The sequence below is a fragment of the Bartonella sp. W8167 genome, assembly GCF_016100335.1.
GTDB classification, from domain to species: Bacteria; Pseudomonadota; Alphaproteobacteria; order Rhizobiales; family Rhizobiaceae; genus Bartonella; species Bartonella apis.
The window spans coordinates 1384115-1441785 of sequence record NZ_JACFSQ010000001.1 but is presented as its reverse complement, the minus strand read 5'-3'; the positions used below and the strand labels follow the sequence as shown (position 1 = coordinate 1441785).

The following is a 57671-nucleotide window of genomic DNA, read 5'->3' as shown; positions in this document are numbered from 1 at the left end:
ACAGACGATGAAATGGCGCTCATGCTTCAACTGGAGCAAACCTATTCGGCAACTGCACGTATCATAACGACAGTAGGCAAAATGCTGGATGACCTGATGAGTGCGGTAAGGTAGGTGTGAAATGAATATCAACGCAATTTCTACTTATGTCTTGAACAATTCGCAGCGCTCGATTGTGTCGCAAGCTCAATCCGAGATCAATGAAGCAAGTTATGAATCAACAACACAGAGGGTTAGAGATCCGGGCTTGAAACTTGGCCGGCAGACAGGTCGCTTTGTTGATAACGAGAACCAGATTTCGACACTTCAGGGCTTGAAAGATAGCAATAATTTGGCCGCTCAGCGTATGGCTTCGGCGCAAACTGCTTTGCAAAGTCTGGTGGGTGCGAGCACAAAAGATAAACCGGGTGGCAGCCTTGTCCAGTTTAACAAGGCTTTGGTGGGCGACAATGTTTCAGCTACGCCTGCAACAATGCAGTCTGCTGCTCAAACAGCGCTCGACTCTTTCGTTTCGGCAATGAACACCAGCTACAATAACGAGTATGTTTTTGGTGGATCAAATACAAGCGAGCCACCTTTCGATTACTACAAAGCAGGCAGCAATACTGGCGGCAGCAAAATTGTTCAGGATGCATTCAGAAATTACTTCGGCTTCAATCTTGATGACCCGCAGGTTGCCAATATAACAGATGAACAAATGAAGTCCTTTATTGATGGACCATTTGACAAGTTGTTTGAAGAACCAAGTTGGTCGACAAATTTCTCTCGCGCTAAAGATGGCGCGGTCATGAACCGCATATCTGCAAGCGGCGAAACTGTTGATATTTCAGCAAGTGCCAATGATGCCGGTTTTCGTCATGCGATGAAAAATATGGTTCTCGTTGCCGAATTCGGTAATATCGGGCTCTCTTCAGCTGCCCAGCAAGTTGTAGGCGATCGTGCAAGGGCTTCTTCCGATAATAAGTCGACCGGAAGCGCGATTAACGAGATTATAACGTCGGCGTCCAATTTAGGTAACTCCCAAAATCGGGTTACCAATGCCAATGACCATATCAATGCACAGTTAAGTATATTGAACCAGACACGTAATGATATGATTGGGGCAGATGCTACTGAAGCATCTGCAAAATTGGTCCAACTCCAAACTGTATTGCAGATTTCTTACAATATGACAGCTCGGATCGCCAAAATGACTTTGGCAAATTATATTTAATTTAATCCTTTCGGCGTAAATTAAATAACACGGATGTAAAATCTGGGGAATTTTTGATGTATCAGATGCGGTACGAAGATATAATGGAAGATGATCAAATGGGCGCTCGCGAGCGCGAAAGTATTCTATTTGATCGCTGTATTAAAATGCTACGTGCTGCCCAGAAGGCAGGTCCAAGCACCCGTGAGGCGTATGAAGCCGTAGCCTTCACGCGCAAATTGTGGATTATTTTGATTGAAGATTTGGGGCTGGCGGAAAATGCACTCCCGACAGACCTTAAAGCCTCTCTGATTTCCATTGGTTTTTTTATTCTGAAGGAAATCCAGAGATTGGAGAATGGGGAAACAGCAGATTTTGATACTTTGGTGGAAATCTCTGAATCCATCAGAGACGGTCTTGCTACAAATCCGGAGAAAAGTAAAAATGACTGATAAAACGATGCATATTACATTGCGGCCTAATGAAAAAATCTATCTGAACGGCGCGGTGCTGCGGCCGGATCGCAAGGTCACATTGGAGCTTCTGAATGATGCAACCTTCCTTCTTGAAGCCCATGTCATGCAGGCAGAGGATACAAATACTCCTTTGAAGCAACTTTATTTCGCTGCACAGGTCATGTTGATCGACCCAGATACTGCCGACAAAACTGTAATGATCTTCGTTGAAATGCTGGGGAAGATGCTGCGCACATTTAACGACCCGATCATTCTGGAAGGTTTACGCAAGTGCATTGATTTGACTGAACAGGATAAAATTTTCGAAGTCTTGAAAGTCATTCGTGGATTGTTCGATCGGGAAGCCACAATTATGGGTAAAAAGCCCGTCCCCGCAAAGGAAAAGAAAACAGCCTAATTTTAGGAGAAAATTCATGACCATAAGTGCTGTCGATAATAACACATCAAGCCTTATGAAATATACTCCGGCAACGAATACCGCTGCCGGAAAGACTTCACCATCTTTATCGAGTTTTGCCTCGCAGGCTGAACCAAAAACAGACGATAATAAGAGTGCAACCACAGGTACGAATGCTGCTCCTACAACAACAGCTGCACCAACGACCGGAACGCAAACACCTTCAACGTCGAATACCGGCACGACTACCGGTTCTACGACTGCTACATCGAGCACAGATGGTAAAGCACCTAATGCCGATTATAATACATTTATCAAATTGTTGATTGCGCAAATGAAGAATCAGGATCCTACAAAGCCGATGGATTCAACCGAATTTGTTTCGCAATTGGCAAGCTTCTCGGCAGTCGAACAACAAACCCAGACAAACACCAAACTTGATACAATGGCTAAGTCACTGAACAATATTATGGTTGATGGCCCGATTTCCCGTGCCGAAGGGTATGTGGGAAAATATCTTTCATTTACAGATGAAAAAGGCGTTGTGACTGCAGGAACGGCACAATCTGTCACGATTTACAGCGACGGTTTGATTGCTAAACTGGACAACGGAAAAGACCTTCTTATCGGGCCTGGTGTGACTGTGATGAATAACAAGCCACAGGCTTGATCTGATCGGGGTTAGAAAAAAATGAATGAAGCCGATGCCGTAGATATGATGACGGCGGCAGTGTGGACCGTTCTGGTTGCAAGCGGTCCTGCTGTTGGTGCTGCTATGGCCATCGGCATTGTTATCGCGCTGTTTCAGGCTTTGACACAAATACAGGAAATGACGCTGACTTTTATACCTAAAATTGTCGTCATTTTTGTTGTGCTTGCTCTGACCGCTTCGTTTGTAGGCAGTCAAATTTATTCGTTTACCCAGTTGGTTTATGGCCGCATTGAATCGGGATTTTAATCTCGCAGTTTTTGCAAATATAAAGTAAATAATAACGCGGCAGCACTTTTTGGGACGTTGAACGAAGTGATAAGGTACTGCCTTTAATAGGACTTTTCTGAACTCGGCTCAGTCTTATACGTTTCCCGATTATATATTAGGTAATGCTTTTCCGTTCAGAACGTAGCAATATTTAATAAAGTTATTTTCGCTGCAAAGATACAGGGGTCCGTTCATATATTTTATTTTGTTCGAGATAATAGAAGGTTCCGGAAAAATGCATCTCCGATGTGTTTACAAAATTTTTGATAGTTTTGCGACGTTTGAGAACTGCAACAGCAAAACTCTTATGTCCTTTATAATGTCTCTCAATTAAAACACTGAATGGGTATTTAAATGCCATAAAAAATGGAAACAGCTATTAATAGCCATTTCCACTTGGCATTGTTAAAACTCGCCGTTTCGAGAGGTTAGATATCTTCTTTAGTAGTATCGGGATTTATCCCGTTCACACTAACTTGTGTATCAATTTTGAAGCTTCCGGGATTAGCAGTTGAAAGATCTGTATCACGATCCGCTTGAACCGTTGAGGTTGGATTCTGGGATCCATCCGCTTTCAAACCGGTAGCCTTTTTATCTGCGCTTTTATCATCAAAGGATATATGCGGCAGATGGGTTTTACCTTTCGAGCCAACCTTTCCACCACTTAGCGAAAAATCATCTTTTGCCTGAATGCCGCTAGATCCCTGATCGCTTGTTCCGTCAGCATTGCCATCATTAGCTGATTTAACTTCCGGCGTAACTTTATTATCGCCAGCTTCAGGAACCTTGGCTTTCTGATCATCAACCTTCGCCACAACATCAACATCCAAGCGTGTTGTGCTGCCATCCGTTTTCTTGCCATCCAAGCCATTACCGGATTGGCCTTGAACAGCTTCAAAAAGCTTCTCCATTTCGGCGCGAGCTTCATCAAGATTTTTCTGATGTAAAGCTTCTTGAGACGCTGTTTGTTGTTCCTTTATAAGCTCTGTAATGTGAGCCATTATCTCAGCGACACTCGCAGAAATCGGATAATGCGGCCGCGGTTCAACAATAGGAATTTGTTCCACAACCGAGTCGGTCCGAGCCGTCTGCGTTGATGGCACCGCTACTTGCACGGTCGTCAACGAACGGGTGCCTGATGTAGCATCAACCGGTTGCATAATTACTCTCCAAAAACTATCAACAAGCTCCAATCTTCATGATTTTTCTTGTTCTGTTTCAAGCTCCTCATAAGCCTAGTTGGCATAATATTCTTTTTTTTAGAAAAAAGCAAGAATTCTTGATGATTTTCAAATATCAACAGGAAATAAAAGAATCCAACGCCCTTGGTATAACGAGAATCCTATTTTAACTTTGAAATAACTAAGACGTTCATCAAAAGCGTAATCTAATCGGAACAACAATATATCAATTGCCAGGTTGAAGTTCAACTGGACTTTCAATTGTTTATATGCCACCAATGTCAAGGTTTCTTAGCCTTTTGGCTTCTAATAAGCAATAAAGCAGCAACTTTAAGCTGTCGTTCATATAAAATTGGCGTTGTTGAAAACAACTATTTACATGATGTTGTGCTAAATTGATTATCCCATCCGTTCCGAAGCGTAGCTCCCGGGTGTTGCGGGGAAGACAACCGTGCGGTTATCGTTAATAAAAACGCGATGATGGATATGAGCGTGAATGGCGCGTGCTAAAACTTGCGCCTCGACATCCCGCCCCAGTGCAACGTAATCATCTGCGTTTTGTGCATGAGTTACACGCACAACATCCTGTTCAATAATTGGTCCTTCATCAAGATCGGCTGTCACATAATGGGCGGTGGCACCGATAATTTTGACACCGCGTTGAAAAGCTTGCTTATACGGGTTTGCCCCCTTGAAGCTTGGCAGGAATGAATGATGGATATTGATAATTTTTCCCGACATTTCTTTGCAAAGCCGATCGGACAAAATTTGCATATAGCGGGCAAGAACAACGAGCTCCGTTCCGGTTCCGGAAATGATTTCGAATAAACGGTCTTCGGCTTCGCGTTTGCGGTCTTTATTGACCGGAATATGGTAAAAGGGGAGGTCATTATTGACAACGAGTTTTTGATAATCAAGATGATTGGAGATAACACCCGTTATATCAATTGGCAGCGCACCTATTCTCCAGCGATAAATGAGATCGTTCAAACAATGGCCGAATTTTGATACCATGATCACAACTTTCATGCGGTCTTGTGTATCAAAAAAATTGGCGTTCATAGAGAATTCACGAGCAATCGGCTCAAATGCCTTTTCGAGCTCGTGCATATCTTTCCCGCCTTCACTATCAAAACCGACGCGACAAAAGAATTTTTTCGACAGTGCATCATCAAATTGCGAACTGTTGACAATGTTACATGTATTTTTTGCCAAAAATGTCGATATAGCGGCAACGATGCCCCTTCTTGCGGGACAAACGACAGTTAAAACAAAACGTGACATTGTCATTTGTATCATGTGTCTTATTAGCCAATCAATTGTTATTCATATCGGGTGACTTCCGGTTATTATCTGTTTTTAAATAAGAAATATGAATATAATATTATTGTTAGGTTATCGATGGGGGATCGATAATTTTTGCTCGTTACAAAGCTTGCGTTTTTGCCAAATGACATGGCAATTATTTCTCTACAGTTGTAAAGTAATAGGAGTTCTTTCCATTGAAGGAATTCGGGAGACAAGAGTCTCCTTGATATGGACATTTGGTCTATGATGAAAAATGTTGGTTGGTTCGTTGCAATTGTTGGACCGAGTGGGGCGGGAAAAGACACGGTCATTAATGTTGTTCATGAGGTTCTGGCAAATAACGAGGACTTTTTATTTACCCGACGTATAATCACGCGACAATCCGGTATCTCGCGACAAAATCGACAAGATGAAAATTCGAAAAAATTAGGTAACGAAGACAATATAGAAGTATCAGTGGCACAGTTCCTGAAACTTCTGGATCAGGGCGCATTCTCTATGCACTGGTTTGCGCATGGAATTTATTATGGCCTTCCCGCTGATATTGAGAATGACGTAAAACAAGGGAAAATTGTAATTGCCAATATCTCGCGAAATAGTCTTGGAATGGCAAAAAAACTATTCGACCATGTTCTCGTCGTTGAAATCAATGCTCCGGCGCAAATTCTGAAAGAACGACTCATCAATCGTAAAAGAGAAAGTAAATCAGATATTGCCGAAAGGCTAGAACGTGCAAATGTTCCAATCCAATTGCCCGACGGGGCTGAATATTGCTACATAGATAATTCGGGTGATGTGAAAATTGCTGTCGGCAAATTATTGCTAATTCTGGAAAAATTGGCTGCACAAAATTCCCGCATGACTGCAGACAAGCATTAAAACTATAGATCATAAAACCTGTATTTATTTTTTCCCCGATTTACGGCGAAATCTATTTTTCCAACCAAAGTAAAATATTTGCTTTGTTTTTCGAAAAATCATAAAAATTATTGTATCATGATTTCTGTTTTCTGGAACATGGAGAAATCGTCAAGCCGATTTTGAGCAAAGAACAAATAATCAATGTTATTGAGAAAAATATCTTGTTACGTCAGTGCACGAGCACTTCGGCCTGTTCATATATTCAATCGCGTTCAGGGCTGATTTAACAACTCACGTCCAGACGGATGACATTGAGAGAAGAACAAGTCGTTAAACGAGGATAAAAGGAGGTTAAAAGCAACCTCCCGTCAAATAACTAAAATATGCGGGCCAAATCTACGGTTTAAAATGGAAGCCGGTCATTCCGGCTCATCTTCGTCCGGCTCGCTGGTAAAAAGATTTTCCCCTACGACATCTCTATCCTCGTCACTCAACGGGTTTTCTATATCTTCTGCTGTCTTGTTGCGTGGACGAAATTTACCATCATCGTCGCCTGTAACATCATCAAAAATGTCGACGGTATCGACGGGACCATTTTTATCATCGTCCTGTTCGTCGAGTTTTTCGACATCGACTATTTTTACATGTTTATTTTTATCGTCATCAGACATTTTCAAAATTCCTGTATTCGTTCTTCTGATTAAATGTGTGTTTCAACCTGATAGTCTGCAAGACTAGATCATTTTTTTATTGTTCCTGTAAATGATGCAGTTTTTAACTGCGACAATTCACCCCGTTAAATAAAAATGATGGGGGTTTCGATTGAGAAAAACAGATGGCTAATTTCGTGTAACTGGGTTTACTGACATTGTCTTGGAGCTTTCTCGCCTTTTAGGGAGAAAAAATCCCTGATCAAGCCTTCATTGCAAAGTTCACGCAGCGAATACTGAATGTTACAAACCCGCTTATAAAGTTTGAAATACAAAATATCGGATGTTCAGAAGATCAAAAACAGCAAGGAAAGTGCTGCTCTTTGCCACTGAAAGATGAGTTGGCTATGTGAAATCACATGTTACAACCATAAAATTTCCGATGTATGGAAGCGGCCGGTTAAAAATTTATTTCAATTAAAGTGATAAAAATCTGCCGGAATTTGCGGAAAAATAAACCGAGATCAACAACCTCTTTTTACGCTGTTAAAGACTTTGAATTCGGTCTTGATATTTAAGGCTTGGCTCTATGCGTTTGATGCAAATCAAGCAAGCATCGGATTTTTTAAAATCATAATAAAAAGGCTTAGGCGGGATTGAAGCGGTACGCTAGTGCACTGGAATGGAAATAGAATATGTTGGATGTCATACGGTGCAAAACTTTGGCAATGGCTCAGCACTATTCGAATCGCGCAAACCGATCAAAAAAGGCTAGTAAAGTAGTTCGACAATTCGAACGAGAGGTGAATGAGCGACATAAGAAATTGTCTAACTGATGCTGAAAAAAGTGTCTAACTTTTTCACCACAAAAAAATCGGAAAGTAAATTTTATAATCCTTTTCAAGGAGATATATTGGCTGGGGAACCTGGATTCGAACCAGGACTGACGGAGTCAGAGTCCGCAGTTCTACCGTTAAACTATTCCCCAGCATTTCTGCTTTTTGCGAGAACAGCATGGCTTTTAGCATATCCATTTCAATATACAAGCCTAAACTTGAGAAAATAATCCTGTCATGGTGCGTTCAATCTGTTGGCTGAATTCCCGACAAAAAATTTCGGCTGTTGCGTCGCATTTCCGGCTCAACGTTCGATAAGATTTCGTTTTAACTTTTAAGCTTTTTTCAAAAAAATGAAGAAGCTTGGTTCCAGCTATTGGTAAAAACCGTCAACGCTGTTACATTAGAAACAACGATAGGTAATGAAGTGTCCATTGTGAGGAAATGTCCCCATGGCGCTTTTAAGGAAAGATGATGATGACTCCGTTGATCGACAATCCGGAAGGGTCGGAGCGGGGGAAGCCGGGCGGAAATGATGCAAAAGGTGTGCATGAACGCTTGGAAAGGCATGAAAATGGCGGCGGAGAACCGCCTTTAACAGGGTCTTTAGCTGTTCCCCCATTCAGGAAAAAGCGCGCCAAAAGGCGCCAGAACGGGAAGTTGCGCGCGTCTGGCGAACAGACTGCAGCTGCTGGACCTGAAAAATCCCGTTGCAATAAAAAACGTTCACGTACAACGCCGGTTTTGGCAATTTCCGACGATAACAGAACGAGGCCAAAAGGTGTTGAAAAGCAAAGCTCTACGGACGAGTTCAAAAGGCATGGACATCCAATTCATGGTTATTGGAAAAAAGTGCCACTTTATGCAGCACTTGATTTGGGAACAAATAATTGCCGTTTGTTGATAGCCGCGCCGACTAAACCAGGTCATTTTCACGTTGTCGATGCATTTTCGCGCATTGTCCGTCTGGGGGAAGGATTGGGGCGTACGGGGCGTCTGAACGAAAATGCGATGGAGCGGGCAATCGAGGCTCTCAAAGTTTGTCGTCTAAAACTTGATCAAAGAAAGATCAAACGGTGCCGGCTTATTGCAACAGAAGCTTGCCGATCTGCCGAAAACGGTCAACGTTTTATTGAACGGGCTGCACGGGAAACCGGTATTGATCTTGAAATTATCGATCGCGAGACAGAAGCACGTCTGGCGGTTGCGGGCTGTGGCACACTGGTTGAAGATGATACCGATGCGATAGTTGTCTTCGATATAGGGGGCGGGTCGTCAGAAATCGTATTGATCGACCGGTCGAAAAAACGCTCTCCACGGCTTGCCGAACATATTATTGCATGGACGTCGTTACCCGTTGGTGTCATTACTTTGGCCGAGCGTTTTGGCGGTGAAAATGTGACGGCCGATGTTTTTGAAAAAATGAAGGATTATGTCCGTCATTTGTTGATGCATTTCGAGGGGCGCAAGAAACTTGGAGCATTGGCAAAAAGTCCGCATTTCCATTTGCTGGGCACTTCGGGGACGGTCACAACGCTCGCCGGCATTCATTTGGAACTCGCCAAATATGACCGTCGTTTGATTGACGGAATTTGGCTTAATAATGATGATGTCGAACGCATGACCAAACGTTTGCTTTCATGGAATCTTGAAGAACGCATTGCCAACCCGTGTATCGGACAGGATAGGGCTGATCTGGTGCTTGCCGGCTGCGCCATTCTTGATGTCATAAGAGAAGAGTGGCCGTCCGAACGGTTGAGGGTGGCTGATCGTGGTTTGCGGGAAGGGATATTGACGGAATTGATGTCACGTGATGGTGCATGGAGAAAACGTCGTCATATGAATGCACGTTTCGGTCTGCCAAGAAATCGTGAAAGTGAGCGTTTATGACAACAAAAAAAACAGGAACACATGCTGGTGGAAGAGGCGGTGCAGGCACTCATGAACTCCACACAAGGGTAAAAAAGAAAGCCGGAACGATCAAGGCGTCATCGCGCAGATGGCTTGAGCGTCATCTCAACGATCCTTATGTGCATCAATCAAAAATAGACGGATATCGTTCCCGTGCAGCTTACAAGCTTATCGAAATCAATGAACGCTATCATCTCTTAAAAAAAGGACAGAAGATTATTGATCTTGGTGCAGCCCCTGGTGGCTGGTGTCAGGTAGCGGCAAAAATTGTTGGCTCTACAAATGACCATCCTTCTGTCGTTGGCATTGATTATCTTCATATGGATCCCTTGCCGGGTGTTACAATGCTGGAAATGGACTTTCTTGATGATGATGCACCCGAAAAGCTGATGGACGCTCTTGGAGCCAAGCCCGATCTCGTAATTTCCGATATGGCTGCGCCGACAATTGGTCATAAGCAAACCGATCATATCAGGACGATCCATCTTTGCGAAGTGGCTGCCGATTTTGCCGTATCGGTCTTGAAACCGGGTGGGCATTTTCTTGCTAAAACCTTTCAGGGCGGCGCAGAAAATGAATTGCTGACAATATTGAAGCAGAATTTCAAGAAGATTTACCACGTCAAGCCTCCGGCAAGTCGGGCGGAATCGGTCGAGCTTTATTTGTTGGCTTATGATTTCAAGGGTAAAAACGCTTGAACAGGGCTGATGGGGGGTGTCGTTACTTCCCCTAACAAAACCGTATGATTGATAATAGTTTTTATAGTTCGGGCCGAAAATCTGAAAATCGAATGTGCTGAAAAACTTGTGACCGATAAAAGCACATGCAATGACAAGAGAACGTCGCAATTTCGGACTGTTCTTTAAAATCGTATCCAAGACGGTGGCTGGTTGAAAAACCGTTGAGGAGACGATGAATATTTGCTCTTCCGGATATGTTTGAAGTTCAAAAGCGTATCGATCGGCTGGTTGGATGATTTTCACGAAAAAGTCGAGCTTTCAAACGAAAGTTTGTGTCATTATCAAAGCTGTTTTTTTTAAAATCGGGCCAAAAATCAGTAAAACTATTTCGCTTTCCATCTCTATAGCCTTGTCTGGAACTTTGCGCTATGAGAGAGGCAAAGACCAACGAAGAGTATAAAAAATGAAATTTCTCGATCAGGCGAAAGTCTATATCCGTTCCGGAGATGGCGGGGCAGGTGCAGTTTCCTTCCGGCACGAGAAGTTTCTCGAATTCGGCGGGCCCGATGGCGGTGACGGTGGTCGTGGCGGTGATGTATGGGCTGTTGCGGTCGACAGTTTGAATACGTTGATTGATTACCGCTATCAGCAACATTTCAAAGCCAAAACCGGTACGCATGGTATGGGGCGCAATATGACGGGTGCCAAAGGGGCGGATGTCGTATTGAGAGTACCGGTTGGTACCCAAATTTTTGAAGAAGACAACGAAACGCTTATCTGTGACTTGACAGAGGCGGGGCAAAAATTTTGTCTGGCAAAGGGCGGAAATGGAGGTTTTGGCAATCTGCATTTTACCACGTCAACCAATCGCGCGCCTCGTCGAGCCAATCCCGGACTTGAAGGGATCGAGCGCACAATTTGGTTGCGTTTGAAGTTGATTGCCGATTGCGGACTTGTCGGCCTTCCGAATGCCGGAAAATCCACTTTTCTTGCGTCTGTTACAGCCGCAAAACCTAAAATTGCCGATTATCCGTTTACCACATTGCATCCCCATCTTGGCGTGGTTCGTATTGACGGGCGTGAATTCGTACTTGCCGACATCCCCGGTCTTATAGAAGGTGCCCATGAAGGCGTTGGCATTGGCGACCGGTTTTTAGGTCATGTCGAACGCTGTCAGGTTCTTTTGCATCTTGTTTCTGCACAGGAAGAAGATGTAGCGAAAGCTTATCAGATCATCCGTGACGAATTGGAAGCCTATGGTCACGGGCTTTCTGAAAAACCGGAAATCATTGCTTTAAGCCAGATTGATATTCTTGACGAAGAAAAAAAGCAGGAAAAGCAAAAACAACTGGAACAAATATCAGGGAAAAAAGTCCATCTTTTGTCAGCAGTGACGCACGCAGGAATAGAGGAAACTTTGCGTTCCATTGCCCGAATTATCGAAGAAAGTCGCAAAGAGAAAGCCGCGAAGGAAGCCGGAGAATAGGCATTCATGGTGCAGGAATTAAAAAAACTTGATCAATATAAACGTATTGTTGTCAAAATCGGCTCGGCTCTCCTTGTTGATCGCAAACACGGTCTTAAAGTTGAATGGCTTGAAAGCCTGATTAACGACGTCGCCGCATTGGAGAAAAAAGGCGTGGAGGTGCTTCTGGTATCATCCGGTGCTATTGCCTTGGGACGCACGCTCTTGAAACTACCGTCGGGTTCTCTCAAACTTGAGCAAAGTCAGGCATGTGCGGCAATCGGCCAGATCGAACTTGCCAAAGCCTATGGAGCCCAATTGTTAAAACATGGCGTAATGACCGGCCAAATTCTGCTGACACTTGTTGATACAGAAGAGCGCCGCCATTATCTCAATGCAAGGGCAACAATCAATACGTTACTTCATTTTGGTGCAGTTCCTGTCGTTAACGAGAACGACACGGTTGCAACCGGCGAAATCCGTTATGGCGATAATGATCGTCTGGCAGCACGCGTTGCAACAATGATGGGAGCAGATCTCCTTATTCTGTTATCCGATATTGATGGCCTTTATTCTGCACCGCCGCATCTTGACGATCATTCGGTATTCATTCCCTATATCCGGTCGATCAATCCCGCTATTGAAAAAATGGCGGGTCTTGCCGCCTCCGAATTATCGCGTGGGGGAATGAAAACAAAACTTGAAGCAGGCAAAATTGCCAATCAATCCGGAACGGCAATGATTATAACGTCGGGTAAGCGCCTCCACCCGTTGGCCGCAATTGATCAAGGAGAAAGGACAAGCTTTTTTGCAGCGAGCGAAAAGCCTGTAAGTGCTTGGAAAACGTGGATATCCGGTCAGCTTGATCCATCAGGTACATTGACGATAGACGAGGGGGCAGTGCGTGCATTGAAAAGAGGAAAATCTCTTCTTGCAGCCGGTGTTGTTGCCCTTGATGGTGATTTTCACCATGGTGATACTGTGGCGATTGTTGACAAGGGTAACATTGAAATCGCAAGGGGATTGGTCAGTTATGATCGGGATGAGGCCGATCGTATTATCGGATTGAAAAATTCCGAGATCGAAGCTGTTCTCGGCTATGAACCAAGATCTGCAATGGTCCATCGCAATGACATGGTTTTGCGGAGTTAGCTATCATTTATTATCAATAATTTTTGTTATGCTTGCGTTATAAATATCGTTCCTTAAGCTTAGCGGTCGGTAGAGTTATAATATATATTGAGTTATCGGATGCGATGTGGCTAACTGCCGGCACGTGGTGGTTTAAAAGGAAAATGTTTCATGGCTGGTTTGCACGACAATCTTTTGAAAATGGGAAAAAATGCCCGTTTGGCTGCCCGGACATTGGCGCTTGCCCCCTCGCTTAAGAAGACACAAGCACTTGAAGCGATCGCCGAAAATATTCGCGAGCGTAAAGATGATATATTGTCGGCCAATGCCAAAGATATAGAAAAAGCCAAAAAGAATGGTATGAGTGCTGCTCTTGTTGACCGTCTGCTGCTTGATGAGAAACGAATTTCATCGATAGCCGATGCCGTTCATATAATTGCCGGTCTTCCTGACCCCGTAGGCGAAATTATGAGTGAATGGAAACGCCCGAACGGATTACAAATCCAGCGCGTTCGCACGCCGCTTGGCGTTATAGGTGTCATTTATGAAAGCCGGCCCAATGTGACTGCCGATGCGGGCGCTTTATGTCTGAAAGCTGGCAATGCTGTTATTCTTCGCGGTGGCTCTGACAGCTTTTTGTCGTCCAAAGCAATTCATGAAGCAATGGTTGAAGGCTTGAAGTTTGCCGGTTTACCGGAACAGTCTATCCAGTTTGTCGACACAGTTGATCGTGATGCGGTGGGTGAATTGCTCACCGGCCTCGATGGCAATATCGACGTTATTGTTCCAAGAGGCGGCAAAAGTTTAGTCGCGCGTGTGCAAAAGGAAGCACGTGTTCCCGTTTTCTCCCACCTTGAAGGTTTGTGCCATATCTATGTTGATAAATCTGCCAATCTCGACATGGCAAAAAAGATAATTATCAATGCCAAATTGCGACGCACGGGGATATGCGGTGCAGTGGAAACTATTCTTATCGACAAAGCAATTGCCGATAAGATCATTCCGGTTCTTATTGCACTTCAACAAGCCGGTTGTGAAATTCGTGCAAGTGAAGATCTTGTCGATAAAATTCCGGGTGCCAAGCTTGCCACCGACGCAGACTGGTCGACCGAATATCTTGACGCCATTGTATCGATAAAGACAGTCAATGGTGTAGAGGGCGCAATCAATCACATCAATCACTATTCTTCCCACCACACAGAATCGATTATTGCCGAAGATAAAAAGGCGGTCGACCTCTTTTTCAGAAGTCTCGATTCAGCCATTCTTATGCACAATGCGTCGACACAATTTGCGGATGGTGGAGAGTTCGGTTTCGGAGGTGAAATCGGCATTGCTACCGGCAAAATGCATGCTCGTGGCCCGATTGGTGTCGAACAATTGACGACATTTCAATATCATGTCAACGGTAACGGGCAGATACGTCCTTGAATGATGTTTTCCGATATGAAAACAAAATGCCGCATTGCGAAAACGGCAATCGGATAGGCCTTTTTGGGGGGTCGTTCAACCCGCCTCATGAAGGGCATCTGCTGGTTGCCAAAATTGCTCTTCGTCGATTGAAACTTGATGAATTATGGTGGATGGTAACTCCTGGTAACCTTCTGAAAGACAGAAGCGGACTTTTGCCGCTTTATGAAAGAATGCGGCTGAGTGCCGAACTCGTTGACGATCCGCGAATAAAAATTACCGGCTTTGAACAAACAATAAAATCCTATACGTCAATCACAACGCTTACCTATTTACTCGCTCACCATCGAAATATCCGCTTCGTTTGGGTCATGGGGGCCGATAGTCTTGCGACATTTCATCAATGGCAGGAATGGAAAAAAATCGTCAACACCATCCCGATCGCTATTATTGACCGCCCGTCAGCTTCAATGTCGGCACTTTTTTCACCAATGGCGGAAACATTCCGGAAATTCCGTGTTAAAGAATATGATGTTGCTGCATTGCCTTATAAAAAACCTCCCGCTTGGGGATATATCCACGGCCGACGCTCTTACGCGTCTTCCACAGGCTTGAGGCAGAAAAACGCAAAGGAGTGCGTGAACGTGAAAGCAACGGAAAACAGGAAACATGCCGATTTTTCTTGAAAAAAAGCGGTAAGTCTGTAACCATCATAACAAAGAAACGGGTGTTAAAAATTAGAATTTATATCGGGTTGAAAGGTGAATAATCTGAAAAAAATTATAGAAACATCAAAGAAGCATAAAATCGGCGAAGACGCTGCCCTTCAACAAAATTTAGCGGACGATCATGCCGGTTTGATTGTCGAGAATAATTTGCAGCGCGTTCTTTCGAGCCTTGATGATTCAAAGGCGCAGGATGTTATCACGATTGACCTTCGCGGGCGTTCCCCGTTAGCAGACTATATGGTGATTGCTTCGGGCGGTTCGCAGCGCCATGTTTCGGCATTGGCTGATCATCTTCTCTACGCCCTTAAAGACTGTAATAAAGGTCAAACCAGGGTGGAAGGCTTGAGCGAATGTGATTGGGTGCTGATTGATCTCGGCGATATTATTGTTCACTTGTTCCGGCCGGAAACACGGGAATTTTATAATCTCGAAAAGATGTGGGGAACGGCGAACAACAATAACGGTATTGCTCTTAAGGTCGGAGAAAATTGACGTGCAGATTTCGGTATTTGCCGTTGGACGTATGAAAAAAGGCCCCGAGCAGGAACTCGTTAGCCGTTATTTCGACCGGTTTTCAAAATTGGCACCTTCCTTGGGGCTGAGCTTTCAAAATGTTCATGAAATTGTCGAAAGTCGGCTACAAAATGCCGATCAGAGGATGGAAGACGAGGGTGAGAAACTTCTCGGCACCTTGCAAGAGGGGAGCCGTCTTATTGTTCTCGATGAACGCGGAAAATCGGTAACATCGGTTCATTTCGCGCGGATGTTACAGAAATTTCGCGACGAGAGCAGCAAACATCTGACTATTGCTTTGGGTGGTCCCGACGGACATTGTGAAAAGGTCCGTAAACGGGCCGATTTGTTACTGTCATTCGGTGCAATGACATGGCCTCACCAGATTGCACGAATTTTGCTTAGCGAACAGCTTTATCGCGCAGCAACGATTTTGAGTGGTCATCCCTATCATCGCGTGTGACGGCGTTCTGAAAATATTAAAAACGCGTTTGTTAACTCCATCTTAGGGGGAAACTGTTTAAAACTGTGTTTTAAACGTCAAACGGCTTCAACAGGAAAAATGGTGAGTTTTGTCATCAGACATGATGCAAAGTTTATCTCGCATATATTTGCGGGAGCTGTGACGATTTGTGCTTTGATCTATTCGGCTTTTCCCGCTTTCGGCGATGAAAACGGAAATAGACAGGTGGCAGCCAAAGCACTCGAAGATATTCGCCAGACAATGACGATATCACGACAGAAAATGGCTGAATTGGCAGGTCAGGTTGATAATTTGAAAAAAGATCAACGAACATTGACAGCCGAAATTGTTAAAGCCGCAAAGAACGAACGGGAAGCTTCCGAAAAAATTGCTGCAAGCGAGAACAAGTTAAAAGACCTTCTTGATGAAAAGTCGAAAGTAAAGCAGAATCTCGATAGCCGAAAGAACGAATTTGCTGAAGTCCTTGCAGCTCTTGAACGAATGGGACTTAATCCGCCTCCGGCTATTCTTGTCGAGCCGGATGACGCGTTAAAATCTGTCCGCAGTGCAGCACTTTTAGGAACGCTTGTGCCGGAAATGCGCGAGAAAACATTGGCACTTTCGGCAAGCTTGAAAGACCTGACCGCTGTCGAGAATTCAATTAAAACCGAACATGAAGAAATGAAAAATCAGGTTCAGTCGCAGGCCGAACAACAAAAACGATTGAGCCTGTTGCTTGAAGAAAAAGCAAAATTGCAAAAAACTTCCGAAAGCGAACTGACCACACAAAGAAAAAATATCGCGGAACTATCCGAAAAAGCAAAATCTCTTGAAGATCTGATTGCCGAACTCGAGCGGCAATCGCGCCAGCAAACTGCGAGCACCGGCATTACAAGCGAAAATGCGGGGCTTCTTCAAAATCTTGATTTCGAGGCAAAAAAAGGTAGCCTTGTTTTACCGGCAGCGGGCAAGGTCGTTCAGAAATTCGGGGCCAATAACGGTGCAGCCCTTGGTGATACAGTTGAAACACTACCGGGAGCAATTGTAACAGCTCCCGCTGATGGAGTGGTTGCCTATGCCGGACCATTTCGTTCATATGGCGAGTTGGTAATCCTTGATACAGGACAGAATTATCATATATTGCTTGCCGGAATGGACAAGATCAATGTAACCCAGGGCCAATTTTTGCTTTCAGGTGAGCCGGTTGGTACAATGGGTATTCAACAAGTTGCTAGTGCGGCTTCTTTGGATATAGGCAAAAGCACTCCGATGCTTTACATTGAGTTCAGAAAACAAGGTAAACCTGTAAGTCCGGCACCGTGGTGGGTAGCTGGTAAGTCGGGAAGGAACCAGAATGATTCGTAAATTGACTGTTTTGGCTGCCGGAGCATTATTGGGCGCAAGTTCAATGATCATGATGCAATCTTTTGCAGCAAATAGTGATGGTGACACTTATAAGCAGCTTGCCATTTTTGGTGATGTTTTTGAACGCGTGCGGGCACAATATGTGACAGTGCCTGATGATAAAAAACTGATTGAAAATGCTATCAACGGTATGTTGACTTCGCTTGATCCGCATTCATCCTATATGAATGCCGAAGAGGCAAAGGATATGCGGGTTTCCACCAAAGGCGAGTTTGGTGGATTGGGTATTGAAGTGACAATGGAAAATGACCTTATCAAGGTTGTTTCGCCAATGGAGGATACGCCAGCTTCCAAAGCTGGCGTTCTCGCTGGTGACCTGATATCCAAAATTGATGGCGAACAGGTGCGCGGTCAGACCTTGAATGATGCTGTCAGCAAAATGCGCGGCGAAGTTGGCAAGCCGATCAAACTGACAATCATCCGTAACGGTGTTGATAAACCACTCGAAATCACTGTTATTCGCGATATTATCAAGGTCAAGGCCGTCAAATATCGTGTCGAGGGTGATATCGGTTATTTACGTCTCATCCAGTTTACCGAACAGACCTATGATGACTTGCAGGCAGCTATTAAAGACATCCAGTCGAAGATTCCGGCAGATAAGCTTAAGGGATATGTCCTTGATCTGCGTTTGAATCCGGGTGGATTGCTGGATCAGGCTGTCAGTGTATCGGATGCATTCCTAGATAAGGGTGAAATTGTTTCAACGCGTGGACGTGATCAGGCAGAAGTCATGCGCTTTGACGCAAAACCGGGCGACATATCCAATGGCAAGCCGTTGATTGTTCTCATCAATGGCGGGTCGGCCAGTGCTTCCGAAATCGTCGCTGGCGCCTTGCAGGATCACCGCCGTGCAACGATTCTTGGCACGCAATCTTTTGGCAAAGGCTCGGTACAAACAATTATTCCGCTTGGAGATAACGGTGCTCTTCGTCTGACGACAGCGCTTTATTACACGCCTTCGGGTTCTTCAATCCAGGGCAAGGGGATTACGCCCGATATCAAAGTAGATCAGCCATTACCGGACGAATACAAGGGCTATGACGTCAATTTGGGCGAATCCGAGTTAAAAGGTCATATCAAGGGCAATCAGGAAGATGATAAGGGATCCGGCTCTGCCGCCTTTGTTCCGAAAGACCCGAAAGACGATATCCAGCTTAATGAAGCCTATAAATTGTTGCGTGGTGAAATGGCAAATGCTGCCTTTCCTCCGAACCCGCAAAAAGGCGTCCCGAATTGAACAAAATAAAAAGCGCGTTCAACGCGCTTTTTATTTGTCAAAATCGGACTTTGGAAGCTTGCCTCTGAAGGAGAGATCTGAAACGGAAGGTTCCGATTTTGACAAATATAACTTAAGGGTGGCAGGCCTGATCAAAGCGTTATAGAATCTTGATATGATTTCGGATGGCAATACATTTGGTAATAAAAGATGACAAAAAACGATATGGATAAACAAAAAAACAAGACAGATTTGCCTTACCGTAAGTGCGTTGGAATTGCCTTGTTTAATAAAGACAATCAAGTATGGGCTGGACGGCGAATTACAAACCGTTTAAGCGAGCTCAAAGGTGCTTCCAAAATATGGCAAATGCCGCAAGGGGGAATTGACAAGGGTGAACACCCTATCGAAGCGGCAAAACGAGAACTTTACGAAGAAACCGGTGTCCGTTCGATAGAATTGATTGCGCAAACCGGGGGCTGGCTTACATACGATTTGCCTGAGGAACTTGTTGGCATTGCGTTGAAGGGCAAGTACCGAGGGCAAACACAAAAATGGTTTGCATTCCGCTTTACAGGTGATGACAAAGAAATTGCGATCAATCCGCCTCCGGCAAACAATACAGCAGAATTCGATCAATGGAAGTGGGTGGATTTGGAAGCTCTTCCGATGATGGTGGTGCCGTTTAAACAAGCTGTTTACGAAAAGGTTGTTGCCGAGTTCCGGCATATTATTGCTTGATACAGTCAAACGATTGAAATTTTTCTGGTTTCAACGCATCAGTTCCTTTATACATTGTCTTTGAATTTCAAATATCGGGGAAATACTTCCAGAAAGAATTTTACTATGAAACGTTTGCTCAGTTCTGTTTTTGTGGCTGGATTATTTTGTTCTACTTTATCAGCCGTCGCCGCTAATGATAAGGGCGGCAGACCCAATGCCGCAACGTTGCCGAATGGTGCTTCGTCGCTTACTGAAACCTATGGGCTATGGACGGTCAATTGTGCCATACAGAACGGTGAAAAAGCTTGTGCTCTGCTTCGCCAGGAAGTTAACAACCAGAACCAGCCGGTCATCAGCATGAATGTTTCGACAAATAATAACGGGGATGTTTCCGGTGTTATTGTTGTGCCTTTCGGCATTCTGGTTTCCAAACCGGTAAAGCTTCAGGTTGATGATACCAAGGCGGTTATTGAAACAGGCGTTCGTACCTGTATGCCTGTCGGTTGCATTGTTCCTGTTGCCTTTGACAAAACGTCAACTCAAGCCTTACGCGCTGGTAAACAACTCAATGTCAAAGCAACTTCCGCCGGTAATAATGAACAGCCGCTGGATAATCTCTTTGTGCAACTTGATGGCTTCGGTTCGGCTCTTGATCGCTTGAATGCACTTAAAAAATAATCCGTCGACTGCATAATCGTCTGATTAGTTTGATTTGGAAAAATGGCTCGAAAGAGCCATTTTATTTTTTGAATAATAAAAGCCTTAATGCATTAAGTGTAACCAGAACAGTCGCTCCGGTATCGGCCATAACAGCAAGCCAAAGTCCTGTAATGCCGAAAATTGTTGTCAAAAGAAAAATCAATTTCAAGCCGAGCGCTATGGCGACATTTTCCTTGATATTCAACATTGTTGTTCGGGCAAGCGTAATAAGTGTCGGTATATCGCTCACACGGTTGCGCAATATGGCTGCATCGGCTGTTTCCAACGCCACATCGGTTCCCGAGCCCATAGCAATGCCCACATTCGCGGCTGCAAGTGCCGGTGCGTCATTGATACCATCGCCCACCATAGCAACAATATGATTGGTGCCAAGTTCATTGATGGCTTCCACTTTCATACCCGGCATCAATTCGGCTTTGACGGCAATACCCAGTTTTCTTGCAATGGCTTCTCCGGTCTGTTTATTGTCACCGGTCAGCATAACGGCTTCAATGTTTAACTGGCGGAGTTCTTCTAAAGCTTCAAAAGCATCATCCCTAGGCTCGTCACGCATTGCAATAACGCCGATTGCCTTACCATCATGATGAACAACGACGACCGTCTTTCCTTCGCTTTCGAATTTTTCAGCACTTTTTTGTAATGTTTGGCCGATAATTCCGTAATCGCTTGAAAATCTTGGGGCTCCGATAAAAACCGGTTTACCTTTCCACTCGGCAATAATGCCTTTACCGGCAACGGCTTTGACATCTTTTACCGAAACGGCTTCTATTTTACGTTTTCCGCTTTCAGTGATGATCGCAACAGCAAGCGGGTGGCTAGATTCCCGTTCCAGAGCAACGGCAAGTTGCAATAATTCATTTTCAGAATATTCGGTTGCAACAACATCTGTGACAACAGGTGTGCCCTTGGTCAAAGTGCCGGTTTTATCGAATGTTATACAATCAACCTTCGATAAAGTCTCGACTACGTTCCCACCCTTGACAAGAAGACCATGACGGGTGCCGGTCGAAAGTCCGGATGCAATTGCAGCCGGAACAGAAATAACAAGAGCACAAGGACAACCGATCAATAATAGAGCCAATCCGCGATAGGTCCATTCTCTCCATTGCCCATCGAAGAGAGGGGGGATGATGGCGACGAGGATCGCGATACCGACGATAATCGGCATATAGATTTTAGAAAAAGCATCGATAAACCGTTCTGTTGGCGCTTTCGCGTCTTGTGCTTCTTCGACAAGTGAAATGATGCGTGCAATGGTATTATCGGAAGGCTTTGTTTCCACACGGATACGCAATGTCGATTCATTATTGATGGAACCGGCAAAAACCTTGCTGTTGATTGTTTTTGTTACGGGGATTGATTCACCGGTAATCGGCGATTCATCAACACCGGAGGTTCCCTCGATAACAACGCCGTCAGCTGGCAAACGATCGCCCGGTCTTGCAAGGACAATATCTGAAATCCGAAGGCTGTCGGCAGGGACTTCTTCAAGTTTGCCGTCTACTTCTTTCCAAGCGGTTTTAGGAGCAAGCTTGCTTAGTGATTTGATGCCTGCGCGGGCATGACCCGTTGCAACCCCCTCAAGCACTTCGCCGACACAAAAGAGAAAAACAACGACAGCTGCTTCCTGTGTCGCATTAATGAAAATGGCACCGATTGCCGCAATGGTCATCAGCATTTCAATCGTAAAGGGGCTGCCATTTTTCAATGCTGCAAACGCCCGTTTTGCAACCGGAAGAAGTGCAGCGAGAGCGGCAATTGTAAAAAACCAGAATGACAAATGTGGTAAAAAAGTCGACGCAATATATGCAAGAGCAAGGAGAACACCGGACAAGATAGCCGCTTGGCCTTTTTGTGTTTGATACCAGTATTTTTCTTCTTGTTGTTCACGCGGCTGGTCATTGTCGATTTTATGCAGGCGATAGCCAAGCGATGCGACTGTCTTTTCTATCTCTTCCGGGCTCACACGGCTTTTATCCGCTTTTAAAGACAGTCTTTCTCTGGTAAGCGAAACATGGACATTTTCTACGCCCGACATGCGCTCCAAAGCGGTGGTAATCGTTCTTGCACAGGCTGCGCAATCCATGCCTTCAACGCGCCATAAAGAATCGTTTCCCGCTTCTAACCGCGGGTCGTCATCGACGATTTCTTCATCTTCATCATCATCTTCATGGGAATGATCGTGGCAATGACCGCCACAGCAATGATCATGAGTATGTTCATGGTGGTCGTCATGATGATGTCCGGCATGCGAGTGATGTTCATGACGATGTTCTTTTTCATCTTCGGACACCGATTCGACCTTATTGCTACTTTGTGCGGTCTCCATTGGAGAATGGGAAACAATGTCTTGGCTCTGTTCAACAGGTTTTGCGGCATTATCGTTATTTATTTGATGATTATGAGCATGTGGAACGGTTTTCTTTTCGACTTCAGCCATGGCTCGTTTCTCCTCTTCCGGGCTTCCAGTCACGTAACGGAAACTTCAACACCAAAATTGCAGAATTTCGAATTTCATTTTTGAAAATCTGACTCTCGAAATCCGCGAACTGAAATTCCCGAAAATGACATTTCCGACGGTGGAATTCATTGTCGAATAACTATATAATTCCTATAGTAACTACAGGTTCAAGAGAAAAATGCAGAAAATCTATTTTTCAATCGGCGAACTCTCAAAGCATACCGGATGTAACATTGAAACAATCCGTTATTATGGGAAAATCGGCCTGCTAGACGAGGCCGAGCGCACAGAAGGAAATCAGCGCCGTTATGTCGAAGCTGATTACAAGCGTCTGTTGTTTATTTTAAGAGCTAGAAATCTCGGCTTTTCTATCGAAGCCATCCGCCAGCTTATAACGCTTTCCAAACATCCGGATGATCCATGCGGGGAAGCAGATACGATTGCACAAAAGCAACTTGCAGAAACGCGCATGAAAATTTCACGCCTGAAAATTCTGGAAAAAGAGCTGGAGAGAATAACAAAGCCATGCAGCGGCCATAAAATACATGAATGCAAGGTTATTGAAAGCCTCGCAGATACAAGCTCTCTTCAAGCATGACAGCTTGAAGAGAGAATTCTGTTGATTTTTACAAGGCTTGAGGCGTGTAGCCCTCTTCCTTCATAATGTCAGCCAAACTTGCCTTGTCGGCCACACCTTTGACTTTGACGAGATGTTTGTCGAGTTCGATATTGACATCGGCAGACGGATATTTTTCTTTGATTGCGTTGGTGATTGTTTTTACACAATGCCCGCATGTCATATCTTCTACCTTGAACAAGCTTGTGTTTTGATCAGACATTTTTATATTCCTTTGCCTATTGACTATTTACTATAATATGAGGGGTTCCTATAGGGTAAGGTCAAGGGCGGGGAGTAGTTTATTTTCATAAAGCCGGCAAAACAGGAAAAAGATGAAGTCTGCACGTAATTTGAATAGTGATGACATACGCACTTTGGGACTTGCCTCTCTGGGGGGAGCACTCGAGTTCTATGACTTCATTATATTTGTGTTCTTTACAGCCGAAATTTCCCATACGGTTCTCCCGTCGGAAATGTCGCCTTGGCTCGCTACAACGTGGACCTATGGCATATTCGCCGCCGGTTATCTGATGCGGCCCATCGGGGGAGTCGTCATGGCGCATCTTGGCGATAAACTCGGCCGCAAGCGTATTTTTACTTTCTCGGTTCTTTTAATGTCGCTTGCAACCTTGGGCATGGCTTTCGTGCCGACTCATAACCATTTCGGTATTCTTTCTCCGCTTATTCTTTTGGCCTGCCGGATGATGCAGGGGTTGGCAGTCGGCGGCGAGGTTCCCGGGGCGTGGACATTTGTGGCCGAACATGTTCCGGAACGTCATGTCGGGCTTTCAACCGGTGTTCTTACCTCCGGTCTTTCTCTTGGCATTCTGATCGGTTCTTTTATCGCGTTTGCAATCAACCACATTGTTCATAACAATGTTTTGCCGTGGCCTGAAAATGTAACCGATTTTTGGGGGTGGCGGGTTGCCTTCATCATTGGCGGAATTTTCGGGCTGGTTGCTGTCTGGCTCCGGCGCTTTCTGGAAGAAACGCCAATATTCAAAGAATTGAAAAGGAAAAAAGCTCTTTCCAAAGAAATCCCTTTGAAAGTGGTTTTGACGAAATATCTGGGAAGCGTTGTTGTTGCTGTTCTTTTGACTTGGACTTTATCTGCAACGGTTATGATTAGTACCTTGCTCACGCCGAATTATATGAAAGCTGCGCCCTATTATTATTCAGGTGATATCACTCTTGCCGCCAATTCGATAACCAGTTTTTTTCTCATTCTTGGAACGCCGGTTGCAGGATTTTTGTGTGACCGCTTCGGTAGCGGCAAGTTTTTTACGTTTTCCGGAATTGTTTTTGCAGGCGTTTCTTACATTTTTTATCATTGTGCTGGTTATTCAACGGCATTGTTCTTTGTGCTTTCGGCCTTTCTCGGTTTTTTCGCCGGCTATGTCGGCTCGGTCGCTTATGTGATTGTTCGTAGTTTTCCGGCAACGGTAAGGTTTTCCGGTTTGTCTTTTTCTTATAATATTGCCTATGCAGTTTTCGGTGGCTTGACGCCCTGGGCGATTAATTTGATGCAACCGGTTTTTCCCATGTTCCATATGTGGTATCTGATTATCATTTCCCTTCTTGCAAGCCTTGTCGGGCTATACCTTATTTTTTATGGAGAAAAGAAACAAATGCCGATAGGGATAGAGGAGCTCGAAACAAAGGATTTGTGATTGCCGCGATCGGAATATGCCCTGACCAGAATGTGCCCTGATCGGAATATGCATTGTATTCACAAACTTTTGCTGCGCTTGTGATTTTTCATGATAAGTTTTAAGCGCTTGTTAAAAAAGCCTTGCCCATCAAGCATTTGAATGGCAATTTCGCTGTTAGTCGACTTTCGAAGGAATAGAGAATGATTTTCGCTTTGCTATCTGTGATAGATCTTGTTTTTAGTGTCTATATTTTCATTCTCATTGCGGGGGCTGTATTTTCCTGGCTTTATGCGTTCAACATTGTAAATCCGCGCAATCCACTCATTGCTGCAATCGGCAATTTTCTTTATCGGGCGACCGAACCGGTGCTCGCGCCGATCCGACGTATTCTGCCAAACCTCGGATCAATCGATATTTCGCCGATTGTCGTATTTCTGATTATCTATTTTATCCGTATTTTTATGTGGCGCGCCTATTTTGGTGTCTTTTTTTAAATCCGGACGACGCATTCCGATTTAAAAAAATAGTCAAAGAAAATAGTAAGGAACGCGGTCGGCATACTTTATTTCTGGGACGGTTTTTATTGCCCTTAGTGGACCTTTTTGTTCCGGCTTAAAAATACTGCCCCTAAACACAAAATATTGGTGAAGATGAGGTAGAAGGCGGGCGAAGCTGGATTTCCAGTGAGCTCCAAAATCCACGTAACAATGATTTGGGCTGTTCCGCCGAAGAGGGAAATTCCCAAAGCATAAGAGATGGAAAATCCGGTGGCCCGCAATCTTTTAGGGAAACATTCGCATAAGAATATGACAATTCCGGCGCCGCTAATGTTCTGCAAGGCCGTAAAAATTGTAATAACGCCGAAGAACACCCAAATACTGTTAAATTGGTTGACGAGATAAAGTCCGGGCCACAGGATAACAAGCAATATGATGCGTGGAACAACGATTGTTATCCGCCGTCCGAACCGGTCTGCACAATAACCGCCGATCAGCGCAAAAATCACAACACCCAATCCGACGACAAAAGTGGCAAGCATCGCAAAATTCTCGCCGTAATGGAGCTCGGTCAGGGCGTAAGTCGTTGTGTAATTCAAAAAATATTGCGTAACGGTACTGCCTGAAAGTACAAATATCCCGATAAAAATCAAAGCGCTGTGATGCTCGAATATCTCTTTCAATAAACCCTTTGTCGAGTGATCTTCGGATTTGTCTTCAAGCTTTAATGTTTCGCCAAGATGACGACGCATCAAAATTGCAATCGGTAAAATGCAAAGTCCAAGACCGAATGCGATCCGCCACCCCCAATCGGTTTGTTGCTGGGGATCGAGACAAAAACTAAGAATATAGCCGATCAAACCGGCGGTTATTGCCGCACCCCCCTGTGCCACAATCTGCCAGCTTGCATAAAAAGCGCGTTTACCTTCCGGAGCGGCTTCCATGATGAATGTTGTCGCCGGTCCTGCTTCTCCACCCCAAGCAAGCCCTTGCGCCAATCTCGCAACGACCAGAAATATCGGCGCGGCAATTCCGATTTTCTCATAACCGGGGAGGAGAATAAGCCCTGAAGTACCGACTGCCATCAACAACATTGTGAGGATCATTGCAGGTTTACGCCCGGCTTTGTCGGCATATGTACCGATAAGGATCGCACCTAACGGACGGGCAATAAAACCTATGCCGAATGTTGAAACCGACAAAATGAGGCTGGAAAAGGCGTTGTCAGACGGGAAAAAGGTTTTTCCGATCATGACTGCAAATGTTGTGTAGACGATAAAATCGTAAAATTCGACGGCATTACCGATAGCAACGGCGGCAACATCACCCTTGGTGATATGGTGTTTTTTTTCAGGGGCTTTTATTGCTGCATCCATACGTCAAAAATCCCGTTGCACTATTTTTATCGGAATTGGGGCACGTTTTACACCAACTATTTTCAACCTTTTAATCAAAAAGACCGGTTGCGCACAGACATCGAAAAAATTTTTTTAAGCGCGATGACATTTTGATGAGGTCTCGTCTTCATAAGCAAATAATATTATTTTTTCTGTAATTTCGAGTAATTATCATCGGAAGCTTATAGGAAACTCACGCGAAATCGCAAATCAACAGCTTGTCAACACCATGTTTTTGACGGCATTTTCTCTTATCAGGACAGACCTGAATTTCGTTCAATCGAAAGTGGCGCTACCACGCAAAGTAAATAACAATTCAAATAAAAACTGGCGATGGCAAATAAGCCAGCCAGTCATTGCGATGGTCGAGTAAACACATAAGAGGCGCCCGAGAAAATTGTTTATACAATTGATTAAAAAACGACGCCCGCCAAACTTTGACGGGCGTTTTAATGAGATGGGTTTAATGCAGATTGATAGATAACTATCAATTATTTCTCATGACTATTTTTTTGCGCGCTTGATAGCCTTGTTGATAAGCTCGCGGGCAAAATCTTCGTCTTCCCAACCGCCGATCTTCACCCATTTGCCCGGTTCGAGATCTTTATAATGCTGGAAAAAATGTTCAACCTGTTTCAAGGTTATTTCCGGCATATCGGCATAATCATGCACGTCAATATAACGTTGTGTCATTTTCGGTGTCGGAACAGCAATGATTTTTTCATCTTTGCCGCCATCATCTTCCATGATCAAAGCACCAATCGGGCGGCAATTGATAACGCAGCCTGGAACAAGCGGACGAGTGTTGAGAACGAGAACATCAATCGGATCGCCATCTTCGGACAATGTGTGCGGAACGAAGCCATAATTGCCCGGATAGGTCATCGGGGTATAGAGGAAGCGATCAACAAACAGCGCACCGGACTTTTTATCCATTTCGTATTTGATTGGTTGCCCGCCGACCGGCACTTCGATGATAACATTAACATCTTCCGGCGGATTTTTGCCGATGGGGATCAAATCGATATTCATAGAGACATCCTTTCCAGAAATAAGAAGAGCCGGATACCGTTACGGCATCCGGCTTGAATGGACAAAAATCAGGCAGCACTGTCCGACGGACGTGGCTTTCCGTTTCTTTTACGATCAATCGGATCGAGGTAAAGCTTGCGCAGACGAATGTTCTTTGGCGTAACTTCGACGAGTTCGTCATCCTGAATCCACGACAACGCACGTTCCAATGTCATTTTGATAGGAGGAGTGAGTTTCACAGCCTCATCCTTTCCGGCAGCACGAACATTGGTGAGTTTTTTACCCTTCAAGACGTTTACGTCCAAATCATTATCACGTGAATGGATGCCAATAATCATTCCTTGATAGACCTTGACACCTGCATCAATAATCATCGGACCGCGGTCCTCGAGATTGAACAGGGCATAGGCTACCGATTCACCATTATCATTGGAAATCATGACACCATTGGTACGTCCGGCGATATCACCCTTATAAGGTTCATAGTCGTGGAACAGGCGGTTCATGACAGCCGTACCACGCGTATCGGTCAATAATTCCGATTGGTAGCCGATAAGGCCTCGTGTAGGCGCATAAAAGACCATGCGGACACGATTTCCACCTGAAGGCTTAAGCTCGATCATCTCGCCTTTACGTTCCGACATTTTCTGGACGACAATGCCGGAATATTCCTCATCAACGTCAATGACAACTTCCTCGACCGGTTCAAGCTTGTTGCCATTCTCGTCGGTATGCATGACAACGCGCGGACGCGAAACCGAAAGTTCGAAGCCCTCACGGCGCATATTTTCAATCAAAACAGCAAGCTGCAATTCGCCACGGCCTGAAACATAGAAGGAATCCTTGTCTTTCGATTCCTCGATTTTCAATGCAACGTTACCTTCGGCCTCTTTGAGCAAACGGTCACGAATAACACGACTTGTAACTTTGTCACCTTCTGTGCCGGCAAGCGGACTGTCGTTAACAAGGAAACTCATTGTTACTGTCGGCGGATCAATCGGCTGCGCCTTCAAAGGTTCGGTTACTGACGGGTCACAGAATGTGTCGGCAACGGTACCTTTTTGCAGACCGGCAATTGCAACGATATCGCCTGCGTCACCTTCTTCGATAGGTTGACGCTCAAGCCCGCGAAAGGCAAGAATTTTTGAAATTCTGCCGGTTTCAACAAGATTACCCTGCTGGTCGAGAACTTTTACAGCCTGGTTCGGTTTGATTTTACCGGAGTGAATTCTGCCTGTGATGATACGTCCCAAAAATGGATCGGCTTCCAGAATAGTACCGATCATCGTGAAGGGGCCCGGAGCAACAGTCGGAGCCGGTACGTGGCGCACGACCATATCGAACAACGGTGCCAACCCCTGATCTTTCGGGCCATCGGGGCTTTCGGCCATCCAGCCATCGCGACCGGAACCATAAAGGATCGGGAAATCGAGTTGTTCATCTGTTGCGTCAAGGGCGGCAAACAGATCAAAAACTTCATTGATAACTTCTTCAGGACGTGCGTCGGGGCGGTCGATCTTGTTAATGGCAACAATCGGACGCAGGCCAACCTTCAAGGCTTTGCCAACAACAAATTTTGTTTGCGGCATCGGGCCTTCAGCAGCATCTACCAGAACAATGGCACCATCCACCATATTAAGGATACGTTCCACTTCGCCACCGAAATCGGCGTGACCAGGGGTATCAACGATATTGATACGCGTATCTTTCCATACGACAGAAGTAACTTTGGCAAGAATGGTAATTCCACGTTCTTTTTCAATATCGTTGGAATCCATCATACGCTCGCCAGTGCGTTGATTTTGGCGGAAATTTCCTGATTGCTTTAGTAGCCCATCCACAAGGGTTGTTTTACCGTGGTCAACGTGGGCAATGATTGCAATATTGCGCAATTGCATGTAAATCTTCTTTTCGTTCACTGAAATTTCGAAAATACGGCAACAAAAAGCTGCCGCATGGTGTTGCATGCCTCTTACAAGTTTTTTACGGTTTTTGGAAGAGGGGGAAACCTTTTTTAGCTAAGATAAACTCATTATCATAACTTTAAACCGTCAAAGGCATTCTTTCCATTATATGAGAATAGTCGATTGCCTAATCAATATCTCGCTGTCAAAGGCCTTCTTTGAAGCAAAATAATTGTTAAAAAATTCACGTAATTCATAGACAAAATCGAGAAGCGCGCTGCAACTATTCTATTATGCCATAGTTTTAAATTGACACAAAAATCTATGTCGGCACGCGCGAAATTTGCTTGTAAATCCCGATTGTACTTTTGTAGGGTCAAGGCCGCTGTCCAATCTTGAAAAGAACAACGGCCTTAAACAGGGACTCACAAAAGTGTGCCGCTCAAAATAAGTGCGGCGACAGAAAAATAGATAACAATACCGGTCACATCGACCAGCGTTGCGACAAAAGGTGCCGAAGCACTTGCCGGGTCAAATCCCAGACGGTTCAGAAGGAAGGGAAGCATTGAACCGGTGAGACAGCCGAACATAACAATGCCGATAAGGGCGGATCCTACGGTTACGGCCACCAGCACCCAATGCTCGCCATAATCATAGATGCCGGTTTTTTGCCACACGATAATGCGTATAACGCCAATCAATCCGAGCATGGCTCCCAAAGACACGCCCGCCGGTATCTCCCTTAAAGCGACTTTCCACCAATCTTTGAGTTCAAGTTCTCTCAATGCAAGTGCACGAATGATAAGTGATGTTGCCTGTGAACCGGAATTACCACCCGAACTCATGATAAGCGGAATAAAGAGGGTAAGAACAATTGCTTTTTCAAGTTCGACTTCAAAATGTTGCATGGCACTGGCAGTCAACATTTCGCCCAGAAACAAAACGGCAAGCCAACCGCCACGCTTTTTCATCATATCGAAAAAACCGATATCCATGTAAGGCTTGTCGAGTGCTTCCATACCACCGAATTTATAGGCATCTTCACTCATTTCTTCGGTCATCGCATCAAGCACGTCATCGACTGTTACAATGCCGATCACGTGGTCTGTTTCGTCAACAACCGGAACCGAAAGCAGATCGTGACGCCGGAACAGGCGCGCGACCTCTTCCTGATCGGTCAAAGGACCAATCTTGATCGGTTCGCCATTCGTTGCAGCATCAAGAATCGTATCGTCAGGATTGGCAAGGATAAGATTTCTGAGTGAAACTGCTTTGATAAGAACACTGGTTTCGGGATTAATGACATAACTTGCATAAACTGTCTCGCGCGTACGTTCGACATCACGAATATGGTCAAGTGTTTGACGAACCGTCCAGGTGGAAGGAACGGCAATAAATTCGGTTGTCATCAAAGCGCCGGCGGTGCCATCAGGATAACTTGACAGCTTTTTCATTTCTGCACGGGTTAGCGGCTTCAGGAGAGGATAAAGTTTGGCACGCGTAGCCTCGTCCATTTCCTGAAATACATCTACAGCCTGGTCGGCGGACATTCCGTCAAGAATGATGACAGAACGATCTGTAGGCAGCATTTCAAGAATTTGTCCCGGCTCGTCAAGCTCCGGCTTGTCGAACAGCTCGATAGCATATTCGATCGGCAAAAATTTGAACACGTTCACTCTTTCGACAATGTCGAGATCGTTGATGACATCGACAGCGTCGGCAAAATGCAGACGGCTCAAGCGCTCGGCAAGCGCCTCAGCAGACAGCGTTTTGACATCAAATGCTGAAGTCTGGTTTTCAGTCATGATGGAGCTCCTTAAGGACAGTTCGTTACGGACATTCAACCTGTGGGGTAACCTGTCGTGCAGGTTTGACATCCCGACAGATCATGTGGGGGGAGCATATCCCTACGCAGATGTTTCAATTGTTATGTTTTGACCGAAAGTCAAGCACTGTTTGGCTATCAGTCACTTTTATTCCTGAAAAGCCAAAAAACAGTGGAAATTTCAAGTCCGATCGATTGCTTTTCATGCGGCATGTTTCATTTAAAGAATTGCTTTTTAAAGTCTTATAGAGCCGAACGGATTGAATGAACTTGTGTTGTAATGGCGCGATTCTTGAGTGCAACAGCCTATCCCTTGAATAATATATTTAATGATAATTATAAATATATATTGTTTTTATATATAAATTTATTATCATTTAATAATTTATTTTTAAAAAAATGAAATAGTTTTCATCGAATATATTTTCTGAAAATTAGTTAATTTGTTTTATTAAATTTTTAAATTCAAAATAAGATGTAAGAATAAAGGCGACGATTTACCTTTGTATCTTTTTGATAATAATTTCTGCTATGGCAATTGTTGACAAAAACGCTATTGTTGATGAGGAACAATCGGTGAATAGAATAATTGCTTCATTTGCCAGCTTCAAGGTGTGAGGCAGGATGAAGCATAACCACGAATAGAGATTGATGTGAAACGCTTGAACGATTTTTCTCGATTGACCGGAAAATCGGTCTTATTGCTGAAAACGGCAACAAGATATTTATTAGCGTGCCTTCTATCCGGATGCGGCATTTTTTTACTCTGTGCGCCGGCATTACTCTGTGCACCGGCAATTGCCTCGGAATTAAAAATTGCTCTGCAGGATGATCCGGACAATCTTGATCCTGCTTTAGCCAAAACTTTTTCAGGGCGGCTTGTTTATACTGCTATGTGCGACAAACTTATCGATATTTCGAGAGAAGCGGATTTTGTTCCCGAACTTGCTCAAAGTTGGAGTTTTTCCGACGATGGAAAGACTTTGAAGTTGCACTTGCGAAAAGATGTCATCTTTCACGATGGCACGCCGTTTAATGCCGATGCGGCCATTTATTCCTTAAAACGGGCCATGAGTTTTTCGCATTCTGTTCGCGAAAACGAGTTGTCCTCGGTTTCCGGAATCGAAGCGACAGGACCGTTTGAAGTGACAATTAAATTGAAATATCCTGATGCCGCACTTTTATCACATCTGGCCGATCGGGCAGGGGTGATGGTTTCTCCCAAGGCAGCCCGCGAAATGGGAAGTGACTTCGGTCTCAAACCTGTTTGTGCCGGACCTTTTCGTTTTGTCGAGCATGTTCCTCACGACCGGATTGTTCTTGAAAAATTCGATCGTTATTGGAATAGCCAAGAAATCAAACTTGATCGGTTGACTTTTTTGTCGATTGAAGATCCATCCGTGCGTTTTTCGAATTTGCGTGCCGGAATTGTCGATATGACCGATCGACTTTCTTCGGGTGATTTTGACAAAGCAAAAACAGTATCCCGCCTCCAAACTGAAAGAATGGCAAGTGAAGCCTATATTGCTTTAACGATCAATATAGCGAACGGAAGCAGGGCAGCAACGCCGCTTGGACAACAAAAACTGCTGCGGCAAGCATTTTCTCTTGCCATTGATCGCGCTTCTATTCGCGATAATGTTTATGGCGGTGCGATGGTTGTCGGCAACCAGCCATGGGCACCTGATACAATCTGGTTCAATTCGGGCTATCCGGTTCCTCCGCGCAATCTTGAAAAAGCGCGCGAGCTCATTCAACAAGCCGGTTTTGCAAATCAGAAAATCGACGTTCAGATTTCCCACAGCAATGAACCGACAGTTGTTCAAGCGATGCAGGCTATAAAAGTGATGGCAGATGAAGCCGGTTTCAATGTAAGCCTTCATCCTAAAGAGGAAACCAAACTTGCTGCCGATAATAGCCAAGGCAATTTCGAAGTTTCGGCACAAAAATGGAGCGGACGAATTGATCCGGATGGAAATGTCTATTGGTTCGTAACATGTGAAGGGGGTGACAATATCGGTAAATATTGCAATCCCGACCTTGATAAAAAATTGTCGGCTGCCCGTGAAACACTTGATCCGGCAGAAAGAGCCGATCTTTATCATTATGCTGCATCTGTGCTTCAGGAAGATATGCCGATCATCTATCTCGGTCATCCCGATTATATCTATGCCTACACCAAAAAACTCCATGGATTCCATCCTTATCCGGATGGTATGATAAGATTTTCAAATATGTATAAGGATTGAAGAACAGGCAGTGTTACCTTAACTTTGAGTGGCAGATGAAAATTCATTAAAATGGACTGTAATTCGGGTTTGCCCTTTGTTATTTGCTAATTTTAACTTTTAAAAATACAGCATCTACAAAAAAATTTTAAAATCCTACGATGTGTCTGTCGAATTTTTAACGCACTATTTGCGATAAAATGTTGTGAGAGAGCCTATGTTGGATAATCGGGAGACGTAACAATATCGCTTTAATGAAATCGATTGCCTGTTTAAAACTGTTTTCGTAATTGTCTAAAAGTGTTCCCGGAATGCTGGCATTCATAGTTTTAATCATTACATGAATAACGTATTGACCAATTGCAAGTGAATTGCAGCAAAATTATTGGAGAAAAAATATGTCAAAAACGGCGTTGCTGGAGTGGTCCGGCTTTGAAGGTTTGCCCGATTTTTCAAAGATCCGCGATGAAGATTTCAAGCCGGCTTTCGAAGAAGCATTAAAGGATGCCGAAGCCGAAATCGAACAAATTGCTACCTCTCCGGAACCTGCCACGATTGACGGTTTTTTACAGTCGTTCGAACTGGCAGGTCAGCCTCTTGACCGTGTATGTTCGGTTTTCTTTCTCCGTTCGGGTGCCTATAGCAATGATCTCATTCAGCAATTGGAACAGGATTTCGTACCGAAGTTATCTCGTTATTCTTCAAAATTGATGATGGATCCGCGACTTTTTGCAAAAATCAATGCTCTTCATGACGAAGCGAAGAAAAGCGTATTCGATGCCGAAACCACGCGTGTGATCGAACTTACTTGGAAAGGTTTTGTTCGTAACGGTGCACTTCTTGATGAAAAGGACAAAAAAAGGCTGGCAGAGATAAACGAGAGATTGGCCTTGCTTGGCGCGCAGTTCGGTCAACATGTGTTGAATGATGAAGCCGAGTGGGTTCTTTATCTAGAAAAAAAGGATCTGGCAGGCCTTCCCGATGACCTTATTGCGACGATGAAGGAGACGGCAAACGAAAGGGGAAAAACGGATTCCTATGCATTGACACTCGCTCGTTCTGTTGTGGAACCGTTTCTTACTTTTTCCGACCGTCGGGATTTGCGTCAGATTGCTTTTGAAGCATGGGCAAAGCGCGGTGAAAATGGCAATAAGAATGACAACCGGAAGATTATCAGCGAGATTGTGGCATTGCGTGATGAAAAGGCAAAGCTTCTCGGCTTCAAATCCTTTGCCGATTTCAAACTTGACAACACAATGGCTAAAACGCCCGACAATGTGATGAAGCTTTTAATGCCGGTCTGGAGGCGGGCTGTTGCAAAGGCTCAAAAAGAAGCAGAAGAGCTGCAAAAACTGGCAGCGCAAACGGGGAGCAATGACGAGTTGGCTGCTTGGGATTGGCGATATTATGCCGAGAAACTGCGCACCAAATTGTTCTCCTTCGACGAAGCTTCGGTCAAAGTCTATTTTGAACTGAATAAAATGATTGAAGCCGCATTCGCCACGGCCAAGAAGCTTTTCGGTGTAACTTTCGAAGAAAAACATGGAGTACCGCTGTGGCATCAGGATGCCAGACTTTTCGAGGTAAAAAATCCTGACGGAAGCTTACGCGGGCTTTTCATTGGCGATTATTTTGCGCGCCCGAGCAAACGTTCCGGCGCATGGATGAGTGAATTGCAAACCGAACATCATCTGGGAAAAGGGCGCAAACCGATCATCTACAATATTTGTAACTTTGCCAAACCGCCCAAGGGAAAACCGGCACTTTTGTCATTGGACGATGCGCGAACCTTGTTTCACGAATTTGGACATGCCCTCCATGGTTTGTTATCGGAAGTTAAATGGCCATCGGTTTCGGGAACTTCGGTTGCCAGAGATTTTGTCGAACTGCCTTCGCAATTGTTCGAACATTGGGTCACTGTTCCTGAAACATTGAAAACTTATGCCAGAAACGTCAAAACCGGCGAACCTATGCCACAGGAGCTGCTTGACAAGGTTCTCGCTGCGCGCACTTTCAATGGCGGTTTCGATGCTGTCGAATTTACTGCCTCCGCACTTGTTGATATGGCTTTCCATGCTGGCGGAAAGGTTGATGATCCGACCGAATTCGAGAAAAATGAGTTGAAAAAATTGGGTATGCCAAAAGCAATTATAATGCGTCACCGTCCGCCGCATTTCACCCATGTTTTTACCGGTGACGGTTATTCGGCAGGCTATTACTCCTATATGTGGGCGGAAGTTCTTGATTCAGATGCCTTCGAGGCCTTTGAAGAAACCGGCAATGCCTTTGACCCGCAAACGGCGGAAAAACTGAAAAAATATATTTATTCAGCCGGCGGAAGCCGTGATCCCGAAGAACTCTACAAGGCATTTCGCGGCCGCTTGCCGAGCCCTGATGCGTTGATGAGAAAACGCGGAATTTGATTGGAAATATTGTTTGGCTTGATTTTATCCAATCGGATGAGGGAAAAAATCCTCTCATCCGGTTTTTGGTATTATCCAAAACCGCGTATAAAAATTAAAAACCGGAACATTCGATTGGAATAATCGGAAAAGCCAAGAGACTTGAAATGCGAACTGAAAAATTAGGTGGTTAGAGGCAATTTCCAAGCTTTATCTTGGAGACATGGATTAAGAAAAACTTGAATTCCTTCGCTTTTGACAGCTTAATCGTGCAGTAGTAAGAGACATTGGAAAAACTCTAAAATTCGGATTTTGAAAAATGGAAAAGTTCACAACACTGACGGGCGTTGCAGCGCCAATGCCGGTGGTTAATATCGACACCGATATGATCATTCCGAAAAATTATTTGAAAACAATCAAGCGTACCGGCCTTGGAAAAGGGCTTTTCGCAGATATGCGCTATCGCGATGACGGTTCGGAAAATCCTGATTTTGTTTTGAACAAGCCTGCCTATCGTCATGCAAAAATCATTGTTGCGGGCGATAATTTCGGTTGCGGTTCCTCGCGGGAACATGCACCATGGGCGTTAGCCGATTTCGGCATAAGGTGCGTTATATCGACCTCATTTGCCGATATTTTTTATAATAACTGTTTTAAAAACGGAATTTTGCCGATCATCGTCAGCCCCGAAGATTTACAAAAACTGATGGAAGATGCAGAACGTGGTGCCAATGCAACGATGACAATCGACCTTGAAAAAAAGGAAATTCATGGTCCTGATGGTGGCACTTTGAAATTTGATGTTGACGAATTTCGTCGTCATTGCCTGTTGAATGGTCTCGACGATATCGGGCTCACCATGCGCAAAGTATCCGAAATCGATTCTTTCGAGAAGAGGAACGCAAAAGCGCATCCATGGGCTTGAATAAATCAGGTCTTAGATATCGAAATTAATTTGCAGCAATAGAAAATTGCTGCTTTCACACACTGGCGATCTGGTGTGTTTTTATGAGTGAAACGGAGCATGTAATTTATATGGCTAGAACGGATCATAGTCATAACTGGGCTACCCGCTTGTCTCCAAGTCTGAATGAAATTGATTCAATTGCCCGCAACGCGTTTGCAAATTTGCCATCGAGATTTCGCGTTCTCTGCGACAATCTTGTTATTTCGGTCACAGATTTTCCTGATGACCAGATGATGGACGATATGGGACTGGAATCCCCCTTTGAACTTTTGGGGCTGTTTGAAGGACAAGGCCTTAGCGAACGCTTTTCTCTGAATACCGGTAACGAGACCAACAGGATTACATTGTTCAGACGGCCAATCCTTGATTATTGGACAGAAAATGATGAAGCGCTTGGTGATATCATCACCCATGTTCTTATTCAGGAAATCGGACGCAATTTCGGCTTATCCGACGATACATTGGATGAAATCGAAGAAGCTGTCGTATAAAAGAAAAAGCGGACTTTCTGTTTTTCGGTAATTTTTAAGCTCCCATTATAACCGGACACAACTTTTATTTTATTCGATCCCTTTACCAACGAACATATCCGGCTCTACTGGCTGTTTGTGTGCCAATTCGATGTGATAAGTTGGAAAGAATTTACTGAAAGTTTTTAACAAACAACTTGAAAATCGGGTTCAAGTGCTGCTCTGGAATTTAGATGTCATGCACCTTCGATCGGCAATTGTTTTTAACAATTATTCTCTATGCGTGAATTATATTCCAGCAGTTGCCGATCGCTTTTCAGTTGATTTTAATGACCGATTTTACTGGAGAGAAGAAAAGTTATCCGCACGCCCGGGCTCTTTGCCATTTTTAGGCACCCAATGGTCTTCCGCTTTTTCGGGCTTTGGTGTTTCTGTGTCTCCCAACAACCCGTTGTTTTGCCCTGCCATATCATAAAATCCTATAGGCGCAACGCGATCAACATCTCGCGGCAAGATAGAAATGACAGGACCGTTCGGATCAACCTTGACCTTGTCAGAGGCATCGTTGCTATTCAAATTGATGATATTTTCCAACGGTTTTTCAAGATAGAAGGCGAGCTTCTTTTTGCCGGCACTGGTAAAGTTAATTCCGTCATTGGCCCGAAGCCGCACAGTTTGCCCATTTACGTCATAACCGGAAAGTGCAAACTTTCCCTGATCATCGACAAATCCTTCCCAGACATCAACAAAATGGCCGCCGGCAGCTTCCATTTGTTGTTTGTAAAGCCTGTTGAGTAAAGAAATGGTCTGACTGAGTTGCGGGTCTTTGAACGAAGGGTTGCCCAGCCACAAAAACGGTTTTCCTGTTTGTTTGAGCGCTGAAGAGAGTGCAACAATTCGTTGGCGATAATTGTCACTCCATTCTTTGTCTCCGGCATTGATCGTCTTGTCACCGGATTTTATCGTTTGATTATCATTGGCGCCCAGTGTCATAACAATAATGTCGGGTTTGTCCTTGGCAACGAGCTTGGCGATATTATCGAGCCAATTATAATGATTGTCATTCACTAAACCTGAAGACAAGTTTGTCGAGGTTAGTATAACGATATTCGGGTTTTCTGCGTAAAGCTGGTTCAATCCGTCGGCAACGGCATTTCCTACAAAGTCACCCAATACGAGAACGCGTTTTGCATTCGGCGCTTTTTGATTGGTTTTCTGAGGCACTGGCGACTTGACAACGCGTTTTTTCTTAACCGGTGGCGGGGGCGGGGGATAAGCCGGTTGCGCCTGTTGTTTGCGTCCGAAAATAATGTCGAAAAGATTACGCGCGTCGGCACTCTGAGGCGCAAATGCCAACATACCAAGTGGCAAAAGCAGTACGACGAACCGTAGTATTTTTTTCATCAATAGTTTTCCGGATTTAACGACTACGCAGAATTGTTAATAATTCACGGCTCGGGTTACCATCAGTTGGCAAACCGTTACGGCTTTGAAAAGCCTGAATAGCTTTCTTGGTTATTTCTCCATTTTTGCCGTCGATGTTGCCATGATAATACCCCATTTTCGTCAATCTCGTTTGCAATTCCTGCCGTTCCTGAATGCTGAGCGGCGAAAATGGACGGTTCCAATCTTTGACCAGTCCCGGACGACCTGCAATACGGTCGGACAGAAGACCTACAGCCAATGCGTAACGATCGGCACTGTTATAACGTTTGATAACGAAGAAATTCTTTGTGACCAGAAATATTGGCCCCTTGCGCCCATCAGGAAGTTTCAAGGTTGCTTTATCCGAAGGATTTGCAAACGGTTTGCTATCGGCACGTTTGACCCCCATTTTTGCCCATTCGGAAAGTGTAAGCGAACCGGGCGGGAATTTGCCGTTTTCAGGTAGAATGACTTCATAGCCCCAGCCGCGGCCTTCCTGCCATCCATTTTTCTTCAAAAGGTTGGCTGCAGTTGCCAGAGCATCAGGTACCGATGTCCAAATATCGCGTTTGCCGTCACCATCCATATCCACAGCATAGATAAGGTAACTTGTTGGAATGAATTGCGTATGCCCCAATGCACCGGCCCAGGAACCCTGCAAGTGAGCCCTGTCAATATCGCCGGATTGTAGAATTTTTAATGCGGCGATCAACTGTGTTTGTGCATATTTTGCTCTTCGTTTATCTCCAAACCCGAGAGTAGCGAGCGAACGAATGGCATCACGCATCGCCGTATCGCGATCCATAGCCTCTCCGAAATCGGATTCAATCGACCATATTGCCAACAGAATATTACGATCGACACCAAAACGTTTTTCGATTGCGCTTAGCCATTTTGCCCATTTTTTGCCATGCGCACGGCCGAGTGCAATCGCATTATCCTGCACGCGGTTGTCAAAATAATTCCAGGTGGGATCGGTAAACTCCGGCTGATAGGCAGCTTTTTTCAAAACCTCGGGATCGGGAGAATCAACTCCCTTGAAGGCCAGATTGAAAGTTGCCGGTGTAATACCGGCATTCAATGCAGTCTTTTTGAAATCGGCGATCCAGCGGCGGAAGGCAATGTCGGAATTCAGTGCCAAAGCAGGCATAGAATAAACCAGACTGAAGAAACAGACCCCGCCGAAAACTGCCGAGCGTCTGGTTATCGGTTTTCCGGATTTTCCTTCGATATTATTGCCGTTCATGGTCTTATGTGCTCCGCGCATCTAAAACGTCAGCTTTCTGCAAAAAACGCATTCTTCCATCATAATAATCCGATTTTGATAATTTGATGAATGCTTTATGGTACTTTTTTATGAAAAAAATAAAATAGGAAAAATGGCGTTTTCACAGCCTCATTGATAATTTATTTAGCCTTTGGCTTTTATAAAGTCATCACTTAAGATTGCATCTTGCGAAAAAAGATGATGACAAGAGCCATGAATTTATCATCTTTAACGTTATAGAATGCGACCAAGTCAAATATGAATTCGATTATATCGGGAGAGCAGTTTGAAAAAAATTCGTAAAGCGGTCTTCCCCGTGGCGGGGCTTGGAACACGTTTTTTACCAGCAACAAAGTCGGTTCCGAAGGAAATGCTCACTGTCGTCGACAAGCCGGTCATCCAATATGTGGTTGATGAAGCAAGGGAAGCCGGCATTGAGCACCTTATCTTCGTCACCGGTCGTAACAAAGCGGTTATCGAAGATTATTTCGATGCACAAGTGGAGCTTTACACAACTCTTGCCGAACGTGGCAAGAAAGAGGAACTGGCTCATCTGAAGGATATCCAGCCACAGCCCGGTACAACCTCGTTCACACGCCAGCAACAACCTTTGGGACTAGGGCATGCAGTTTGGTGTGCAAGAGAACTCGTCGGCGATGAACCATTTGCGCTTTTGTTGCCGGATATGGTCATGCAGGCTGAAAAAGGATGTCTGTCGGAAATGGTGCGTCTCTATGAGGCTACCGGTGGCAATATCATTGCTGTTCAGGAATGTGATCCGGAAGAAGCCCATAAATATGGCATCGTCGGCAAAGGCAAAAATGTTGCCCATGGGTTTGAAATAACCCAAATGGTGGAAAAACCGGCAAAGGGCACCGCTCCTTCCAACCTTTATATCAATGGGCGTTATATTTTGCAGCCGGAAATCTTCGACATTCTGGCACGGCAAGAAAAAGGTGCCGGAAACGAAATCCAGTTGACGGATGGCATGCGTACACTCGCGGAACGTCAGAGCTTTTATGGATACCGCTTTGAAGGGGCAACATATGATTGCGGTTCCAAGACCGGATTTATCGAGGCGAATGTCGCCTTTGCACTCGCGCGTTCTGATATGCGGGAAAAGGTTTTGACACCTTTGACAGCACTTCTTGCGAATGTAAAAAATTAAAACTCCAGTAGACGTCTGACCCGATTTGCTTTATCAAATCGGGTCATGATGACCCATAAAGACGTTCATTTTTCCGCTAATGACGCAGTTTTATCTGCAAATCACACAATTTCTGTCGAAATGGCCGGACTTGAGGCTATCAAAAAGGCACTCAACGATGGTCTTGCCAAGCCGTTTGCGGAGGCTGTTCATAAAATTCTTCAATCCAAAGGACGTGTTATCGTAACGGGCCTCGGAAAAAGTGGGCATATTGGTACAAAAATCGCGGCAACTCTTGCTTCGACCGGAACGCCGGCATTTTTTGTCCACGCAGCGGAAGCAAACCACGGTGATTTGGGAATGATCGAAGTGGGGGATGTTATTCTTGCTATTTCCTGGTCGGGTGAAACGGTCGAGCTTGGTGGAATATTGAACCATGCTGCCCGTTTTCGTATTCCTCTCATTGCTTTGACGTCAGGTGCACAATCGGCTTTGGGGCAAGCCGCCGATATATTGTTGCTTTTGCCGAAAGTTGAAGAAGCCTGCCCGCATGGACTTGCTCCCACAACATCGACCACGATGCAGCTTGCAATGGGGGATGCATTGGCCGTCGCACTTCTTGAAATGCGCGGATTTACAGCAAGTGACTTCAAAATTTTTCATCCAGGCGGTTCACTCGGAGCAAATCTCAAATTCATTCGTGACATCATGCACCGCGGCGACCGTATCCCGATTGTCAAAAGCGGCACGCCGATGAAAGATGCCATGCAAGTACTCACCGAAAAACATTTCGGCTGCGTCGCAGTTGTTGATAAGAATGGTTATCTTGAGGGTATCGTCACAGATGGCGACCTCGCCCGCAACATCAATCGTGATCTTTCGAAACTGACAGTCAACGATGTTATGACAAAAGATCCCAAAACAGTCACTCCCGATATGATGGTCGGCGCTGCCACGGCTTTAATTAATGATCATAAAATCGGTGCATTGCTTGTTGTCGAAAATAAAAAACCGGTTGGCCTTGTCCATTTCCACGATCTCTTAAGAATTGGTGCGATTTAAAAAATATTACAAAATGCTTAACGTTAATTCGTCGGCTAAATGTTTAGTTATTTCACCATTAAACGATGGAAAAATTTATTTTTAATTGTAAATTTATTTGAATAAAAATGGTTTTTGTTGATGCATTATTTTGAATTATCCTAATTGAAAACATTTATTTTGGAAAATTGCATAATTTTCAGTTTGAGATTATCCTTCATTATCCATGTTATTGCTTAACATGGGTAAAGACGTTTGAAATACGTGGAGGATTTTTATGACACCAGAACTTAATTTTATTGACGGGAAACTCGTTGATTGCAAAGGCTGCAAGACAATTCCTGTTACCAATCCTTCTACCGATGAAGTCATTGGTGAAATCTATGATACACCGAAGGGGGAAGTTGACAGGGCGGTTGCAGCGGCCAAAAAAGCACAGCCGGCATGGGAGAAATTACCGGCAATAGAACGTGCAAAATTTTTAAAGCAGATTGCCCAGAAAGTGCGCGAGCATGCGGATGAGGTCGCAAATATTCTGGTCAGAGAACAAGGGAAAACCCAGGCACTTGCCAAGGTAGAAGCGAATTTTACCGCCGACTACATGGATTATATGGCCGGTTGGGCTCGTCGCATTGAAGGGGAAATTATCCCTTCCGATCGCCCCGGTGAAACGATTTTGTTGATGCGACAGGCGATCGGTGTTGTTGGCGGTATTCTGCCGTGGAATTTTCCTTTCTTCCTGATCGCCCGGAAAATGGCACCGGCACTTCTTGTCGGCAATACGATTGTCATTAAGCCAAGCGTCGAAACTCCGCTCAATGCTTCAATTTTCGCCAAGATCGTTGCCAATACGGATTTGCCGAAGGGTGTATTCAATATGGTTTTCGGGCGTGGCTCGACCACCGGCCAGAATATTTGCGAAAATCCGGATGTCGGACTGCTAAGCTTTACCGGTTCTGTCGACACTGGCGTTCGTATTATGGCTGCTGCAGCAAAGAATATCACCAAAGTCAATCTGGAACTTGGCGGTAAAGCACCGGCAATTGTTGCCAAAGATGCCGATCTTGATCTTGCAGTGCGGGCAATTCTTGCTTCACGCGTTATCAATACCGGTCAGGTTTGTAATTGTGCAGAGCGGGTTTATGTCGATAAATCCATCGAGGCAGACTTTCTTGAACGAATGAGCAAGGCCATGAAGGCTGTCCGTTATGGCGATCCGGAAAAAATGGCCAATGCCGATATGGGTCCGTTGATTAATAAGTCGGCTTTGTCTTCGGTTTCCGGTTTTGTCGAGCGGGCACTTAAAGAAGGTGCCGAATGTCTTGTTGGCGGTCAGCCCGCCGATATGAAACATGGTAATTTCTATCAGCCGACATTGCTTGCCCATTGCAAACAGAAAATGGAAATTGTCCAGAACGAAGTGTTCGGACCGGTTCTTCCCGTTATTCCATTTAATACAATGGACGAAGCGATAGAAATGGCAAATGACACGATCTATGGCCTGACATCATCCATTTACACCAGAGACCTTTCGACGGCTATGCGCGCCTCGAACGAATTGCGGTTTGGAGAAACCTACATCAACCGTGAGAATTTCGAGGCTATGCAGGGTTTCCACGCGGGTGTTAAAAAATCGGGTATTGGTGGCGCTGATGGAAAACATGGAATTCTCGAATACACCCATACCCATGTTGTCTATATCCAGAATTGATTTGCAATTTAGAGCATAATAGCTGAGCTTTTCAGAGAGCACCCGACCAAGGTGCTTTCTGAATAATTTGAAATAGATAAAATATATTTTTGATATATTTTATGGTATTTTTTACATTTTAGATTTTTATTATATTTTAATAGTATAAATAAATATTACAAAAAACACTATTTCACTTTTTATTTGTTTCCGGTATAGTCAACTGTACGGAAAAGCTCTAGGATAAAAGCTGAAAGGGGTGTTTCATGCCAAAAATGAAAGCTGCAGTATTTGTAGAAAAAAACCGGATTGTGCTGGAAGACAAGCCTATCCCCGATATTGGTCCGTTAGATGCGTTGATCCGTATCACAACCACTACAATTTGCGGAACCGATATTCATATTCTTAAAGGCGAATATCCTGTCAAAAAAGGTCTGACAATTGGTCATGAACCAGTCGGAATTATCGAGAAGCTCGGGTCGGAAGTCAAAGGTTTTAAAGAAGGCCAACGTGTGATTGCGGGTGCAATTACGCCAAGCGGCATTTCAAACGCATGTATGTGCGGATGCGGTTCGCAAGATGGTCCGCATACGAAACATGGCTTTGAAGCGTTGGGCGGCTGGAAATTCGGTAACACTATTGACGGTGCGCAAGCGGAATTTTTGCGTGTTAATGACGCCGCGGCAAATCTATGTGTCATTCCTGACAATCTCACCGATGAACAAGTATTGATGTGTCCCGATATTATGTCGACCGGTTTTTCAGGTGCCGAACGCGGCGGAGTTAAAATCGGTGACATCGTTGTTGTCTGGGCATTGGGGCCGATCGGCTTGTGTGCTGTTGCCGGTGCCAAATTGTGCGGTGCGACAACAATTATCGGTGTTGATACAGTTCCGGCACGTATGGAAATGGCTAAAAAGCTCGGTGCCACCCATGTTGTCGATTTCAAAGCCTGCAATGCCGTTGAAGAAATCATGCGCCTGACGGATGGGCGTGGCGTTGACGTTGCCATTGAAGCTTTGGGGACACAACCGACGTTCGAGTCTTGTCTGAATGTTCTTCGCCCCGGCGGTACATTGTCCAGTTTGGGCGTTTATTCCAATGACCTGAAAATACCACTGGCAGGTTATCGCGCAGGTCTCGGAGATATTGACATTGTGAGTGGTCTTTGCCCCGGTGGTAAAGAACGTATGCGCCGTTTAATGAATGTTGTTGAAAATGGCAGCGTTGATTTACGTTCGCTCGTTACACATACTTATAAACTGGATGACATCGAAAAGGCTTATGATCTGTTTGCCCATCAGCGCGACGGGGTCATGAAAATCGCTATCAAAACCGGTGCCTGAACAAGTACGGGATAACTTATAAAAAAGCGGGCTCAAAAGCCCGCTTTTTCAATGCATAGAAATTATTTGCTTTCTTTTTTACGTTTTATGGCAGCACGTACGCCTGCTGCATAATCCGGATGGACTTTTTCAAAGTGTCCAAGTTGACGCTCGATGATGAAATCCGGAACGCCTTCCATTGCATCGGCAATGTTGGAGAACAACCGGTTTTTCTGATCCTGATCGAACAGATTGAAAAGTGCCGTTACCTGACTGTAATCGTCATTACCAGCCCGATGATCGTAACGATAAGCATCACCGGAAAGTTTTAACGGCGGTTCCTGTGCCGATTTATCTTCAACCGGACCATTGAAGGAATTCGGTTCGTAATAAGCGTCGACATTATTGGTTAAATGGCCGCCATAAGTGTTCATTTGGCCGTCACGATGGTAATTATGAACAGGGCAAACAGGCTTGTTTACCGGAATTTGTTCATAATGGGTGCCTAAACGATAACGGTGTGCATCCGCATAAGAGAATATACGGGCCTGCAACATTTTATCAGGCGAATAGCCGATGCCTGGAACAATGTTGGAAGGCGAGAAAGCAGCCTCTTCGATTTCTGCAAAATAATCGTCAGGATTACGGTTCAATTCCATAATACCGATATCCATTGGCGGATAATCTTTATGGGGCCAAACTTTTGTCAGATCGAAGGGGTTATAAGGTGTCTTGTCTGCGTCTGCTTCAGGCATAATCTGGACTTGGACTTTCCAACGCGGGAAGTTCCCGCTTTCAATGGCATTATAGAGTGCTTCCTGCGAGCTTTCACGCGTCTTTCCTACGAGTTCTTTAGCTTCGGCATTGGTATAGAATTTATGCCCCTGCATTGTCTTGAAATGGAATTTAACCCAGAAGCGTTCGCCTTTTTCATTCCACAGCGAATAAGTATGGGAGCCATAACCATTCATATGCATTGTATCGATCGGTAAACCGCGATCCGACATAAGAATGGTTACCTGATGCAGACTTTCAGGTGAAAGTGACCAGAAGTCCCATTGAGCAGTGTTCGACCGCAAATTGGTTCGCGGATGGCGTTTTTGCGTATGAATAAAATCGGGAAACTTATAGGCATCACGAACAAAAAATACTGGCGTATTATTGCCAACGAGATCCCAGTTGCCTTCAGACGTGTAGAACTTCAATGCAAAACCACGAACATCGCGTTCGGCATCAGCAGCTCCTCTTTCACCTGCAACAGTGGAAAAACGACCGAGCATGGGTGTTTCTGTGCCGGGTTTGAATACAGCAGCCTTTGTATAGCGTGTAATGTCGCCGGTGATTTTTAATACACCATGTGCGCCAACGCCTTTCGCGTGAACTGTGCGTTCCGGTATACGCTCACGGTTTTGATGCGCCAATTTTTCCAATAATTGATAATCTTGCATCAATACAGGACCGCGAGGACCTGCAGTAATGGAGTTCTGATTATCTGGTACGGCAGCGCCGGCCGTTGTTGTCAATGTAATCCGCTCGCTCATTAAAGCCTCCAAGTCTGTTCAATTTCAATTGGTCACACTTGAATAACATAGAGCAAGTTTAAATTAATTCTAATTTTTAATTGTTTAAAATCATATTAGCTTAAATTATAGCTCTGCATCAAAAACCGGAAAACCGCGTCTTTCTTTATCCTCAACAAAACGTTTCGCAGCGCAAGATTACGTTTTCACGCTAAATTACATTGTTCCTTGAAATAGACTTTACGGATTTGGCACGACGCTTGAGCGATTTGATAAAATCGTCGAATTTTATAAAAATGGATTTCCTCCTTATAGCTCGGGAAAAGCCCGGTTTTTCACCTATATGGTTTTTAATAAAGTAGATTAAAGTTTTACGTTTCGATAAACACCCTGAATTTTTTTTAAAAAGAGTTGTGGCGATTGTTACGTTCGCATTTTCTTTAATTTAAATTATAATTTTATAAAATATAAATGAAAGTTTGTTTTTGTTGTTTTTATAAAAATACATATAGTTATTTTTAATTAAAATAATTCTTTAATATAATATAATATAATATAATATAATCGTATTTAATTAATATTTATTATCAAATTCGGGGTGAAGTGAATGAAAGAACCGATATTAGCTTTGGTCGATTCCTCAATTTATTGGAAATCGGTTTGTGACCTTGCTCTTTGGGCTGCCCAACAATTCGACGCCCCGATCAGATTGCTGAATGTCCTTGAAAATATGGCGGAAGACGCATTTATACCACCGGATATAGCGAAGGATATCGATGACAGGTTCTATACTGATTTCATTGGAAAAATACGTGATCATTCAGCTTCCTATGCCCGGTTGATGCAGGAACTCGGGCAAACGTTGTTGGAAGACGCGAAAAGCTATATAGAGGAACGTGGCGGGCGTGATGTTGATACCCGATTGCGGTTTGATAGCCTTTCTGACGCGATAAGGTTTTATGGAAAAACATCACCATTGATTGTTATCGGCAAGCAAGGGCAAAAAACATTAAATATAACAAGTATAGCAAAGGTAGGTGAAAATTTCGAAACAATTATACGTGCTTCGCCAGTGCCGGTATTGGCTGCAACAATTGATGTGAAGCCGATAAAGAAAGCACTATTTCTCTATGATAGCGAATTCAAATGGAAGCTGATAACCAATTATTTCAATCACTTTCATCTTTTTTCCGGTAAAACTATAGTGCTTGCCTGTTCAAAATACGCTTCAAGTTCGGTATCAGAAGATATTGAAAAGCTGGTAAGAGAGCTCGAGAGTGCAAGAATACAGGTTTCCCCGTTGCTTCTTGATGATGATCGTGATGGCGAAAATATTAATAAAATTGTCGATGAAAACAATATTGATATGATTATTCTGAGTGCCTTTAACAAAGATAAAATAACGAGCCTGATATATGGTTCAATCCCGGGAAACCTTATACAAAAGCTAAAAGTTCCGACACTTATCGTCGGAAGCGGATTGGAAAAAGATCGTTGGATAGAGCGGAATTAAGCCTTGAAGTGGAACTTTAGCGCATAGTTCATCTTCACATTTAATTTTTCGAAAATCTTTTGACTGGGATGAGTATCTCAATTTAAATAAGCAAAGAGACCGAAACATAGGGGGAAATGTTTCGGCCTCCAAGTGGTCATCTGAACTAGCATGATGACCGAAGAGAAAAGTAAACTGAAGAAAGCTCCATACAGTTACAGATTGAGCGCTCGCTAAATCTCCTCCCTGAAACATTTCAGGTTGAAAAATCAACAGCAAGCTCTCAATCTCTGTAATGGGCAGCTAACCCTCCGGCAAGGTGCTGTCCCGTCCTTCTTCAGGACACTTGGTATCGTATTCAATTGATCAAATTAAATCCAATTGCTTTTTGTTTTTTGTTGTATAAGAAAAAGTTATCATGTTTACCGTAAGACAACTTCGTTATTTTCAGATTCTGGCCAGCACGGGCCATTTTGGTGAAGCATCCGAAAAATTGGGCATTTCGCAACCTGCACTCTCCGTACAAATTGCCGAGATGGAGAAAATAGCCGGTTCGCCGCTTTTTGAAAGGACATCGAAACGCATCATATTAACACCGCTCGGATGTAACTTTCTTCCGATTATCAACGATATTCTGGCGCGGCTTACCGTGCTTGGAGACATTGTAGCGGCGCATGAATCGCCGCTCAGCTATCCGATCAAACTTGGTATCATTCCGACCGTCGCACCTTATATATTGCCGTCTGTATTGCCAAAGGTCCGCCATTTGTATCCTTCTCTTACGCTGCAAATTCAGGAAGCAAAAACCGATAGACTTGTTGAGCTGCTGCGCAATGGCCATATTGATGCGGTTGTTGCTGCAACACCGCTTGATGAAGATGAATTTGTGTCGGAATTGCTCTTCGACGACGATTTTTATTATGCGCTGCCTCGCGATGACCCGCAATCGGTTTATAAAAACGTTCGTGCAGGCGATGTTGACACCGGCAAGTTGTTGCTTTTGGAAGAAGGTCATTGCCTGAGGGACCAAAGCCTTGAGGCCTGCCAGACAAAAAGATATCGTCACGACATTACGGCATCCTCATTAACAACATTGATGCAACTTGTTGCTAATGGCATCGGCATAACAATCATTCCGCAAATTGCTGTTTCAACGGAAGCCCGTTTGGATAATATCAGCGTTGTTGCTTTTGAAGGTGAAACACCGAAACGGCATATTTGTCTTTTCTGGAGAAGGCGATCACGCCGGAGCAAAGACTTCAAGTTGTTGGCTGATCTTTTAAAATCACTGGCTGTGCCAATTCTTGATCAGGCGCGGAATTTTATAATGTGATTGATTGCAGAAAACCGTTTTGTCATTAAGGATGGTTCTGTTCGCCTTTCGTCAAGCGGGATGGAGGGAGGCGTTACGATAATAGGGCTGTGAATTGCCAAACCGGAAACAATTGTCGAAGATAAAGCGCAACCGCACTGGAATTCTGTGTGAAATATTGTTGAGCCGGTAATACAAATCGTGCCCGGTGCTTTGTTGTTTATCAATTGATATGGATTGCTATTTTTACCACGGTTTCAACAAGAAACGGCATTGCTGAAACTTCAAAGTGTAAAAGCGGAAAACTATTTTGCAGAGTGATTGCCAGTCGGTAGGTGAACCGCGAGACGCAATCCTCATCCAATTCCCGATCTGACTTTCAAGGATGGAAAGTGTGTTCACTGATAAAATTAATAATGTTTTGAGGGACGATGGTAGTACGCTTGCCATGACCGGATGATTATCGTTTTCGCGATCTATAATTTGGTGCCATAATACGCATAAAGTTGGCGACCATTTTGTTATCAAACCGGCTATCAATGACATAGAAATGCCAACAAGTTTTCCGTGGCAAAACTATTTATAAAACCCCTTGCCGGCTTTTGGGGCAGGCAAGGGGGTAAATCCGAAAACCGCAATTACAGGATTGCACTCGGATAATTCGGGCTTTCGCGAGTGATCGACACATTATGGGTGTGGCTTTCACTCAGTCCGGCATTGGTAATGCGTACGAATGTTGCTTTTTTGCGGAATTCTTCAAGGTTCGGTGCACCGAGATAGCCCATTGAAGCACGCAAACCGCCACCGAGTTGATGCAGAACCGAGGCTGCAGGCCCCTTATAGGCAACTTGTCCTTCAATGCCCTCAGGCACGAGTTTCAATTCGTCATGCACATCTGCCTGAAAATAACGATCGGCCGAACCACGTGCCATTGCACTTACCGATCCCATCCCGCGATAGGCTTTGAAAGAGCGACCTTTATAGAGATAAACTTCCCCCGGGCTTTCTTCCGTGCCGGCGAGCAGCGAACCGATCATGACTGCACGGGCACCTGCTGCCAAGGCTTTTGCCAGATCGCCTGAATATTTGATACCGCCATCGGCAATAATCGGAATACCTGCTTTGTCAGCAACCTCGACAGCACCCATGATAGCCGAAAGTTGCGGGACACCGACACCAGCCACGATACGTGTTGTACAAATCGAACCCGGTCCAATCCCGACTTTAACAGCATCAGCTCCGCAATCGATGAGTGCCTGTGTTGCTTCAGGTGTTGCGACATTTCCGGCCATAATAGCGGTTGAACCGGCAATCTTTTTCACTTCCTTGACAGCATCAAGAACACGCTGGGAATGACCGTGAGCAGTATCAATCACCAGAATATCAACACCGGCATCAATAAGCCGTTCTGCCCGTTCCATGCCGTCACGACCGACAGTGCTTGCCGCACCGACACGTAAACGCCCTTGGGCGTCTTTGGCAGCATTCGGATTGAGGCGCGATTTTTCGATATCTTTTACAGTTATCAATCCGACGCAACGCCCTTCATTATCGACAACCAGAAGTTTTTCTATTCTATTTTGATGGAGAAGCCTTTTAGCCTCGTCATGTTGGACATTTTCACGAACGGTAACGAGGTTTTCCCGTGTCATCAATTCATAAATTTTCTGTTTCGGATCGGAAGCAAAACGAACATCACGGTTTGTCAGGATGCCGACAAGACGTCCCGGACCTTTTTCGCCATTCTCAACAACCGGAATGCCGGAAATGCCGTGAGCTGCCATAAGCGCCTTTGCTTCTTCCAACGTGGCTTCCGGCCCGATGGTAACGGGGTTGACAACCATGCCGGATTCAAACTTCTTGACCTGACGGACTTCCTCTGCCTGCTCGGTTGGTGTCATGTTACGATGGATAACACCCATTCCGCCTGATTGTGCCATGGCAATTGCCAATCTCGACTCGGTTACTGTATCCATTGCAGCCGACAAGAGCGGCAAGTTTAAAACTATGTCGGTTGCAACAGTCGTTTTAAGATCGACTTGCCCCGGCATAACTTCAGAATGGGCAGGCTGTAAAAGCACATCGTCAAATGTCAGTGCTTCTCTACCTGTAGCTGTTTCAATGATTTTTGCCATGTCCAATATTCCTTTAAAAACGAACAACCGCTGAAACCAAGTACAGCGGTACATTCGTATTGCTTCTTATGGATTGGCGCTGGTTCGTAACACGCGGGAACAAAATTGGAAAGGGGGGTGGCAATCACATTTTGAGTTATCACACTTTAATTTGGATTGTTTTTCTTAAAAATCCGCAATTCATCCTATCCGATAACCAAAAAAGTTGAATTCATTTAATCTATTGTCGGATAACGAAAGGAATTTTTATTTGGTATTTGGAAGCATTTATTTTTCGCAAAATCCGGAACAATTATTCTATTCGATATGCTGATGTTCCGTCTTTGAAAAAATTGAACTGCGGGAGCGATTTCCCGCTTATGCCGGTTGTCGTTTGTTAAAGACCAGGGGTTCTTCAACCAAACATGGATGAGAGTAGAAGAAACGCTCCGGTTATTCGATTTCAGCTACATCCAAATTATCTATAACGCTAGAGGCGACGGGTTTCTTGTCCGGTTGTGTGGAGACGGCACGAGTTCAGACTTTCCTGATGTAATTAAGGGACAGGCAGAATATTTTGCCCTCAAATAGTGTGAAGCGCACCTCATTAAAGCGCAAGATTTCCCGAAATCCTTGGAAGATTGCCATCCGTTCGTAATGCTTTTGTTGCATTCCTTGAGTAGTCAGATTTCAAGCAAGACGAACGTGTCGGTTTTGCGCCAAATTTGATAAATCAAAGACTTTGCGCGCAGATTATTTTTTTACAATTGTGATTGGATAGGCAACCAGCTAATCAGCTTGGCAAAAGCCCTTCGCCATATGCGACTTTCCGGTTCACGTTTTGTGAGGCATGGTTTTGCGCCTTCAACAAAATCCCAGTAAATCCGGTTTCTGCTATCAAGATGAAGATGATAGCTCATTTCCTTTGTTGTTTCTGCAGCAAAAAGCTTGTTCAATCTGTCGGATATGGGGGGACATTCAAACAGAATTCCCATTTCAGTGTTAAGTGAAGCTGAACGGGGGTCAAAATTGAAAGAACCGATAAATGCTGTTTTACCGTCGATCAGGAACGCCTTGGTATGAAGACTCGCACGACCGGAACCAAACAGGCGCAAGCGATGAGGCCCACCATCTGGCTTCAGTTCGTAAAGTTTTGCTCCGCCTTTAAGAAGTGGCTTGCGATAAGGCGCATATCCACCATGGACTGCAGCAACATCGGTTGCTGCCAGAGAATTTGTAAGTATCCGGACGTCGGCACCATTTTTTACGAGCTTGCAAAGCCGTTCGGTTCCCGCTTTTCCGGGAACAAAATAGGGAGATGTAATCTGCAGCTCGGTTTTTGCGCTATCGATTAATGGTGAAAACACTGTCATCAACCAGTTTTCAGGCCTATGCCCAAGAGCTTTTTCGGGGGGATCCGACACAACATCAACCGCAACAACCGGAAAAAGCTTATGTTGCGGTTTGATGAAATGTTCGAAATTCATATGATTGCGGACATAATCAAGATAAGGTTTTGCGTTTTCCGAGTCGTGAAATTGCGTGAGTTTGTTTTTCCAATAATTGATATCACGGGCTTTTTTGGGTACTGCCAAGGCATGGATGGGCAGTGCCACAGCACTGTTCCAGAATGAATCGAAAATTGTTTCCACTTTTTTGACCGAAGGCCCGACAAGCATCAAATCAAGATCGCGAAAATTGGAGGCCTTGCCCGCTCCGAAATAGGCGTCGGCAATATTACGCCCGCCTACAAAAGCAATGCGCCCGTCAATGATAAAAGCTTTGTTGTGCATTCTGCGGGTGACTGTTAATGCACGTAACACCATTTCAAGACCGCGTCTCAAACCACCGTTTCGCGCCCGTCCGGGGTTGAACATCCGTATTTCTATGTTCGGATGTTTATCAAGCGCAACATAGGCCGGATCACGCCCCTGTGCATTAATATCGTCAAGCAACATACGGACGCGAACGCCTCTATCGGCAGCATCCATCACCTCTTTCAAAAGAAGGCGACCCGTGAGGTCATCATCCCAGATATAATACATGAGATCAAGACTGCGTCCGGCAAGTCCGGTTCCGACAGCGCGGCCGGCAAAAGCATCAAGATTACTGATGAAAAGTGACAGCCCGTCTTTTTCAACACCCAACCCGTTTTCACGTTTTGCCAAATCTTCGATTTTCTGGTCTATTTTTGTGCTTTTTCCACCTATTTTCAGCGCAAAAGAACTTTCGCCGCGCGCACTTTTTGCAAAGCGTCCGTAAGCATAGACAGCCAGCATAGAGGCTAACGCAAACACGATAACAATTGCGATGACTAAATGTAGAATGTTCAAAGAAAAGGCTCTCTTGTTCCAGAAAACGATGTAATCTAATATAATTGGCTAATGTCGTCTATTCATTTCCTGAATTGGCTATTTTAAAAAATAGTTGATAGTGGCTCGATTCATTATAGGCGACAAACAGTAACAGGTAACAATAACGCTATCTTTTTTTGGGGAAACATTTTTTTCAGCCTTCCGGTTTTAAGTTTGATGACTTTCCCGGAGGTTTTGCCAATTTTGAAAACTCTTTTTATCAACAAGTGAAAAATCGCAATGGCCTGTTCCTTTCCGGAGGCCAGTCTTGAAGACTTGTCGTCCGATGTAAAAAGGCAAACCTCTATTGATCTCAAAAAATAATTTGATTTTGCTGCTTTTAAATAAATAATGGATAAAAATAAAGAATCCGTTGAACGGAAGATGAACGATAGAAATAAATGGCGAAGCGGATTTCACCCTATGATGGCCCTTGTTTTCTGTCTTTTCAACGTTGCAATAGAAGTATCGTCACGACAAAATTGATTGGGCGTTCAAATGGTTGAACAAACTGAAGAATTGTCGCCTCATTGGCGGCGAAATCTCATCATATCGGCTTTCGGTGCCTTTACGACGATTGTCGGGATGACTGTTCTTTTGCCTTTTTTGCCACTTTTTGTTGAAGAAATCGGAGTGAGTGATCCGAAAGCCATTTCGGAATGGTCAGGAATTGCATATGCAGCGACGTTTTTTTCTGCAACTCTTGTCGCGCCTTTGTGGGGCCGTTTGGGCGACCGTTACGGGCGTAAGCTTATGTTGGTTCGTGCAAGTTTCGGCATGGCAATTTCGATCGGATTGATGGGCTTTGTTACCAGCATTTCACAATTGGTTTTATTGCGTTTATTGACAGGGCTCGCCGGAGGTTATGCCTCGGGAGCGGCTATTCTAGCAGCCACGCAAACGCCGAAAGATAAAACCGGATGGGCACTGGGCGTTATTTCGTCCGGTGTTATGGCTGGCAATTTTATCGGTCCATTGATTGGCGGTATTTTACCGGATTACATCGGCATAAGAACGTGTTTTGTCGCTATCGGTATTCTGATTTTTATAACTTTTATCATTACAACATTTGCGATCAGTGAAAATCATAAGGTATTTGTTGACCGGCGTCGCAAAAAAAACAATGGCATGCTCACGCGAAGTCTCTTTAACCACAATGTTAGCGCAATGTTGCTAACCGGAGCGCTTCTAACATTTGCCAATCTGTCAATCGAGCCGATTATAACAATTTTTGTAAATACTCTGTCCAAAGGGGGAGCGAGTGTAACTTTCTGGGCAGGTCTTGTTATGTCAATGACAGCATTAGGAAGTGCGCTATCGGCAACCCAACTCGGCCGGCTCGCTGATCGCGTCGGGCATTGGAAAGTGTTAGTCTGGGCAATGATTGCAGCTATCATTCTCGTCGTGCCGCAAGCATTTGTGACATCCGCATGGATGTTGGTTGTACTGCGCTTTCTGCTCGGTCTGGCACTTGGTGGACTGATTCCTTGTGTAACTGCTATTTTGCGTCATATCGTACCGGATGATGCTGTGGGAACTGTCTTGGGGCTTTCTGTTTCGTCCCAATATGTCGGGCAGGTTCTGGGGCCTGTTTGCGGCGGTTTTATTGGTGGGTGGTTCGGCGTTCGTCCAGTCTTTTTTGTAACCGCCTTGGTTATTTTCGTCGCCATTGTCATAAACCTGAAACTTTATCGATATCACGAAAAGGCGTGAGGCCGCACAAATATCGACAATATATCTATTGTCATAGCTTGAAACGTGCCAAGAAAATCGGAGGTGGTGAATTCAAATGCCAATATTGATAGAAAAAGGCGGTCAGAGACCGCCTTTTTTACAAATCATCATATGCCTTTTCAAATAGTAAGCTTTTAATAAAAGGCAGTTCAATCCGAACCAATTTAATGGTCAGAAGCGACTGACGCACCGATGCCGGTTTCAGAACGGATCTGTTGGGCAGGAAAGCCGGCGCGATCTTCCTGTGCACGGTTGCTGTTGTCGGTAATTGAAAACAACCATACACCGCCAAAGCCCAATATCATCGAGAAGAGGGCAGGTGAAGTATAGGGGAAGAGCACCGTATCCGGTGAGAAACCGAATGTCGAAACCCATACGGCCGGCGAGACAATTGTGAGGCCGACAGAAGATATGAGTCCAAGGAAGCCCCCGATCACTGCTCCCCGTGTGGTACATTTTTTCCACAGGATGGAAAGCAGAAGAACAGGAAAGTTTGCAGATGCTGCAATAGCAAAAGCAAGTGCAACCATAAAGGCCACGTTTTGCTGTTCGAAAACAATGCCAAGTAGAATGGCAATGATGCCGATGATGACCGTAGCAATGCGTGATATCCGCAGTTCGACGTCACTTGCTGCCGTGCCTTTTTTTAAGACCATATTGAAAATATCATGGGAAATTGCTGTTGCACCGGAAAGAGTAAGGCCTGCCACAACAGCCAGAATAGTCGCAAAAGCCACAGCAGAAATAAAACCGTAGAACATATTTCCGCCGACCGCCTTTCCGACCATAACCGCGGCCATATTGGCCGCTCCTGCACCACTTGAAAGGGGCGCTGAAAGTACCGGATCGGAGAGAACAAGTGCAATGGCACCAAAACCGATAATAAAGATAACAATATAGAAATATCCGTTCCAGATCGTTGCCCACAAAACAGATTTTCGGGCTTCTTTTGCATTCGGGACAGTGAAAAAACGCATCAGAATATGTGGCAGTCCGGCGGTTCCGAACATTAATGCCATGCCGAAGGAAATAGCCGAAATCGGATCCTTTATAAAACCACCGGGAGACATGATCGATTGTCCGGCAGCAATCGCTTCAGGCGAAGTGGCGTCAACAGAGTTTTTTTGGGCAAACAATGTCGCTTTAACGTTGACTGCGGCCTGAAAGAAATTTTCAAAGCTGAAGTTAAATTTCAACAAGATCATGAATGCCATAAAAGTGACGCCGATAAGAAGCAATACGGCTTTGATGATCTGCACCCATGTTGTGGCTGTCATTCCACCAAAAAGCACGTAAATCATCATCAAAACACCGACAAGAATTACGGCATAAAGATAATCCAGTCCGAACAGGAGTTTGATAAGCTGGCCGGCACCGACCATTTGTGCAATCAGATAAAAAGCGACAACGGCAAGTGTCCCGCAGGCGGCGAATATCCGTATCGGGGCGGTTGCAAAACGGAACCCTGCGACATCGGCAAAATTGAAGCGACCGAGGTTGCGTAATCTTTCCGCCACAAGAAACATGA

General features: G+C 44.6%; 48 protein-coding genes and 1 tRNA gene (2 of these 49 running past the window's edge). 33 read left to right on the top strand and 16 right to left on the bottom strand.

Annotation, left to right across the window (positions count from 1 at the left end):
• The 6 genes in view from flgK to fliQ are tightly spaced (at most 56 nt apart) and all read left to right on the top strand, a layout consistent with a single transcriptional unit that may run on beyond the window.
• A protein-coding gene (gene flgK, locus H3V12_RS06010) for a flagellar hook-associated protein FlgK (protein ID WP_198213499.1) crosses the window boundary here: on the top strand, positions 1-114 show its final stretch. 1242 nt of this gene lie to the left of the window's left edge; the window shows 114 of its 1356 coding nt (coding positions 1243-1356); the start codon falls outside the window, past its left edge; the stop codon is at positions 112-114.
• 7 nt (positions 115-121) lie between these two features.
• Entirely contained in the window at positions 122-1213 is a 1092-nt protein-coding gene (locus H3V12_RS06005; protein WP_198213497.1) for a flagellar hook-associated family protein, read from the top strand.
• A 56-nt stretch (positions 1214-1269) separates the two neighbouring features.
• Positions 1270-1644 carry a flagellar biosynthesis regulator FlaF gene (flaF, locus tag H3V12_RS06000; RefSeq protein WP_075870274.1) on the top strand — a complete coding sequence of 125 codons (375 nt, stop codon included), beginning with the start codon at positions 1270-1272 and terminating at the stop codon, positions 1642-1644.
• A complete protein-coding gene (flbT, locus tag H3V12_RS05995; protein ID WP_246787491.1) occupies positions 1637-2065 on the top strand; it encodes a flagellar biosynthesis repressor FlbT in 429 nt (142 codons plus the stop codon). Before flaF ends, flbT begins: the two co-directional genes overlap by 8 nt.
• A gap of 16 nt (positions 2066-2081) precedes the next feature.
• Positions 2082-2735: a flagellar hook assembly protein FlgD gene (flgD, locus tag H3V12_RS05990; RefSeq protein ID WP_246787490.1), complete on the top strand. Its 654-nt coding sequence runs from the start codon at positions 2082-2084 to the stop codon at positions 2733-2735.
• Between the two features lie 21 nt (positions 2736-2756).
• The gene (fliQ, locus tag H3V12_RS05985; protein ID WP_075870273.1) at positions 2757-3023 is read left to right on the top strand and encodes a flagellar biosynthesis protein FliQ; all 267 of its coding nucleotides are present in this window, start codon (positions 2757-2759) and stop codon (positions 3021-3023) included.
• A gap of 449 nt (positions 3024-3472) precedes the next feature.
• Here the strand turns inward: fliQ and H3V12_RS05980 are convergent, their stop codons facing one another.
• Positions 3473-4204 carry a hypothetical protein gene (locus H3V12_RS05980; protein WP_198213495.1) on the bottom strand — a complete coding sequence of 244 codons (732 nt, stop codon included), beginning with the start codon at positions 4202-4204 and terminating at the stop codon, positions 3473-3475.
• Positions 4205-4624: 420 nt separating this feature from the next.
• A complete protein-coding gene (gene purU, locus H3V12_RS05975) occupies positions 4625-5509 on the bottom strand; it encodes a formyltetrahydrofolate deformylase (RefSeq protein WP_198213872.1) in 885 nt (294 codons plus the stop codon).
• A gap of 267 nt (positions 5510-5776) precedes the next feature.
• Here purU and phnN point away from each other — a divergent pair, with 267 nt between their 5' ends.
• The gene (gene phnN / locus H3V12_RS05970; RefSeq protein WP_198213493.1) at positions 5777-6412 is read left to right on the top strand and encodes a phosphonate metabolism protein/1,5-bisphosphokinase (PRPP-forming) PhnN; all 636 of its coding nucleotides are present in this window, start codon (positions 5777-5779) and stop codon (positions 6410-6412) included.
• 401 nt (positions 6413-6813) lie between these two features.
• Here the strand turns inward: phnN and H3V12_RS05965 are convergent, their stop codons facing one another.
• Positions 6814-7065 carry a hypothetical protein gene (locus H3V12_RS05965; protein ID WP_198213491.1) on the bottom strand — a complete coding sequence of 84 codons (252 nt, stop codon included), beginning with the start codon at positions 7063-7065 and terminating at the stop codon, positions 6814-6816.
• A gap of 893 nt (positions 7066-7958) precedes the next feature.
• Positions 7959-8032: transfer RNA gene (locus tag H3V12_RS05960), tRNA-Gln, on the bottom strand.
• 319 nt (positions 8033-8351) lie between these two features.
• On the opposite strand from H3V12_RS05960, the gene H3V12_RS05955 reads away from it, so the two are divergent.
• From H3V12_RS05955 to H3V12_RS05900, 12 genes are all read left to right on the top strand, one after another.
• Positions 8352-9770, top strand: coding sequence for a Ppx/GppA phosphatase family protein (locus H3V12_RS05955; protein WP_198213489.1), 1419 nt, complete (start codon positions 8352-8354; stop codon positions 9768-9770).
• Entirely contained in the window at positions 9767-10489 is a 723-nt protein-coding gene (locus H3V12_RS05950) for an RlmE family RNA methyltransferase (protein ID WP_075870268.1), read from the top strand. Before H3V12_RS05955 ends, H3V12_RS05950 begins: the two co-directional genes overlap by 4 nt.
• A gap of 445 nt (positions 10490-10934) precedes the next feature.
• Positions 10935-11957 carry a GTPase ObgE gene (gene obgE / locus H3V12_RS05945; RefSeq protein WP_198213487.1) on the top strand — a complete coding sequence of 341 codons (1023 nt, stop codon included), beginning with the start codon at positions 10935-10937 and terminating at the stop codon, positions 11955-11957.
• A gap of 6 nt (positions 11958-11963) precedes the next feature.
• Positions 11964-13088 (top strand): glutamate 5-kinase, encoded by a 1125-nt coding sequence (proB, locus tag H3V12_RS05940; RefSeq protein ID WP_198213485.1) that lies wholly within the window; start codon positions 11964-11966, stop codon positions 13086-13088.
• 150 nt (positions 13089-13238) lie between these two features.
• Positions 13239-14498 carry a glutamate-5-semialdehyde dehydrogenase gene (locus H3V12_RS05935; protein ID WP_198213483.1) on the top strand — a complete coding sequence of 420 codons (1260 nt, stop codon included), beginning with the start codon at positions 13239-13241 and terminating at the stop codon, positions 14496-14498.
• A 26-nt stretch (positions 14499-14524) separates the two neighbouring features.
• Complete coding sequence (locus H3V12_RS05930; protein ID WP_198213481.1) at positions 14525-15163, top strand: nicotinate-nucleotide adenylyltransferase; 639 nt, start codon at positions 14525-14527, stop codon at positions 15161-15163.
• Between the two features lie 171 nt (positions 15164-15334).
• The gene (gene rsfS, locus H3V12_RS05925) at positions 15335-15697 is read left to right on the top strand and encodes a ribosome silencing factor (protein WP_210326560.1); all 363 of its coding nucleotides are present in this window, start codon (positions 15335-15337) and stop codon (positions 15695-15697) included.
• A gap of 1 nt (position 15698) precedes the next feature.
• Positions 15699-16181 carry a 23S rRNA (pseudouridine(1915)-N(3))-methyltransferase RlmH gene (gene rlmH, locus H3V12_RS05920; protein WP_075914917.1) on the top strand — a complete coding sequence of 161 codons (483 nt, stop codon included), beginning with the start codon at positions 15699-15701 and terminating at the stop codon, positions 16179-16181.
• A 99-nt stretch (positions 16182-16280) separates the two neighbouring features.
• Positions 16281-17546 carry a peptidoglycan DD-metalloendopeptidase family protein gene (locus tag H3V12_RS05915; RefSeq protein WP_198213479.1) on the top strand — a complete coding sequence of 422 codons (1266 nt, stop codon included), beginning with the start codon at positions 16281-16283 and terminating at the stop codon, positions 17544-17546.
• Positions 17536-18846, top strand: coding sequence for a S41 family peptidase (locus tag H3V12_RS05910; protein WP_198213477.1), 1311 nt, complete (start codon positions 17536-17538; stop codon positions 18844-18846). The genes H3V12_RS05915 and H3V12_RS05910 overlap by 11 nt, the downstream gene beginning before the upstream one ends.
• Positions 18847-19035: 189 nt before the next feature.
• Complete coding sequence (locus H3V12_RS05905) at positions 19036-19566, top strand: RNA pyrophosphohydrolase (RefSeq protein ID WP_246787489.1); 531 nt, start codon at positions 19036-19038, stop codon at positions 19564-19566.
• 105 nt (positions 19567-19671) lie between these two features.
• Positions 19672-20226 carry an invasion associated locus B family protein gene (locus H3V12_RS05900; protein WP_198213475.1) on the top strand — a complete coding sequence of 185 codons (555 nt, stop codon included), beginning with the start codon at positions 19672-19674 and terminating at the stop codon, positions 20224-20226.
• Positions 20227-20287: 61 nt separating this feature from the next.
• On the opposite strand, the gene H3V12_RS05895 is transcribed toward H3V12_RS05900, so the two are convergent.
• Positions 20288-22708, bottom strand: coding sequence for a heavy metal translocating P-type ATPase (locus H3V12_RS05895; RefSeq protein ID WP_246787488.1), 2421 nt, complete (start codon positions 22706-22708; stop codon positions 20288-20290).
• Between the two features lie 199 nt (positions 22709-22907).
• On the opposite strand from H3V12_RS05895, the gene H3V12_RS05890 reads away from it, so the two are divergent.
• Positions 22908-23327, top strand: coding sequence for a helix-turn-helix domain-containing protein (locus tag H3V12_RS05890; protein ID WP_075914915.1), 420 nt, complete (start codon positions 22908-22910; stop codon positions 23325-23327).
• Between the two features lie 28 nt (positions 23328-23355).
• On the opposite strand, the gene H3V12_RS05885 is transcribed toward H3V12_RS05890, so the two are convergent.
• On the bottom strand, positions 23356-23568 hold the full coding sequence (locus tag H3V12_RS05885; protein ID WP_075870258.1) for a heavy-metal-associated domain-containing protein: 213 nt from the start codon (positions 23566-23568) through the stop codon (positions 23356-23358).
• A 112-nt stretch (positions 23569-23680) separates the two neighbouring features.
• On the opposite strand from H3V12_RS05885, the gene H3V12_RS05880 reads away from it, so the two are divergent.
• Both H3V12_RS05880 and H3V12_RS05875 read left to right on the top strand, forming a co-directional pair.
• Positions 23681-25018 carry an MFS transporter gene (locus H3V12_RS05880; protein WP_198213473.1) on the top strand — a complete coding sequence of 446 codons (1338 nt, stop codon included), beginning with the start codon at positions 23681-23683 and terminating at the stop codon, positions 25016-25018.
• Positions 25019-25200: 182 nt separating this feature from the next.
• Entirely contained in the window at positions 25201-25494 is a 294-nt protein-coding gene (locus H3V12_RS05875; RefSeq protein WP_075870256.1) for a YggT family protein, read from the top strand.
• Between the two features lie 95 nt (positions 25495-25589).
• Here H3V12_RS05875 and H3V12_RS05870 read toward each other — a convergent pair whose 3' ends face one another.
• The 4 genes from H3V12_RS05870 to mgtE all read right to left on the bottom strand — a co-directional run bounded on the left by H3V12_RS05870 (position 25590) and on the right by mgtE (position 31635).
• The gene (locus H3V12_RS05870) at positions 25590-26873 is read right to left on the bottom strand and encodes an MFS transporter (protein WP_198213471.1); all 1284 of its coding nucleotides are present in this window, start codon (positions 26871-26873) and stop codon (positions 25590-25592) included.
• A 525-nt stretch (positions 26874-27398) separates the two neighbouring features.
• Positions 27399-27926 (bottom strand): inorganic diphosphatase, encoded by a 528-nt coding sequence (gene ppa / locus H3V12_RS05865; RefSeq protein ID WP_075870254.1) that lies wholly within the window; start codon positions 27924-27926, stop codon positions 27399-27401.
• A gap of 68 nt (positions 27927-27994) precedes the next feature.
• The gene (gene typA / locus H3V12_RS05860; protein ID WP_075870445.1) at positions 27995-29824 is read right to left on the bottom strand and encodes a translational GTPase TypA; all 1830 of its coding nucleotides are present in this window, start codon (positions 29822-29824) and stop codon (positions 27995-27997) included.
• Positions 29825-30255: 431 nt separating this feature from the next.
• Positions 30256-31635 (bottom strand): magnesium transporter, encoded by a 1380-nt coding sequence (mgtE, locus tag H3V12_RS05855; protein ID WP_198213469.1) that lies wholly within the window; start codon positions 31633-31635, stop codon positions 30256-30258.
• A 673-nt stretch (positions 31636-32308) separates the two neighbouring features.
• Between mgtE and H3V12_RS05850 the strand changes: the two genes are divergently transcribed.
• The 4 genes from H3V12_RS05850 to H3V12_RS05835 all read left to right on the top strand — a co-directional run bounded on the left by H3V12_RS05850 (position 32309) and on the right by H3V12_RS05835 (position 37743).
• Positions 32309-33904, top strand: coding sequence for an ABC transporter substrate-binding protein (locus H3V12_RS05850; protein WP_279110057.1), 1596 nt, complete (start codon positions 32309-32311; stop codon positions 33902-33904).
• 377 nt (positions 33905-34281) lie between these two features.
• Positions 34282-36306, top strand: coding sequence for a M3 family metallopeptidase (locus tag H3V12_RS05845; RefSeq protein ID WP_198213467.1), 2025 nt, complete (start codon positions 34282-34284; stop codon positions 36304-36306).
• Positions 36307-36604: 298 nt separating this feature from the next.
• Positions 36605-37210 carry a 3-isopropylmalate dehydratase small subunit gene (leuD, locus tag H3V12_RS05840; protein WP_075870250.1) on the top strand — a complete coding sequence of 202 codons (606 nt, stop codon included), beginning with the start codon at positions 36605-36607 and terminating at the stop codon, positions 37208-37210.
• A gap of 110 nt (positions 37211-37320) precedes the next feature.
• Positions 37321-37743: a metallopeptidase family protein gene (locus tag H3V12_RS05835; protein ID WP_198213465.1), complete on the top strand. Its 423-nt coding sequence runs from the start codon at positions 37321-37323 to the stop codon at positions 37741-37743.
• 318 nt (positions 37744-38061) lie between these two features.
• Here the strand turns inward: H3V12_RS05835 and H3V12_RS05830 are convergent, their stop codons facing one another.
• Complete coding sequence (locus H3V12_RS05830; RefSeq protein WP_198213463.1) at positions 38062-39126, bottom strand: SGNH family hydrolase; 1065 nt, start codon at positions 39124-39126, stop codon at positions 38062-38064.
• A 16-nt stretch (positions 39127-39142) separates the two neighbouring features.
• Positions 39143-40393: a lytic murein transglycosylase gene (locus H3V12_RS05825; protein ID WP_198213461.1), complete on the bottom strand. Its 1251-nt coding sequence runs from the start codon at positions 40391-40393 to the stop codon at positions 39143-39145.
• 307 nt (positions 40394-40700) lie between these two features.
• Here H3V12_RS05825 and galU point away from each other — a divergent pair, with 307 nt between their 5' ends.
• From galU to H3V12_RS05805, 4 genes are all read left to right on the top strand, one after another.
• A complete protein-coding gene (gene galU, locus H3V12_RS05820) occupies positions 40701-41582 on the top strand; it encodes a UTP--glucose-1-phosphate uridylyltransferase GalU (protein WP_198213459.1) in 882 nt (293 codons plus the stop codon).
• A gap of 48 nt (positions 41583-41630) precedes the next feature.
• Positions 41631-42623: a KpsF/GutQ family sugar-phosphate isomerase gene (locus tag H3V12_RS05815; RefSeq protein WP_198213857.1), complete on the top strand. Its 993-nt coding sequence runs from the start codon at positions 41631-41633 to the stop codon at positions 42621-42623.
• A 256-nt stretch (positions 42624-42879) separates the two neighbouring features.
• Entirely contained in the window at positions 42880-44313 is a 1434-nt protein-coding gene (gene aldA, locus H3V12_RS05810; RefSeq protein WP_198213457.1) for an aldehyde dehydrogenase, read from the top strand.
• A gap of 245 nt (positions 44314-44558) precedes the next feature.
• Positions 44559-45638, top strand: a complete 1080-nt coding sequence (locus H3V12_RS05805; RefSeq protein WP_198213455.1) for an NAD(P)-dependent alcohol dehydrogenase — start codon at positions 44559-44561, stop codon at positions 45636-45638.
• Positions 45639-45700: 62 nt separating this feature from the next.
• Here H3V12_RS05805 and H3V12_RS05800 read toward each other — a convergent pair whose 3' ends face one another.
• Positions 45701-47158, bottom strand: coding sequence for a catalase (locus tag H3V12_RS05800; protein WP_198213453.1), 1458 nt, complete (start codon positions 47156-47158; stop codon positions 45701-45703).
• Positions 47159-47744: 586 nt separating this feature from the next.
• On the opposite strand from H3V12_RS05800, the gene H3V12_RS05795 reads away from it, so the two are divergent.
• The gene (locus tag H3V12_RS05795; protein WP_198213451.1) at positions 47745-48650 is read left to right on the top strand and encodes a universal stress protein; all 906 of its coding nucleotides are present in this window, start codon (positions 47745-47747) and stop codon (positions 48648-48650) included.
• Between the two features lie 397 nt (positions 48651-49047).
• Positions 49048-49962: a hydrogen peroxide-inducible genes activator gene (locus tag H3V12_RS05790; protein WP_075916123.1), complete on the top strand. Its 915-nt coding sequence runs from the start codon at positions 49048-49050 to the stop codon at positions 49960-49962.
• Positions 49963-50579: 617 nt separating this feature from the next.
• Here the strand turns inward: H3V12_RS05790 and guaB are convergent.
• Complete coding sequence (guaB, locus tag H3V12_RS05785) at positions 50580-52076, bottom strand: IMP dehydrogenase (RefSeq protein WP_198213449.1); 1497 nt, start codon at positions 52074-52076, stop codon at positions 50580-50582.
• 740 nt (positions 52077-52816) lie between these two features.
• Entirely contained in the window at positions 52817-54388 is a 1572-nt protein-coding gene (locus H3V12_RS05780; protein WP_198213447.1) for a phospholipase D family protein, read from the bottom strand.
• 519 nt (positions 54389-54907) lie between these two features.
• On the opposite strand from H3V12_RS05780, the gene H3V12_RS05775 reads away from it, so the two are divergent.
• The gene (locus H3V12_RS05775; protein WP_198213445.1) at positions 54908-56122 is read left to right on the top strand and encodes an MFS transporter; all 1215 of its coding nucleotides are present in this window, start codon (positions 54908-54910) and stop codon (positions 56120-56122) included.
• A 185-nt stretch (positions 56123-56307) separates the two neighbouring features.
• On the opposite strand, the gene H3V12_RS05770 is transcribed toward H3V12_RS05775, so the two are convergent.
• On the bottom strand, positions 56308-57671 hold the 3' portion of the coding sequence (locus H3V12_RS05770; protein ID WP_198213443.1) for a cation acetate symporter. It continues 382 nt past the right edge of the window; only the last 1364 of its 1746 coding nucleotides appear in the window; the start codon falls outside the window, past its right edge — the gene reads right to left on this strand; the stop codon is at positions 56308-56310.

What these genes read in the sequence shown, in the direction of transcription:
- H3V12_RS06005 (WP_198213497.1), top strand. Translation starts at nt 122, where the DNA reads ATGAATATCAACGCAATTTCTACTTATGTCTTGAACAATTCGCAGCGC.
- flaF (WP_075870274.1), top strand. Translation starts at nt 1,270, where the DNA reads ATGTATCAGATGCGGTACGAAGATATAATGGAAGATGATCAAATGGGC.
- flbT (WP_246787491.1), top strand. Translation starts at nt 1,637, where the DNA reads ATGACTGATAAAACGATGCATATTACATTGCGGCCTAATGAAAAAATC.
- flgD (WP_246787490.1), top strand. Translation starts at nt 2,082, where the DNA reads ATGACCATAAGTGCTGTCGATAATAACACATCAAGCCTTATGAAATAT.
- fliQ (WP_075870273.1), top strand. Translation starts at nt 2,757, where the DNA reads ATGAATGAAGCCGATGCCGTAGATATGATGACGGCGGCAGTGTGGACC.
- H3V12_RS05980 (WP_198213495.1), bottom strand. Translation starts at nt 4,204, where the DNA reads ATGCAACCGGTTGATGCTACATCAGGCACCCGTTCGTTGACGACCGTG.
- purU (WP_198213872.1), bottom strand. Translation starts at nt 5,509, where the DNA reads ATGTCACGTTTTGTTTTAACTGTCGTTTGTCCCGCAAGAAGGGGCATC.
- phnN (WP_198213493.1), top strand. Translation starts at nt 5,777, where the DNA reads ATGATGAAAAATGTTGGTTGGTTCGTTGCAATTGTTGGACCGAGTGGG.
- H3V12_RS05965 (WP_198213491.1), bottom strand. Translation starts at nt 7,065, where the DNA reads ATGTCTGATGACGATAAAAATAAACATGTAAAAATAGTCGATGTCGAA.
- H3V12_RS05955 (WP_198213489.1), top strand. Translation starts at nt 8,352, where the DNA reads ATGATGATGACTCCGTTGATCGACAATCCGGAAGGGTCGGAGCGGGGG.
- H3V12_RS05950 (WP_075870268.1), top strand. Translation starts at nt 9,767, where the DNA reads ATGACAACAAAAAAAACAGGAACACATGCTGGTGGAAGAGGCGGTGCA.
- obgE (WP_198213487.1), top strand. Translation starts at nt 10,935, where the DNA reads ATGAAATTTCTCGATCAGGCGAAAGTCTATATCCGTTCCGGAGATGGC.
- proB (WP_198213485.1), top strand. Translation starts at nt 11,964, where the DNA reads ATGGTGCAGGAATTAAAAAAACTTGATCAATATAAACGTATTGTTGTC.
- H3V12_RS05935 (WP_198213483.1), top strand. Translation starts at nt 13,239, where the DNA reads ATGGCTGGTTTGCACGACAATCTTTTGAAAATGGGAAAAAATGCCCGT.
- H3V12_RS05930 (WP_198213481.1), top strand. Translation starts at nt 14,525, where the DNA reads ATGCCGCATTGCGAAAACGGCAATCGGATAGGCCTTTTTGGGGGGTCG.
- H3V12_RS05915 (WP_198213479.1), top strand. Translation starts at nt 16,281, where the DNA reads ATGGTGAGTTTTGTCATCAGACATGATGCAAAGTTTATCTCGCATATA.
- H3V12_RS05910 (WP_198213477.1), top strand. Translation starts at nt 17,536, where the DNA reads ATGATTCGTAAATTGACTGTTTTGGCTGCCGGAGCATTATTGGGCGCA.
- H3V12_RS05905 (WP_246787489.1), top strand. Translation starts at nt 19,036, where the DNA reads ATGACAAAAAACGATATGGATAAACAAAAAAACAAGACAGATTTGCCT.
- H3V12_RS05900 (WP_198213475.1), top strand. Translation starts at nt 19,672, where the DNA reads ATGAAACGTTTGCTCAGTTCTGTTTTTGTGGCTGGATTATTTTGTTCT.
- H3V12_RS05895 (WP_246787488.1), bottom strand. Translation starts at nt 22,708, where the DNA reads ATGGCTGAAGTCGAAAAGAAAACCGTTCCACATGCTCATAATCATCAA.
- H3V12_RS05890 (WP_075914915.1), top strand. Translation starts at nt 22,908, where the DNA reads ATGCAGAAAATCTATTTTTCAATCGGCGAACTCTCAAAGCATACCGGA.
- H3V12_RS05885 (WP_075870258.1), bottom strand. Translation starts at nt 23,568, where the DNA reads ATGTCTGATCAAAACACAAGCTTGTTCAAGGTAGAAGATATGACATGC.
- H3V12_RS05880 (WP_198213473.1), top strand. Translation starts at nt 23,681, where the DNA reads ATGAAGTCTGCACGTAATTTGAATAGTGATGACATACGCACTTTGGGA.
- H3V12_RS05875 (WP_075870256.1), top strand. Translation starts at nt 25,201, where the DNA reads ATGATTTTCGCTTTGCTATCTGTGATAGATCTTGTTTTTAGTGTCTAT.
- H3V12_RS05870 (WP_198213471.1), bottom strand. Translation starts at nt 26,873, where the DNA reads ATGGATGCAGCAATAAAAGCCCCTGAAAAAAAACACCATATCACCAAG.
- ppa (WP_075870254.1), bottom strand. Translation starts at nt 27,926, where the DNA reads ATGAATATCGATTTGATCCCCATCGGCAAAAATCCGCCGGAAGATGTT.
- typA (WP_075870445.1), bottom strand. Translation starts at nt 29,824, where the DNA reads ATGCAATTGCGCAATATTGCAATCATTGCCCACGTTGACCACGGTAAA.
- mgtE (WP_198213469.1), bottom strand. Translation starts at nt 31,635, where the DNA reads ATGACTGAAAACCAGACTTCAGCATTTGATGTCAAAACGCTGTCTGCT.
- H3V12_RS05845 (WP_198213467.1), top strand. Translation starts at nt 34,282, where the DNA reads ATGTCAAAAACGGCGTTGCTGGAGTGGTCCGGCTTTGAAGGTTTGCCC.
- leuD (WP_075870250.1), top strand. Translation starts at nt 36,605, where the DNA reads ATGGAAAAGTTCACAACACTGACGGGCGTTGCAGCGCCAATGCCGGTG.
- H3V12_RS05835 (WP_198213465.1), top strand. Translation starts at nt 37,321, where the DNA reads ATGGCTAGAACGGATCATAGTCATAACTGGGCTACCCGCTTGTCTCCA.
- H3V12_RS05830 (WP_198213463.1), bottom strand. Translation starts at nt 39,126, where the DNA reads ATGAAAAAAATACTACGGTTCGTCGTACTGCTTTTGCCACTTGGTATG.
- H3V12_RS05825 (WP_198213461.1), bottom strand. Translation starts at nt 40,393, where the DNA reads ATGAACGGCAATAATATCGAAGGAAAATCCGGAAAACCGATAACCAGA.
- H3V12_RS05815 (WP_198213857.1), top strand. Translation starts at nt 41,631, where the DNA reads ATGACCCATAAAGACGTTCATTTTTCCGCTAATGACGCAGTTTTATCT.
- aldA (WP_198213457.1), top strand. Translation starts at nt 42,880, where the DNA reads ATGACACCAGAACTTAATTTTATTGACGGGAAACTCGTTGATTGCAAA.
- H3V12_RS05805 (WP_198213455.1), top strand. Translation starts at nt 44,559, where the DNA reads ATGCCAAAAATGAAAGCTGCAGTATTTGTAGAAAAAAACCGGATTGTG.
- H3V12_RS05800 (WP_198213453.1), bottom strand. Translation starts at nt 47,158, where the DNA reads ATGAGCGAGCGGATTACATTGACAACAACGGCCGGCGCTGCCGTACCA.
- H3V12_RS05795 (WP_198213451.1), top strand. Translation starts at nt 47,745, where the DNA reads ATGAAAGAACCGATATTAGCTTTGGTCGATTCCTCAATTTATTGGAAA.
- H3V12_RS05790 (WP_075916123.1), top strand. Translation starts at nt 49,048, where the DNA reads ATGTTTACCGTAAGACAACTTCGTTATTTTCAGATTCTGGCCAGCACG.
- guaB (WP_198213449.1), bottom strand. Translation starts at nt 52,076, where the DNA reads ATGGCAAAAATCATTGAAACAGCTACAGGTAGAGAAGCACTGACATTT.
- H3V12_RS05775 (WP_198213445.1), top strand. Translation starts at nt 54,908, where the DNA reads ATGGTTGAACAAACTGAAGAATTGTCGCCTCATTGGCGGCGAAATCTC.